The 55,862-nt window shown below is 63.9% G+C and carries 55 protein-coding genes and 1 tRNA gene (2 of these 56 running past the window's edge); 40 read left to right on the top strand and 16 right to left on the bottom strand.

Features of this window, described 5'->3' with window-relative positions:
* The 10 genes from qatB to IVA98_RS31570 form a co-directional block, all read right to left on the bottom strand.
* A protein-coding gene (qatB, locus tag IVA98_RS31615; RefSeq protein ID WP_247356248.1) for a Qat anti-phage system-associated protein QatB crosses the window boundary here: on the bottom strand, positions 1 to 169 show its 5' end (the start). The gene continues 788 nt to the left of window position 1, outside the view; only the first 169 of its 957 coding nucleotides appear in the window; it begins with the start codon at positions 167 to 169; its stop codon lies off the left edge, out of view.
* Between the two features lie 34 nt (positions 170 to 203).
* The gene (gene qatA / locus IVA98_RS31610; RefSeq protein ID WP_247356246.1) at positions 204 to 2,195 is read right to left on the bottom strand and encodes a Qat anti-phage system ATPase QatA; all 1,992 of its coding nucleotides are present in this window, start codon (positions 2,193 to 2,195) and stop codon (positions 204 to 206) included.
* 320 nt (positions 2,196 to 2,515) lie between these two features.
* Positions 2,516 to 4,768, bottom strand: coding sequence for an ATP-dependent DNA helicase (locus tag IVA98_RS31605; RefSeq protein WP_247356244.1), 2,253 nt, complete (start codon positions 4,766 to 4,768; stop codon positions 2,516 to 2,518).
* A complete protein-coding gene (locus IVA98_RS31600) occupies positions 4,765 to 5,226 on the bottom strand; it encodes a hypothetical protein (protein ID WP_247356242.1) in 462 nt (153 codons plus the stop codon). The genes IVA98_RS31605 and IVA98_RS31600 overlap by 4 nt, the downstream gene beginning before the upstream one ends.
* A 43-nt stretch (positions 5,227 to 5,269) precedes the next feature.
* A complete protein-coding gene (locus IVA98_RS31595; RefSeq protein ID WP_247356241.1) occupies positions 5,270 to 7,234 on the bottom strand; it encodes a hypothetical protein in 1,965 nt (654 codons plus the stop codon).
* Positions 7,231 to 8,796 carry a hypothetical protein gene (locus tag IVA98_RS31590; RefSeq protein ID WP_247356239.1) on the bottom strand — a complete coding sequence of 522 codons (1,566 nt, stop codon included), beginning with the start codon at positions 8,794 to 8,796 and terminating at the stop codon, positions 7,231 to 7,233. The genes IVA98_RS31595 and IVA98_RS31590 overlap by 4 nt, the downstream gene beginning before the upstream one ends.
* A complete protein-coding gene (locus IVA98_RS31585) occupies positions 8,789 to 9,994 on the bottom strand; it encodes a tyrosine-type recombinase/integrase (RefSeq protein ID WP_247356238.1) in 1,206 nt (401 codons plus the stop codon). Before IVA98_RS31585 ends, IVA98_RS31590 begins: the two co-directional genes overlap by 8 nt.
* Before the next feature lie 263 nt (positions 9,995 to 10,257).
* Positions 10,258 to 10,557 (bottom strand): HU family DNA-binding protein, encoded by a 300-nt coding sequence (locus IVA98_RS31580; protein WP_091886018.1) that lies wholly within the window; start codon positions 10,555 to 10,557, stop codon positions 10,258 to 10,260.
* Between the two features lie 176 nt (positions 10,558 to 10,733).
* Positions 10,734 to 10,810, bottom strand: a tRNA-Asp gene (locus IVA98_RS31575).
* A gap of 160 nt (positions 10,811 to 10,970) precedes the next feature.
* Complete coding sequence (locus IVA98_RS31570; RefSeq protein ID WP_247294677.1) at positions 10,971 to 11,174, bottom strand: hypothetical protein; 204 nt, start codon at positions 11,172 to 11,174, stop codon at positions 10,971 to 10,973.
* 426 nt (positions 11,175 to 11,600) lie between these two features.
* Here IVA98_RS31570 and IVA98_RS31565 point away from each other — a divergent pair, with 426 nt between their 5' ends.
* The 30 genes from IVA98_RS31565 (at position 11,601) to IVA98_RS31420 (ending at position 41,557) form a co-directional block, all read left to right on the top strand.
* The gene (locus tag IVA98_RS31565) at positions 11,601 to 13,847 is read left to right on the top strand and encodes a TonB-dependent siderophore receptor (protein ID WP_247337432.1); all 2,247 of its coding nucleotides are present in this window, start codon (positions 11,601 to 11,603) and stop codon (positions 13,845 to 13,847) included.
* Between the two features lie 613 nt (positions 13,848 to 14,460).
* Positions 14,461 to 14,826, top strand: coding sequence for an NADH-quinone oxidoreductase subunit A (locus IVA98_RS31560; protein ID WP_247356237.1), 366 nt, complete (start codon positions 14,461 to 14,463; stop codon positions 14,824 to 14,826).
* Positions 14,817 to 15,404 (top strand): NuoB/complex I 20 kDa subunit family protein, encoded by a 588-nt coding sequence (locus IVA98_RS31555; RefSeq protein WP_247294683.1) that lies wholly within the window; start codon positions 14,817 to 14,819, stop codon positions 15,402 to 15,404. The genes IVA98_RS31560 and IVA98_RS31555 overlap by 10 nt, the downstream gene beginning before the upstream one ends.
* An 11-nt stretch (positions 15,405 to 15,415) precedes the next feature.
* Entirely contained in the window at positions 15,416 to 16,024 is a 609-nt protein-coding gene (locus IVA98_RS31550) for an NADH-quinone oxidoreductase subunit C (RefSeq protein ID WP_247294685.1), read from the top strand.
* Between the two features lie 34 nt (positions 16,025 to 16,058).
* Positions 16,059 to 16,439: a four helix bundle protein gene (locus IVA98_RS31545; protein WP_256466528.1), complete on the top strand. Its 381-nt coding sequence runs from the start codon at positions 16,059 to 16,061 to the stop codon at positions 16,437 to 16,439.
* Positions 16,440 to 16,488: 49 nt separating this feature from the next.
* Positions 16,489 to 17,685 (top strand): NADH-quinone oxidoreductase subunit D, encoded by a 1,197-nt coding sequence (locus IVA98_RS31540; protein WP_247277158.1) that lies wholly within the window; start codon positions 16,489 to 16,491, stop codon positions 17,683 to 17,685.
* Complete coding sequence (locus IVA98_RS31535) at positions 17,685 to 18,662, top strand: FkbM family methyltransferase (RefSeq protein WP_247294687.1); 978 nt, start codon at positions 17,685 to 17,687, stop codon at positions 18,660 to 18,662. The genes IVA98_RS31540 and IVA98_RS31535 overlap by 1 nt, the downstream gene beginning before the upstream one ends.
* Before the next feature lie 12 nt (positions 18,663 to 18,674).
* The gene (nuoE, locus tag IVA98_RS31530; RefSeq protein WP_247277160.1) at positions 18,675 to 19,286 is read left to right on the top strand and encodes an NADH-quinone oxidoreductase subunit NuoE; all 612 of its coding nucleotides are present in this window, start codon (positions 18,675 to 18,677) and stop codon (positions 19,284 to 19,286) included.
* Positions 19,286 to 19,492, top strand: coding sequence for a hypothetical protein (locus tag IVA98_RS31525; protein WP_247294689.1), 207 nt, complete (start codon positions 19,286 to 19,288; stop codon positions 19,490 to 19,492). Before nuoE ends, IVA98_RS31525 begins: the two co-directional genes overlap by 1 nt.
* 15 nt (positions 19,493 to 19,507) lie before the next feature.
* A complete protein-coding gene (nuoF, locus tag IVA98_RS31520) occupies positions 19,508 to 20,833 on the top strand; it encodes an NADH-quinone oxidoreductase subunit NuoF (RefSeq protein ID WP_247294691.1) in 1,326 nt (441 codons plus the stop codon).
* Positions 20,834 to 20,837: 4 nt separating this feature from the next.
* A complete protein-coding gene (locus tag IVA98_RS31515) occupies positions 20,838 to 21,089 on the top strand; it encodes a hypothetical protein (RefSeq protein WP_247294693.1) in 252 nt (83 codons plus the stop codon).
* Positions 21,090 to 21,103: 14 nt separating this feature from the next.
* Entirely contained in the window at positions 21,104 to 23,179 is a 2,076-nt protein-coding gene (gene nuoG / locus IVA98_RS31510; RefSeq protein ID WP_247294695.1) for an NADH-quinone oxidoreductase subunit NuoG, read from the top strand.
* A gap of 10 nt (positions 23,180 to 23,189) precedes the next feature.
* On the top strand, positions 23,190 to 24,257 hold the full coding sequence (gene nuoH / locus IVA98_RS31505) for an NADH-quinone oxidoreductase subunit NuoH (protein ID WP_212289280.1): 1,068 nt from the start codon (positions 23,190 to 23,192) through the stop codon (positions 24,255 to 24,257).
* Between the two features lie 8 nt (positions 24,258 to 24,265).
* The gene (gene nuoI / locus IVA98_RS31500) at positions 24,266 to 24,760 is read left to right on the top strand and encodes an NADH-quinone oxidoreductase subunit NuoI (protein ID WP_191093171.1); all 495 of its coding nucleotides are present in this window, start codon (positions 24,266 to 24,268) and stop codon (positions 24,758 to 24,760) included.
* A gap of 137 nt (positions 24,761 to 24,897) precedes the next feature.
* Entirely contained in the window at positions 24,898 to 25,536 is a 639-nt protein-coding gene (locus IVA98_RS31495) for an NADH-quinone oxidoreductase subunit J (RefSeq protein WP_247294697.1), read from the top strand.
* The gene (nuoK, locus tag IVA98_RS31490; protein WP_008547737.1) at positions 25,533 to 25,841 is read left to right on the top strand and encodes an NADH-quinone oxidoreductase subunit NuoK; all 309 of its coding nucleotides are present in this window, start codon (positions 25,533 to 25,535) and stop codon (positions 25,839 to 25,841) included. The genes IVA98_RS31495 and nuoK overlap by 4 nt, the downstream gene beginning before the upstream one ends.
* 8 nt (positions 25,842 to 25,849) lie before the next feature.
* Positions 25,850 to 27,955 carry an NADH-quinone oxidoreductase subunit L gene (gene nuoL / locus IVA98_RS31485; protein WP_247294698.1) on the top strand — a complete coding sequence of 702 codons (2,106 nt, stop codon included), beginning with the start codon at positions 25,850 to 25,852 and terminating at the stop codon, positions 27,953 to 27,955.
* Entirely contained in the window at positions 27,956 to 29,464 is a 1,509-nt protein-coding gene (locus tag IVA98_RS31480; protein WP_247294701.1) for an NADH-quinone oxidoreductase subunit M, read from the top strand.
* A gap of 22 nt (positions 29,465 to 29,486) precedes the next feature.
* Entirely contained in the window at positions 29,487 to 30,923 is a 1,437-nt protein-coding gene (gene nuoN / locus IVA98_RS31475; RefSeq protein WP_247294703.1) for an NADH-quinone oxidoreductase subunit NuoN, read from the top strand.
* A 1-nt stretch (position 30,924) separates the two neighbouring features.
* Positions 30,925 to 31,731, top strand: coding sequence for a biotin--[acetyl-CoA-carboxylase] ligase (locus tag IVA98_RS31470; protein WP_247294706.1), 807 nt, complete (start codon positions 30,925 to 30,927; stop codon positions 31,729 to 31,731).
* Positions 31,731 to 33,401 (top strand): ribonuclease J, encoded by a 1,671-nt coding sequence (locus tag IVA98_RS31465; protein ID WP_247294708.1) that lies wholly within the window; start codon positions 31,731 to 31,733, stop codon positions 33,399 to 33,401. Before IVA98_RS31470 ends, IVA98_RS31465 begins: the two co-directional genes overlap by 1 nt.
* 10 nt (positions 33,402 to 33,411) lie before the next feature.
* Positions 33,412 to 33,816: a methylmalonyl-CoA epimerase gene (gene mce, locus IVA98_RS31460; protein ID WP_247294709.1), complete on the top strand. Its 405-nt coding sequence runs from the start codon at positions 33,412 to 33,414 to the stop codon at positions 33,814 to 33,816.
* A gap of 9 nt (positions 33,817 to 33,825) precedes the next feature.
* Entirely contained in the window at positions 33,826 to 34,101 is a 276-nt protein-coding gene (locus IVA98_RS31455; protein ID WP_247294711.1) for a DUF1467 family protein, read from the top strand.
* A gap of 270 nt (positions 34,102 to 34,371) precedes the next feature.
* Positions 34,372 to 34,686: a hypothetical protein gene (locus IVA98_RS31450; protein WP_247294713.1), complete on the top strand. Its 315-nt coding sequence runs from the start codon at positions 34,372 to 34,374 to the stop codon at positions 34,684 to 34,686.
* A 15-nt stretch (positions 34,687 to 34,701) separates the two neighbouring features.
* Positions 34,702 to 36,015 carry an S-methyl-5-thioribose kinase gene (gene mtnK / locus IVA98_RS31445; RefSeq protein WP_247356322.1) on the top strand — a complete coding sequence of 438 codons (1,314 nt, stop codon included), beginning with the start codon at positions 34,702 to 34,704 and terminating at the stop codon, positions 36,013 to 36,015.
* A 146-nt stretch (positions 36,016 to 36,161) separates the two neighbouring features.
* Complete coding sequence (locus tag IVA98_RS31440; RefSeq protein ID WP_524536438.1) at positions 36,162 to 37,751, top strand: ABC transporter substrate-binding protein; 1,590 nt, start codon at positions 36,162 to 36,164, stop codon at positions 37,749 to 37,751.
* Between the two features lie 60 nt (positions 37,752 to 37,811).
* The gene (locus tag IVA98_RS31435; protein ID WP_247294715.1) at positions 37,812 to 38,747 is read left to right on the top strand and encodes an ABC transporter permease; all 936 of its coding nucleotides are present in this window, start codon (positions 37,812 to 37,814) and stop codon (positions 38,745 to 38,747) included.
* A complete protein-coding gene (locus tag IVA98_RS31430) occupies positions 38,744 to 39,565 on the top strand; it encodes an ABC transporter permease (RefSeq protein ID WP_247294718.1) in 822 nt (273 codons plus the stop codon). Before IVA98_RS31435 ends, IVA98_RS31430 begins: the two co-directional genes overlap by 4 nt.
* Positions 39,562 to 40,542, top strand: coding sequence for an ABC transporter ATP-binding protein (locus IVA98_RS31425; RefSeq protein WP_247294720.1), 981 nt, complete (start codon positions 39,562 to 39,564; stop codon positions 40,540 to 40,542). Before IVA98_RS31430 ends, IVA98_RS31425 begins: the two co-directional genes overlap by 4 nt.
* Complete coding sequence (locus tag IVA98_RS31420) at positions 40,535 to 41,557, top strand: ABC transporter ATP-binding protein (RefSeq protein WP_247294722.1); 1,023 nt, start codon at positions 40,535 to 40,537, stop codon at positions 41,555 to 41,557. The genes IVA98_RS31425 and IVA98_RS31420 overlap by 8 nt, the downstream gene beginning before the upstream one ends.
* Positions 41,558 to 41,644: 87 nt before the next feature.
* Here the strand turns inward: IVA98_RS31420 and IVA98_RS31415 are convergent, their stop codons facing one another.
* A complete protein-coding gene (locus tag IVA98_RS31415) occupies positions 41,645 to 42,544 on the bottom strand; it encodes a LysR family transcriptional regulator (RefSeq protein WP_247294724.1) in 900 nt (299 codons plus the stop codon).
* A 118-nt stretch (positions 42,545 to 42,662) separates the two neighbouring features.
* Between IVA98_RS31415 and IVA98_RS31410 the strand changes: the two genes are divergently transcribed.
* From IVA98_RS31410 to IVA98_RS31390, 5 genes are all read left to right on the top strand, one after another.
* On the top strand, positions 42,663 to 43,409 hold the full coding sequence (locus tag IVA98_RS31410) for an SDR family oxidoreductase (RefSeq protein ID WP_247294727.1): 747 nt from the start codon (positions 42,663 to 42,665) through the stop codon (positions 43,407 to 43,409).
* Between the two features lie 3 nt (positions 43,410 to 43,412).
* Positions 43,413 to 44,621 (top strand): arabinose transporter, encoded by a 1,209-nt coding sequence (locus IVA98_RS31405; RefSeq protein ID WP_247356236.1) that lies wholly within the window; start codon positions 43,413 to 43,415, stop codon positions 44,619 to 44,621.
* Positions 44,618 to 45,397, top strand: a complete 780-nt coding sequence (locus IVA98_RS31400) for a carboxymuconolactone decarboxylase family protein (RefSeq protein ID WP_247337401.1) — start codon at positions 44,618 to 44,620, stop codon at positions 45,395 to 45,397. The genes IVA98_RS31405 and IVA98_RS31400 overlap by 4 nt, the downstream gene beginning before the upstream one ends.
* 11 nt (positions 45,398 to 45,408) lie before the next feature.
* On the top strand, positions 45,409 to 45,639 hold the full coding sequence (locus IVA98_RS31395) for a tautomerase family protein (protein WP_247294731.1): 231 nt from the start codon (positions 45,409 to 45,411) through the stop codon (positions 45,637 to 45,639).
* Positions 45,640 to 45,754: 115 nt separating this feature from the next.
* Positions 45,755 to 46,150 carry a (R)-mandelonitrile lyase gene (locus IVA98_RS31390; protein ID WP_247294841.1) on the top strand — a complete coding sequence of 132 codons (396 nt, stop codon included), beginning with the start codon at positions 45,755 to 45,757 and terminating at the stop codon, positions 46,148 to 46,150.
* Positions 46,151 to 46,286: 136 nt separating this feature from the next.
* On the opposite strand, the gene IVA98_RS31385 is transcribed toward IVA98_RS31390, so the two are convergent.
* Positions 46,287 to 46,913: a LysR family transcriptional regulator gene (locus tag IVA98_RS31385; protein WP_247356319.1), complete on the bottom strand. Its 627-nt coding sequence runs from the start codon at positions 46,911 to 46,913 to the stop codon at positions 46,287 to 46,289.
* Between the two features lie 128 nt (positions 46,914 to 47,041).
* Between IVA98_RS31385 and IVA98_RS31380 the strand changes: the two genes are divergently transcribed.
* Positions 47,042 to 47,434 carry a RidA family protein gene (locus IVA98_RS31380; RefSeq protein WP_247337403.1) on the top strand — a complete coding sequence of 131 codons (393 nt, stop codon included), beginning with the start codon at positions 47,042 to 47,044 and terminating at the stop codon, positions 47,432 to 47,434.
* Between the two features lie 45 nt (positions 47,435 to 47,479).
* A complete protein-coding gene (locus IVA98_RS31375; RefSeq protein ID WP_247337405.1) occupies positions 47,480 to 48,181 on the top strand; it encodes an L-2-amino-thiazoline-4-carboxylic acid hydrolase in 702 nt (233 codons plus the stop codon).
* Positions 48,182 to 48,500: 319 nt separating this feature from the next.
* Here the strand turns inward: IVA98_RS31375 and IVA98_RS31370 are convergent, their stop codons facing one another.
* From IVA98_RS31370 to IVA98_RS31355, 4 genes are all read right to left on the bottom strand, one after another.
* Complete coding sequence (locus IVA98_RS31370; protein ID WP_247337407.1) at positions 48,501 to 49,529, bottom strand: ABC transporter permease; 1,029 nt, start codon at positions 49,527 to 49,529, stop codon at positions 48,501 to 48,503.
* Positions 49,530 to 49,541: 12 nt separating this feature from the next.
* Positions 49,542 to 51,044 (bottom strand): sugar ABC transporter ATP-binding protein, encoded by a 1,503-nt coding sequence (locus tag IVA98_RS31365; RefSeq protein ID WP_247337408.1) that lies wholly within the window; start codon positions 51,042 to 51,044, stop codon positions 49,542 to 49,544.
* 6 nt (positions 51,045 to 51,050) lie between these two features.
* On the bottom strand, positions 51,051 to 52,073 hold the full coding sequence (locus IVA98_RS31360; RefSeq protein ID WP_247275910.1) for a sugar ABC transporter substrate-binding protein: 1,023 nt from the start codon (positions 52,071 to 52,073) through the stop codon (positions 51,051 to 51,053).
* A gap of 85 nt (positions 52,074 to 52,158) precedes the next feature.
* Positions 52,159 to 52,380, bottom strand: a complete 222-nt coding sequence (locus tag IVA98_RS31355; protein WP_247337411.1) for a hypothetical protein — start codon at positions 52,378 to 52,380, stop codon at positions 52,159 to 52,161.
* A gap of 492 nt (positions 52,381 to 52,872) precedes the next feature.
* Between IVA98_RS31355 and IVA98_RS31350 the strand changes: the two genes are divergently transcribed.
* From IVA98_RS31350 to IVA98_RS31340, 3 genes are all read left to right on the top strand, one after another.
* A complete protein-coding gene (locus IVA98_RS31350) occupies positions 52,873 to 53,247 on the top strand; it encodes a DUF2946 family protein (RefSeq protein WP_247337413.1) in 375 nt (124 codons plus the stop codon).
* A 90-nt stretch (positions 53,248 to 53,337) separates the two neighbouring features.
* Complete coding sequence (locus IVA98_RS31345; RefSeq protein WP_247356235.1) at positions 53,338 to 55,554, top strand: TonB-dependent receptor family protein; 2,217 nt, start codon at positions 53,338 to 53,340, stop codon at positions 55,552 to 55,554.
* Positions 55,555 to 55,617: 63 nt separating this feature from the next.
* Positions 55,618 to 55,862 carry the start of a copper chaperone PCu(A)C gene (locus IVA98_RS31340; protein ID WP_247294745.1) on the top strand. 289 nt of this gene lie beyond the right edge of the window, so 245 of the gene's 534 nt are visible here — the first part of the coding sequence; the start codon lies at positions 55,618 to 55,620; its stop codon lies beyond the right edge, outside the window.

Raw genomic sequence — 55,862 nt, 5'->3', positions numbered from 1 at the left:
CGCCAGCCGCAGGCGCGGCGCCCGGATTGCCTCCACCTGGGTTCGCGCCGCCCGGATTTCCGTTGCCGGGAGTGCCGCCACCCGGAGCACCTGGTGCGCCGGGGGGACTGGGGGGAGGAGCGCCCGGGGGTGCAGCACCCGGTCCGGCCCCGCCGACCCAGTCGGGCACGAGAGGATTGCGGTTGTTGCCGCCGTTGAAGGGATTAGACGTTCCCATGGCCGCGGCCCCCTCGTGCCGGTTTCTTCGGCTCCAGCTCGGCCCTCAGCAACGGGTTCTTGGTCGCCTTCTTCCACTTGTCGCGAAGGGCTTCGATCCGGGCTTTCGGAGCCGCTTCGGTCACGAAAGCATGTCCGGATGCAACCCACAGGCCGACGCGGTCGGGCGGCAGGGCTTCGAGGATGTCGACGTACCGGCCCTGAAGGGACGGGTGAGCCTCCACCACGACGGCGACGCCCGGTATCGCTGCCGGTCGGGCCTCGAAATTCGGCGCCTCCCGCACCTTCCTTCCCAGCGCATCGAAGAGCAGGATGGCCTCCGGCAGATTGAGGCTCTTGACGTCGGGGAGGGCGCCTTTGGCCGACATGTCGCCGCCGAGCAGCTTTTCCAGGAGCGCAGCGAGTTTGGCCGGCAGCGGTGCGGCGGAGGCGAGATAGTTTTTCCTGTCCTTGATCACGAAGAGGTACGGTTTGAGCGAAACCTTGCCGAGGTCCGGTTTGACCGCCGCCCACCGCATGACGTCGGGGCGCGTCTTCCATTCGTCGATCACGGGATTGCCCGCTTCGGTCGCTTCTTCTTCCTCGCTCGTCGATGCAGGTCCGCTACCGCCGGCGGCGATCTTTTCGATCAGCGCGATCTCCGGGCAGATGCCGTCCTCCGAACTGGCGGCCGTCGTGGCGATATGATCGAACACCGTCGTGTGCAGGAACATCTCGGCCAACATGACCTTCGCCAGATGGGGTTGTTCGATGGCGTTGCCGAAGCCGCGAGCTTCCGCGATCGCGAGCCTGAGGGCGAGGGCATTTAGGAAGCGCTTGATCTGTCGCGGATTGCCCTTCGTTCCGGCGGCGAGCACCGGACTAACGCGATCGGCCAGCGCCAGGGCATCGACGATCTCGTCGAACCTCTTTCCGGCCGCGGTCTTGATCGCGTCGTGATCGATCCCCTTGCCCTCCCACGGCTTGCCCAAGGCTGCCCTGCCGAGAGCCAGCAACTTTGTGAACTCCTCCGAGTCCTCGCCGAGAGCCCGGCCGAGCAGTAGGAGCGTCACGTAGATGCCGGTTTCGGTTTCGCCCAGCGCCGGGATGCGGAACGGCACCTGCAGCAGCTTTTCGAGATACGACCGCCTGTAGTTCTGGTTGGAATCGCGTGCGTTGCTGGATGCGACGTCGACTTCGGGCAGGTTCTTGAAATGGTCGCGGACCGCGATCTCGATCATGCCTTCGTCGGCGCCGACGATGAAGGCCGTCTTGTCCCACAGCACGAACAGCCGGATGGCCTCGAGCGTCTCGATCGCGGTCTGAGGCAGGCAGCGGTCGAGGTCGTCGATCAGCACGACGAGGCGCTTGATGCCGGCCTTCTTGATCAGATCCTTGTAGGCCTCGCGGAATTCTTTGATTTCCGTCGGCACGCTTTTGCTGGTGGCCTCGTCGCTCTTTTCCTTCTTGAATTCCTCGATCTGCTTGATGGCCGCTTCGCGCGCATCCTTGTCGGTCAAGGCGTTCTTCACGCGATCGACGACGGAGCCGACCAGGTCGTCGAGGCCCAACATCGGAATGCCCGTGTAGGCCGTGAGCGCCAGGCCGCCGCCCTTCTTGGCGACCTTCAGCCAGTCGATGCTTTTCAGCACGCGCTTGACCTCTTCAACCGCCTTGGTCGTGAGCGAGCGCTTCTCGATGAGGCCGTTCACGACGCCTTCGATTAGCGCGATCTTGGCGTCCTCGAATCCCTGAAACTGCCAGCCGCTGAACTTCAGGCAGAGGACGTCGCCTCCGTCGGGGAAGGCGGCCTCGACCATCTCCAGCACGCTGGATTTCCCTGCACCCCAGTCACCGTGGACGCCGATCGTCACGGCGGAATCGGCCGTCTCCGCGATTAGCCGGACGATGGTTTTCGCGATCGCCTCATTGTTGAGAAGATCGACCTTGGTTTCCTTATCGCTCAGATAGCCCAGCGGCGTGACCTTTTCGGCGGACACAGGCCCTCCTTTTCGCAATGCGGCGAAGGCGTCGCCGATAACCGTTGGTTGCAACGCGCCCCAAAAGCCTACAGTTAGGTTGCTCGGAGATTCGCCGCAAGTTGACAAGAAGAACGGAGCGGTCTCGGCACTTGCGGGATGATTTCCGAGCGAAGGCGCTCGGGCTCTCCAGGGATCATGACGCATGATCCCCGGATGTCGCCGTCTTCGGCTCGTCCTTGGCATCGGCGTGCTCGCCCGCAAGGGACGCTGCGCTCTTCGCCCTTGCCGTGCTGTGCGCGCCGTCGCCTGCGGGTCGCCTGCGACGGCGACACCGGGGATCATGAAGACATCGACGAGGGAGCCGTCGTCTCCGCGGTTGGAGGCCAACGCAGGCCGTGGATCCGGCTTTCCGCCGCGGGAGGCTTCGCCACGGCTCTCGCGAACACGTCGCGATCGCCGACGAGGACGACCTGCTCTTCGGCGCGGGTAACGGCGGTGTACAGCCACGACCGGTCGAGTAGCCGGCTTTCGTAGATCGGGATGACGACGCGCTTCGCGCTCGACCCCTGCATCCGGTGGCACGTGACCGCGTAGGCGAGATCGAGGTCGACGAGGTGCTCGTCGCCCAGCCGCTTCGGCTGGCTGTCGCCGTCGAACAGGATGTCGATGGTCCGTTCGTCGGGATCGATCGCGACGACATGGCCGAGGAGGCCGTTCCAGAGGCCGGCGCGGTAATCGTTCTTGCCGAAGATGACGGACTCGCCGACCGAGAAGCGGCGGCCGAAGAAGCCTCGCAGTTCGGCGCTCCCGCCGACGACGTGCCGACGATGGCCACGTTCGTTGACGGCGTCGACGCCAGCGGCGCCCGCGACCGTTGCCGTGACGACGAGCACCTCGCCGTCGCCGGCGAGCCTCGCGACGACCTCGTCGAGCTTGCGGTCCAGCGCGGAAGGGTCGACATCCAGGAACGACACGCCTGCGGTCGCGCCGGCGAACTCGGAGAATGCGGGCATGGTGCCGGACCGTACGGCGGCGGCGGCGTGCGGGATGCCGGTCGCTTCGGCCTGCCGATGGACTTCGGTCAGCCGCAGCGCGACGGCGGGATCCTGCACCAGCTTGTGGAAGACGATCCCGAATCCGATCGGCGGCAGTTGCGCCTCGTCACCGACGAAGAGCAGGCGGCTGCCGGCGACCAGGCGCTTCGCTATCGCGTGGACCGTCGGCAGGTCGGTCATCGAGGCCTCGTCGACGACGACCAGCGTCTTGTCGTCGACGAGGCTGAGGGATTCGAGCTTGGTCCGGATCTTCGCGCTTTCGCTCTCGGACGTGTCCGGATCGCTCAGGGCGGATTCCAGTTCGTCGCGCTCGGCGAGCTCCGCCAGCATGCGTGCCAGGGTCTTGGCGAGGCGCCCGGTCGAGCGCGACAGCCGCAGCGCTGCTTTGCCCGCGAGGGCGCACAACAGCACGCGACCGCCGAGACGCACCCACAGATCGCAGATGAGCTTGCACGTGTACGTCTTGCCGGTGCCGGCGCCGCCGACGAGGCAGGCGAGCGGGCGCGAGATCATGCCGACGGCGGCGGCGCGCTGCTCGTCGGTGGGCGTTCGTCCGGGCCCGGCGATATCTGCGAGCAATTCTGACCAGCCGCTGGCGCTGCGGAGGGCCAGGCGCGCCTCGCGCGGCGTGCGCGATAGGGCGGCGAGCATCTCGACCAGGTCGTCTTCGAGCGCTGCGGCGCCCGGTGCCCTCACCACACGGTCCGCAGGTACGACGGCCCCGTTCCTCAGGGCGGCGGCGACGGCCGTCTCGATCACCCGCTGCTCCTCGGTCGCCAGCAGGATCCCCAGTTGATCGGCGAACTCGTCGACCTCGATTGCGGTGTCGCCCCGTCGGAGCATCCTTTTGACTGCCTCGTCGGCGGCGCCGACCAGCCGCCGCGTGTCGGCGGCGGGGTCGCATCCATCTTCGCGCAGCAGGCGGCGGCCGAGTTCGTCCATCTGCTTCCACGGCAGAAGGGGCACCATGCTGTAGGGGTTCTCGGCCAGGGTCTCGGCCGCAGACGCGCCCAGCACCCGGTGCAGTCGGCGGACGATCCTGAGGTCGCGTACGCCCTGCCGGTCGAGCCAGGCGACGAGGTCGGCTTCGCCAGCGGCATTCTGCCAGGCCGAGGTAACGAATACGGCGAGGCGGCGCCCGAGCGACGGTTTGTCGGGCGACATGACGGCGGCGATCTCGGAGAGCATGTCATTGTTGGACAGGATCTCCGGAAGGTTCTCGCCGAAGGCCGCCCAGAGGCGGTGGGCGCGTTCGGGACCCACGCCAGGCACGTGGCTCGCCAGGAATTGCTTGATCAGGAGTCCCGACGGCAGGATGCGGCGACCGTATTTGGCGGCGATCTGCGGTCCGAACGCGGTCTGGAGAATCTCGCCTTCGATCTCCCAGGTGTCGCCGGGTACGGGAATGCCGAGGAGCCTGTCGAAGCCGGCGCGTACGCGAAGCTGCTGTCCCCGGACGGCGCCGTCCGTCACGGTGCCGGCGAATATGATTCCGAAGGGCCTTTCCGAAACGATCCCGTCGACCGCGACCCTCACCGCAGCACCGGCCCCGTCCGCAACACCTGGCCGGTCTCCTCGAACATCCTCAGCTGCTCGCGCAGGCTCTCGATCGTGCGACGCTGTTTCAAGATGACGGCGGCCTGTTCGGCGGCCAGCTTCGAAACCTCGCTGCTGCGCATGTCGGTCCGGCGGATCCGGTCCGCGACCGCCTTGTCGGGCTCCTCGGACTCAGGCCGGCTGCGGATCGGCTTTAGCCCCTGTTCGATCGCGACCGCGTTGACCGCCGATTTCAATTCGGCCTTGCGGAAGATGTGCTGCTCCTGCGATTGCGGCCGCCCGAGCGCGGCGACGAGCGCGCGGACATTCACCTTTCCGTCGAGCGTGGCGGGCAAAGTCGGCGTGCGCTCGCCGGTCTGGGCCAGCCAGTCGCGCGCTTGGCGATCGAGATAGAGTTCGAGGTCCTTGAGGAATTCGGGAACGATCGATTGGGGCATCGGATATCTCCTGCAGATGACGCGTGATCGGCCTGCGGCTCTCTCAGACCTGCACCATCTTCCCGTCCTCGAGGTCGGGGTTTTCGTGCACCGCGAGGGTCTTCCTGAGGCCGTCGACGATCTTCTGGTTGTGCGCGACCCAGTCGCTGGCGCCATAGGTGCCCTCGTCCATTTCCGCCTTCGCCTGCGCGAGCATGCTTTCGTGCTCGGCGAGCAGCCGCGCGGTGCGGGCCTTGTGTTCTGGGTTTCCCTTGATGACCAGGTGGTCGCCGCAGCCGCCGCACTGGCCGTACTTGGAGCAGGGCGTCAGGGACCAGTCCTGGATGCACGCTCCGATGTCGGTGATGTGCAAGGTGTTGATGCGGGCCTCGATGAAGGCATCGCGGTCCGTCGGAGGAAGCCTGTCGACCGCGTCGACGATGCGTCCGCCCATCGCCTTCGTTTTCAGCATCTCGCGGGCGCGCTTCTTCGTCTGGCGTCCGTCGCCATGGTAGTAGGCGGCGTTCTGCTCGATGCGCTTGCGGCCGCTCCAGCGTGCCATGTCCAGTTCCGACATGCCGCCATCCTTCGCGATCGTGTTGAGATAGTGCCGGAAGGCGTGGCTGGTGACCCGGTAGGCCTTGCCGTTGGAGTCGTTGATCTCCAGCCGTTCGAACACGGAAGGACGCTTGTTCGTCTTGCCCGAGGAGGGATTTTTCCTTTCGTGCGAAGTCAGGAAATCGCTGATCTGGAAGTCGCTGACGAACGTCACGACGCCGTACTGGGTGCTCAGATCGTCGCGGAAGTAGTGCTGCGGGACGAGCATCAGGTATTGCGACAGTGTCTGCGGCAGATCCGCAGGGATCTTCGGCTGCAGCCGCAGCATCGCGGCTTCCACCTCGTCGAGGCGGCACCAGCGTTTGCCGTCCCGCTTTTCGGTCGGAACCTTGTTCGATGTCAGCCAGTCGACGGCCGCGGTCAGGCTCCTGACGCCGAGTGCGACGACGAGGTCTTTCATCGAGAGTTGAGTGGACGGGTCGGCCAGACGGAACGGTTCGGCCAGATACGCGCGGCCCGGATGCCGCTCCATCCAGCGCGCGATGTCCCTCGTCGGCTCGGTGATCCGGACGATGTCCGCGAACGCGCGTCTGGCGATCTCGACCATCTTCGGCGCGACCCATTTGACGGCGTCGTCGGCCTCCTTCGAACCGTCGTAGGCGAAGCCGAAGCCTTCGTAGGTTTCGCCCGTGGCGGGATCGAGCCCGGTTTTCGCCCGGTCGGACTTGGCCCGCAGCATCAGGGTCTCGTTGATCCTCCATGGGGCGCACAGCAGGAGTTCGACGATGGCGGCGCGCAGGATGTCGCGATCGTCGCCCCGTTCGCGCACGATGTCGCTCATCGCGATGACGGCGTCGATGAGTTCTTCCGACGGCATCTTGCTGGCACGATGCTGCTGCGCCTTCTTGTTGGACTGGGCGTCGAGCCGCTGCGGAGGGTGCGGATTGGTGTAGACGATCCGCGACTGGGAGAGTGCGTTCTTGTTCACGAACTCGGCGATCACCTCGAGATCCTGCGCCAGATTGTACTTGTAGCCGGGTGTTCCTTCGATGGCCCGGGCCGCGGCGTGGAAGTTGTCGCTTCGTAGCCTGGCGGGATCGAATCCGCGGTTCTCCATGGTTTCGTAGAGCAGGCGGGCCGCCTGCAGCAGCTTGCGGTAGCGGTCCGCGCCGACCGGTCTGGCGAATTCGCGGAGCGCGATGATGGCCTTGATGAGGTTGCCGAACGCGGGATCGAAGGGGACGCGTCCCTCCATGCTTCTGGTTTCGCGCTGCGTGATGCGGGTGAAGTACAGGTTGTGGGTCTGCTGGGCCGATGGCCGGCCGATCTTCACGTCCGAGAGATTCCAGACCGGCGCATCGAAATCCACCGTTGGACCGAAGACCTGAAGCGCGCGGGCGCGCTCGGATAGGTGCGCGAGCGAGGTCGCTGCGTCAAGCAGTCTGCGATCTGGAAGGGCAACGACGTTCATGGCGACGGAGCCTCGCAGGCCTTCATTACTTCGGCGACCGCGAGGATGGTGGCGTCGTGGATGCGGATGAACTGCTGGTTACGCCCTTCCTTGAGCCTGCGGTCGCGCTCGTCGCACAGCCAGTTCAGCACCTCTTCGTGGGGGCCGTCGCGCCAAGGCTGGAACGATTTGCAGGTGTAGCAGGAGAGCGGCGCGAACAGGCCGCATGGTCCGGAGCCGCAGGTGCCCAGGTCTCCGGCCTTCTCCGGCGGGCGGTCGGGATGGCGGTTGTAGAACGGAATACGCTTGGACGGGTCGTTGCCGTTGACCGCGTCGCGTTCGGTGCGGACGATGCGCCCCATGAACGCGTCGGCGATCGGACCGAGATGCATGGCCGTGGCGGCGTCGAGGCGCAGCACCTGACTGACGCGGCTTTCGAAGTACGTCATCACGGTGCCGAGGTCCGAATGGTCGAGCATGACCGCAAGCTCCGAGGGCGTGGCGCCGGCCTCGACGGCGCGGGTGGCGAAGGTGCGACGAAAGCGGCGCATGTTGACGACGAGGGGTTCGCCGGTCCGGTGCGAGATGATCTCCAGCTTGGCGATCGCCTGCTGGATCGTCCTGGTGATCTCGTCCGGAGTCATGTGCATGGCGTAGGCGTGGTAGGGGCCGTTCGCCCGCGCCGGATCGGGGTCGAAGCGCCTGAACAGCGGGTATTCGCAGCCTTCTGGCCAGCCCTGCTGCTGGCGATGGGCCCGGTTCTCCATGACCAGGCGGTTGACCCAGGTCCCGACGTCGTCGTTGAGCATCCGCGGATGGAATTGCTGGCGGTAGAGCGCGTCGCCCTTCTTGATCCGCGGCAGGTCCAGCAGGGCGTGGATGCGACCGGTCTCTGGTTCCTGTAGGGGCTTGTAGTCTTCCTCGCGCGTCAGGGCGTAGGCGAGTGCGTTCGCGCCGCAGGCGACGGCGAGCCAGCAGAGCGTGTTCTCCAGGGTCGTCAGGCGATCTGGGCCTAGTGCCCGCAGCTTGGTCGTGATGGCCAGGAATTCGATGTCGTCGAACGCTCCCCGGACCGGGTCTTCGGTGCGCACCGCGTGGCCCTGTTCATTGCCGGGGATGCTCAGCTCGCGGATCCGCAGCGCGGTCTCTTCCGGAAATTGATCGATGCCATGGTCGGCGCACCAGCAGTACCAGGCGCGCACGTAGTGAAGCCTGTATTCGGCGAACTCGGGAAGCTGGCGCAGGTCGCTGATGAGCTGCTCGCCGACGATGCCGCCAGCGGCGTCGACTTCGCGGAAGTGCGCGGACCGCTGCAGGTAGGTCAAGGTCTCGAACGTGCCGCGCACATTGTCGACCGAGGTGACTTTGATCAGGTCGGCGATGAATCGGGCGACGGAGGAGAGGAGCGCGCCGGATCCGATCGCCAACCTCCGAAAATTGAGCACCGTCGCATTCACCGGATGATGGAGCTTCCACTCCCAACCGGTTGCGTCCACCTCGCAGTCGGCCCGATCGATGATCGTGCCCTGGCTCGGGAAGGTGGGGAGGGCGGCCGTGACTTGGCGGATTGCGGAATCAGTCATCCTTGCGACCCTTTGTAGCCATGTCCTGCATCTTGACGGCGAGCTTGTTGCCCTTTTTCCGGAGACTGCGGCGCTGGTAGTTGAGGCGCGTCTTGGAGTTTCGCGTCCAACCGCTCTCCTGGTTGACGACCTCTTCCTCCTCGTCGGGGGTCCATTCGAGTTCGTCCGCGGCGTCCTTCATGTGATCCTTGTTGGTGCGACGGACCATGTGCGGTCCGAAGTTCTCCGGGATGCCGGGTACCTTCGCGCGCAGCTGCTTGTACATGTGCTCGACAGAGCCGATCGAGAGCGGCTTGGGCGCCGTGTTGGAGCTTTCCTGGGAGAGGAAGACGTACTTGGATTTTTTCGCGCCCTTGTACGTGGGCCGGTGGTTGACGATGTAACGATGGATGATGGCGGCCCTATCGGGGCTCAGGTTCACCGGGTGGGCCTTCGTCTTGTTGCGCGGTTCGTGCGCGCGGGAGTCGTCCTTGTCGTCCTGGACGCGCGGGACGTAGACGTATGGTTCGTCCTCGTTGAGATGCAGGTGGCGCCCGGTGAGCGTGAGCGGCGCCGAGCGGCGCAGCCCGGCATGGTAGAGCAGCCAGAGTGCCTGGTTGCGATGCTGGTTGCGAGGGTTGAAAGGATTGGTCGGGTGGTCGGGAGTGATGGCGTCTAGGAACGCGACCTCCGTCTTTTCGTCCATGCCCTCCTTGGACGAGTTCTTGCTCACGACGATCTTCCCGACCAGGCGCTTCGGCAGACGGTCCACCCGACGGCGCACTTCCGCGAGTCTCGGGTCGCGTGTGGAGACGCGGTCGATGACGGGGTCCGTCCGCCAGACGATGTAGTCGTTGACCGCGGTCAGTCTGCTCTTCCAGTGCGCGGCCTTCACGGCGTTCGAGTCGCCGGGTCTGACGATCTGACGTTTGCGTAGCTCGTCGCGGATCGTCGCGATCTCGTTCTCGCGGAAGAGTTCGAGGCTTTCGATGCGAGCGTCGATGTCGATATCGAGTTTGGCGCAGACGTTGTGGAAGACGCAGATGGCGTTCATGTACGCCTGCATCGTGGAGTAACCGATGTTCCTCTCGCGGATGGCGATCTGGCAGTAGAGGTTCGGCCACCAGGCCGGCATGCCGTTGGCGGCGACCGTCAGCGAGAAGCGCTCGCCGGTTTCGAGGCGAAGCTGTTCGGTGCGGAATGGGGTCGGCTCGATCAAGGTTCGTTTCCGGGTTGTTCCCGGTCTGAGCCTGTCAGGTCGGCGGAGCCTTGTGTACGTGCATTTTCGACGGCGAAAACGTGCGGCGATGGATTCTTTGAAATGCCTGTGGCGCAGGCGTTTCTCGCGCTTTCGGTTACATTTTTCGAAACTAATGTTCTTGGAGGCGCTTTCGGTTACATTTCGAAAAAGAAGAACCCCTCGAAATCCGTGTGATTTCGAGGGGTTAGGAGAATCTCGGTTACATTCTGAAAACTAATGTTCTAGATCGCCTCTTTTAGTTCCTTGACGGGGCGGAACGCGACCTTCCTGCTGGCCTTGATGTGGATCGGCTCGCCAGTGGCGGGATTGCGGCCGGTGCGGGCGGCGCGCTTGCGGACCTGGAGAATGCCGAGGCCGACGATCCGGACGCGGTCGCCCTTCTTCAGGTGCTTGGTGATCAGGTCGACCATGTCGGTCAGGACGGCCTCGGCGCGCTTTTTCGACAGGTCCTGGCTTTCCGCAATGTCAGCAGCGAGGTGCTTGAGCGTAATGGTGGCGGGAGCGGCTGCCTTCTTCGCCATGTCTGACCTCCTCGTTCTGGCCGGTGGCTCGGGGACACCCCTGAACCCCGCAAGTTCTTGGAGGCGTAGACGATTCGGGCGCGGCCTGACTATGCCGGCTCGAATGTCGTCCATGGCTTGCGCCGATGCGACAGCGTCGAGAAGTTCAGGCTAAGACTATGAAGGGATTGCCAAAATGGCGCGAGAGACGGGGCTCGAACCCGCGACCTCCGGCGTGACAGGCCGGCGCTCTAACCAACTGAGCTACTCCCGCGTGGCGCGCTGAACGCGTGCGGAACGTGGGGGGACTTAAAGGGGGGACATGGTGAAGTCAAGGACGTTGCGCTCCGCCGGTGCATCTCGGTTAAGCATTGCTCTGGAAAACGAAAATGGCCGCCCGGCGGCGGCCATTGGTCAGCCCGGTCGAGTGCGTCTCAGCGAATCTGCGACGCGCCTGCGCTGGTCACCACCACCGGCTTGCCGGCCTTGATGATTTGGGTGGACTGGGCGGTCTGGCTGTAATCGGCAGGGGTGCGGGCTGCAATCCCGAAGCCGGCCACCGCAATGCCGGCAACCAGCGCCACCACCACGATCTTCAGGTGGGTCGCACGATCAGCAGAGTGAATTGAGTGGTTCATATGAGCCTCCCGACGGACTTTGCCGTCGTCTATGGGCTCCTCTTCTAGGCACTCTCTGTTTCCGGATGGTTTCGCGGGTTCCGCAAAATGGTTTCATCTCCCCGGCGCATGATGCGATCGTCGGCGCGCAGCAACGCAATCGGCGCCTGCTGGATCATTTGAGCGAAGCGATCCCACACACTGCTGCGGCAGATTGGGCAGCTCACGGCGACCGCCGCCGAGATGCTCGCGAACGAGAAGAATTCGCGTTCAGATCTCCGGTTCTGAAGATATTGAAGTGCTTCAAGAATTTTTCTAAGAAGCTTTCAATTAGGCAATTCGCGCGCCCTCCCATAAGCGTCCCCCTAAGCGCATGTCGCCGCGGGGACTGGCGGCATGATGCATCAAAACATGCAGCTTTGGGGTGGCGCGTTGAACAGTCTTGGAATGCTGCGGTCGGCCGTGTTGGCGACCGCATCCGCTTGGGTCTTGGTGCCGCAGGCATCGCTCGCACAAGCATCGGCGCAGAGTGGCGCGCAGAACATTCCGTCGGTGACGGTCACGGCGCCTGAAGCGCGCCGCCGCGCCGCGGCGACCCCTCAGCGTCGTGTGCCGCGCTCGTCGGTGCAGACCGCCAACAGGAATAAGCCGCAGCCGCAGCGCAATGTCGGCGTGGTCGAAACGCCGCTCGGTCCGGTGAACGGCTACGTCGCCGGCCGCAGCTCGTCGGGCACCAAGACCAACACGCCGATCATAGAGACGCCGCAATCGGTCTCCGTGATCGGTGCCGAGCAGATCCGCGACCAGAAGATCGTCAGCAAGTTCGACGAGGTGCTGCGTTACACGCCCGGCGTGATCGGCGGCACCTACGGCGCCGATTTCCGCAACGACTGGTTCTTGATCCGCGGCTTCCCGGCGCAGAACGAGTCACTGTTCCTCGATGGCCTGCAGCTCTTCTACACCTCCTATGCGAGCTGGAAGCTGCAACCATTCAACCTCGAGCGCGTCGAGGTGCTGCGCGGGCCGTCCGGCATCCTGTACGGCGGCTCGGCGCCGGGCGGTCTCGTCAACGCGGTGAGCAAGCTGCCGCTCGCCGAGCCGGTGCGCTATCTCGAGGCCGGCATCAACAATTACGGCAACGCCTATACGGCGTTTGACTTCGGCGGCGTGGTCCCGCAGTCCGGCAACGGGCAAATGTTCTACCGGTTTGTCGGCCAGGTGCAGGGCGGCGGCACTCAGACCGACTATGTCTACGACAACAATTTCTTCTTCGCTCCGTCGGTGACCTGGCGGCCGGACGCCGACACCAAGCTCACCGTCTACGCCACGGCTGCGCACAACAACACCAGGGCGGAGAACTTCCTGCCCTATGTCGGCACCGTCACCAATGCGCCGTTCGGCCGCATTCCTACCAGCCTGTTCGTCGGCGACCCCCGCGCCGACCAGTTTCGCCGCGAGCAGGAGACGCTCGGCTACCAGTTCGCGAAGAACATCACGGACAGCCTGGACTTCCGCCAGAACGCGCGCTTCGGACATGTCGACGTCTTCTACACCGGCCTCTACGGGCTGGGCTACGCGACGACGCCGGCGGCCGCCGACATCATGCGCGGCAATTTCTACGCCCGCGGGGTCGCCAATCAATTAAACCTCGACAACCAGCTCGAGTACCGCTTTGCCACCGGCGCGCTGCAGCACACCGCGCTGCTCGGCGTCGACCTCAAGCATTACGCCCTCGACGACCGGCAGGGCTTTGGCGCGGGGACCAATCTTAACGTGCTCAATCCGGTCTACGGCGTCAACGCGCCGTTCAACGGAGCGCTGTATCGGGACGCCTATCTCACTCAGGGCATGGCGGCGGTTTATCTCCAGGATCAGGTCAAGCTCGATCGGCTAACGGTGGTGCTGTCCGGCCGTCAGGACTGGGTTGATCTCGTCAACCACAACCGGCTCGGCCCCGATCAAAGCCGCGCAGACAGCAAGTTCTCCGGCCGCGTCGGCGCGATCTACAATCTCGACTTTGGCGTCGCGCCGTATGCCTCCTACATGACGGGCTACAATCCGATTATCGGCATCAATGCGGCCGGACGGCTGCAGTTGCCGGAAACATCGGAGCAGACCGAGGTCGGCGTGAAGTACGAGCCGATCGGGCTCAACGCACGGTTCAGCGTCGCGTGGTTCGATCTGAAGCGCAAGAATGCGCTGACCACCGATCCAAACAATCCGCTGTTCCAGACCCAGAACGGCGAGGTCACCTCGCGTGGCGTCGAGCTCGAGGCGGTGGCGAACATCACGCCGGATTTCAAGCTGGTGGCGAGCTACACCAAGTACGAACTGTTCGTGAGCCAGGACCTCAATTCCGCGCTGATCGGCACGGTTCCGACCAACACTCCCCGGGAGTTCGCCTCGGTCTGGACCGATTATACCTTCAGCGAGGGCCCGCTGCGGGGCTTTGGCCTTGGCGGCGGCGTGCGCTACGTCGGCTCGTCTTTTGCCGACACCGCGAACACCGCGCTCGTTCCGTCCTTCGTGCTGGGCGATGTCGCCGTGCACTACGAGTGGGACAACCACTGGCGCGCGGCGCTCAACGTCGTGAACGTGACGGACAAGATCTACGTCGCGAGCTGCGCGGTCGTCACCTCATGCTACTATGGCGACCGTCGCCGCATCACCGCGAGCCTCGCCTACAAATGGTGATGGCGGGCGAGCGGAGAGCATCGTGAAGGCGCGAACGGTCAGGCTCTGGTCCGCGGTCCACGCCTGGACGTGCTCACGATCCTCGTGATCGGCAGCGGCCTGTGGCTGGCACGGTGGCGGAAGCGGGCGGCCGCCCGCGCCGAAGCATTCGCCAGACGAGCCCCGGTCCCGTCGTGATGCATGGCCGGTCCGATCGTTCGCACCTGTGGATTCGTGCCTTTGCTGCACTGCTCGGGGCCGCCGCCATCGCCGACTTGCTGGCGGCGCTGCTCTGGGGCAGGGTTGGCCAAAATGTCGCCTGGGGGCAGTGGGAGCGCCTGTCCTGGTTGTAATCTGGACTTTGCTGCGTCTCAGCCTAGATTAAGGTGCGCCTTCCCAATAGTGGACGTCACGGCCGAGCGCGCCTGGACCGATCGGGGATCGCCCTTGCTGGGTCAGCTGATCTGCTCCATACCAGCGCGGGGTGATTCCGGGATTTCCACCGTTCTGGGAGCGGCAAAGGGCCTGAAAAGAGCGTGTCTTGCGCCCATTGGTGCACTGCGCTAAGGCTCAGAATAATTCCAAATCGGACGAATCCGTGGCTGTCCCGAGGCTGCGGGAAAAAGGGCTCGTCATGAGCGGCATTCTACAGAACTATCTTCCACTCGTCGTCTTTATAGGGGTAGCGGGCCTCATCGGCCTCGTGCTGCTGATCGCGCCCTTCATCGTGGCGTTTCAGCAGCCGGACCCGGAAAAGCTGTCGGCGTATGAGTGCGGTTTCAACGCCTTCGACGACGCCCGCATGAAGTTCGACGTCCGCTTCTATCTAATCGCCATCCTCTTCATCATCTTCGACCTCGAGGTGGCGTTCCTGTTTCCCTGGGCGGTGGCGTTCGGCAAGCTTGGCGCGACCGGCTTCTGGTCCATGGTGGTGTTCCTGGCCGTGCTGACGGTCGGGTTCGCCTATGAATGGAAGAAGGGAGCACTCGAATGGGATTGAACCCTACATCGTCCACGGGTCCGGTTGTTGCGCCGGCCCCCAAGGGCATCCTGGATCCATCGACCGGCAAGCCGGTCGGCGCCAATGATCCGTTCTTCCTCGAGGTCAATTCCGAGCTGTCTGACAAGGGCTTCTTCGTGGCCGCGACCGACGACCTCATCACTTGGGCGCGCACCGGCTCCTTGATGTGGATGACCTTCGGTCTCGCCTGCTGCGCGGTCGAGATGATGCAGATGTCGATGCCGCGCTACGACGTCGAGCGCTTCGGCTTCGCGCCGCGTGCTTCGCCGCGCCAGTCCGACGTGATGATCGTCGCCGGCACCCTGACCAACAAGATGGCCCCGGCGCTGCGCAAGGTCTACGACCAGATGCCAGAGCCGCGCTACGTCATCTCGATGGGCTCCTGCGCCAACGGCGGGGGCTACTACCACTATTCCTACTCGGTCGTGCGCGGCTGCGACCGCATCGTGCCGATCGACATCTACGTGCCGGGCTGCCCGCCCACGGCGGAGGCGCTGCTCTACGGCGTGCTGCTGCTTCAAAAGAAGATTCGCCGCACCGGCACCATCGAACGCTAAGGTTTTACGTCATGGACGACGCCAAGCTCGACGCCCTGGGGCAGACGATCGTTAGCGCGCTGCCGGGCGCCGCCACCGGTCACGCGGTGGCCTTCAACCAGCTCACGGTGGACGTCGACGCCAGCAAGATTGTCGAGGTGGTCAAGTACCTCCGTGACGATCCGAACTGCCGCTTCGTCAACTTCACCGACATCACGGCGGTGGACTATCCGGATCGCGAGAAGCGCTTCGACGTGATCTATCACTTGCTGTCGCCGACGCTGAACGCGCGGATCCGGCTCAGGGCCCAGGCCGACGAGACCACCCAGGTGCCCTCGCTGATCGATGTGTTCCCTGGCGCGGACTGGTTCGAGCGTGAGGCCTATGACCTCTACGGCGTGATCTTCGTCGGCCATCCCGATATGCGCCGCATCCTCACCGATTACGGTTTCGAGGGGCATCCGCTGCGCAAGGATTTCCCGCTCACCGGCTTCGTCGAGGTCCGCTACGACGACCAGGAGAAGCGGGTGGTCTACGAGCCTGTCAGGCTCAACCAAGAATTCCGCAAGTTCGATTTTCTCTCGCCGTGGGAAGGGGCGGACTATCCGGTCCTTCCGGGCGATGAAAAGGCGAAGCAGTGAGTTGCGAATAGCGAGTGGCGAATAGGGATGTTAATTGAGCGACCAGTCCATCAGTTCGTATCGGGACCTGAGAGTGTGGCAGGATGCCATGTCTCTGGCGGAGGCCTGCTATCGATTGGCGGCTCACTTCCCTCGCGACGAGCTGTTCGGCCTGACCTCGCAGATCAGACGGGCGGCGGCGTCCATTCCGGCAAACGTGGCGGAAGGACACGGGCGCAAAAACACCGGCAGCTTCGTGCAATCGCTGCGAATTTCGCAGGGATCGCTGAAGGAGTTGGAAACTCATCTGCTCTTGGCGGAGCGTGTCGGGATTTTGGCCGCATCCGATCTGGAGCGCGTCTTGGGTCGATGCGAGAGCTTGGGCAAAATGCTCCGCGCGTTGATACGTTCTCTGCAGGACAAGTCCACGAAATGACCATTCGCCATTCGCCATTCGCTATTCGCTTCGCAGCAGGAGCTGCGCCATGAACGAGCAACCGCAAAATCTCCGCAACTTCACCATCAATTTTGGACCGCAGCATCCCGCGGCCCATGGCGTGTTGCGTCTTGTGCTCGAATTGGACGGCGAAGTTGTCGAACGCGTCGATCCCCATATCGGCCTTCTTCACCGCGGCACCGAGAAGCTGATCGAGCAGAAGACCTATCTGCAGGCGATCCCTTATTTTGACCGGCTCGACTACGTCGCGCCGATGAACCAGGAGCACGCGTTCTGCCTCGCTGCCGAAAAGCTGCTCGGCATCGAGGTTCCGCGCCGCGGCCAGCTGATCCGCGTGCTCTATTGCGAGATCGGCCGCATCCTGTCGCATCTGCTCAACGTCACCACGCAGGCCATGGATGTCGGCGCGCTGACCCCGCCACTGTGGGGTTTCGAAGAGCGCGAGAAGCTGATGGTGTTCTACGAGCGCGCTTCGGGCAGCCGCATGCATGCCGCCTATTTCCGCGTCGGCGGCGTGCACCAGGACCTGCCGCAGAAGCTGGTCGACGACATCGAGGCCTGGTGCGATCCGTTCCTGAAAGTGGTGGACGACCTCGATCGCCTGCTCACCGCCAACCGCATCTTCAAGCAGCGCAACGTCGACATCGGCGTCGTGCCGCTCAAGGAAGCCTGGGAGTGGGGCTTTTCGGGCGTGATGGTGCGCGGCTCGGGCGCGGCCTGGGACCTGCGCAAGTCGCAGCCCTATGAATGCTACGCCGAGATGGATTTCGACATTCCAATTGGCAAGAACGGCGACTGCTACGATCGCTACCTGATCCGCATGGAAGAGATGCGCCAGTCCGTACGCATCATGAAGCAGTGCATCCAGAAGCTAAACGCGCCCGATGGCAAGGGGCCCATCGTCGTCGCGGATAACAAGGTCGCGCCGCCGCGCCGCGGCGAGATGAAGCGCTCGATGGAAGCGCTGATCCACCATTTCAAGCTCTACACCGAAGGCGTCCACGTGCCGGCCGGCGAAGTCTATGCCGCGGTCGAAGCGCCGAAGGGCGAGTTCGGCGTCTATCTCGTCTCCGACGGCACCAACAAGCCCTACAAGTGCAAGATCCGCGCGCCGGGCTTTGCCCATCTCCAGGCCATGGACCACATCTGCCGCGGCCATCTGCTCGCCGACGTCTCGGCCATCCTCGGCTCGCTCGACATCGTGTTCGGAGAGGTCGATCGGTGATGGCGCAGGCGCCAATTCAGTTTGACCGCGCCTCGGGGGCCCTTGAAGGGGCCAACCTGTGGGAGCGGACGGCTGCCTTGGCGCTGGTGACGGGATCGAAGATCTCGTCGCACTTCTCGCATATGGGCTACATCGCCTGCGCGAACCTGCTGCGGAAGACGCTGCCCGAGCGCAACATCGCGATCAGGCTCAATCCCGACGCCGTATTCGAATTTCCTTACGGCGACGGTTATTGGAGCAAGCTGCTCAACCGCTCCTACAATTACGAGGACGAGCTCGAGCTGCTGTTTTCCGACTCCGTCGACGTCGATTACACGCTGCTCGATTGCGGCGCCAATTACGGCTACTGGTCGGTGCTGGTGTCGAGCAGGCCGTTCGGTTCGCACAAGGCGATCGCGATCGAGCCGTCGGGCCAGAACTATCCGAAGCTCGCCAACAACGCCCGCGTCAACGGCAACCGCTTCGAGACGATGAAGTGCGCGATCGGCGCAGCCCGCGGTACCGCGCGGCTATCCGGCACCAAGCACGAGGCCTTCAGCATCGCCGGCGATCCCTCGGTGGGCGGCGAGGAGGTGCCTGTCATCGCCCTCGACGACCTGATCGACGACGGCAAGGTTGCCGCCGCCGGCAAGTACCTGATCAAGCTCGACGTCGAGGGCGTCGAGATCGAGGCGATCAAGGGCGGGGCGCGGCTGCTTCAGGCCGACAGCGTCATCATGTGCGAGGAGCACGGCAGCGACCGCTCCCATGCCGTGTCGCGCTACATCCTCGAACAGACCCCGCTGAAGCTGATCGTGTTCGATCCGCGCAGCAACCGGATGGAGACCGTGACCGAGCTGTCGATCCTCGATCGCATCAAGGTCTCGACCCACGTCGGCTACAACGTTTTCGGCACCGCGAGCGCATTCTGGCAGGACAGGATCGAAGCCCTGAATGCCAAGAATCCGAATGCCAAGACCGCGCGCCGCATGCAGTGAGAGATTGAAGCTATGTCCGTTCGCCGATTAGCACCGAAGGAAGTCCAGCCCGCGAGCTTTGCGTTCACGGCGGAGAACCTCGCATTCGCCAGGCAGCAGATCGCGAAATATCCGGCCGGACGCCAGGCCTCCGCTGTCATCGCCATCCTCTGGCGCGCGCAGGAGCAGAACGAGGGCTGGGTCTCGGAAGCCGCAATCCGCGTCATCGCCGACATGCTCGACATGCCCTATATCCGCGTGCTGGAAGTTGCGACCTTCTACACGATGTTCCAGCTCGCGCCGGTCGGCAAGAAGGCCCACGTCCAGGTTTGCGGCACCACGCCGTGCCGCCTGCGCGGTGCCGAGGATCTGATCCACGTCTGCGAGCACCGCATCCATCACGAGCCCTTCCATCTGTCCAAGGACGGCAATTTCAGCTGGGAAGAGGTGGAGTGCCTGGGGGCCTGCGTGAACGCGCCGATGGTGCTGATCGGCAAGGACACCTACGAGGACCTGACCAAGGAAAGCTTCGGCAAGGTGCTCGACGGTTTTGCTTCGGGCAATCCGCCCAAGCCGGGTCCGCAGAACGGCCGCCAGTTCTCGGCGCCGATCACCGGGCCGACCACGCTGAAGGAGGTCACCTGATGCGTGCTCTCTCGTCGCGTTCAGTGCAGGGGAGCGGTGCCGTGAAGAAGTGGGGCTTCATCGCCATGCATGCCGCCGTGGCGGCCGTGTTCATCTTCCTGCTGCAGCGTTTCGGCCTGAACGCATCGCTGGAATCCAGCCTGCTCTGGGCGCTGACGTTTGGCGTCTGCGCCGCCGGACTTGCCTACAAGCAGTCCAATCGTTGATCGGAAAGCACTGAAATGCTCGAGGACAAGGACCGCATCTTCAAGAACCTCTACGGCCTCCACGATTGGGGGCTCGAGGGCGCGCGGCGCCGCGGGGCCTGGGATGGCACCAAGGCCATCATCGACAAGGGCCGCGACTGGATCATCAACGAGATGAAGGCTTCGGGGCTCCGCGGCCGCGGCGGCGCCGGCTTTCCCACCGGCCTGAAATGGTCGTTCATGCCGAAGGAATCGACCGACGGCCGGCCGAGCTATCTCGTCGTCAATGCCGACGAATCCGAGCCCGGCACCTGCAAGGACCGCGAGATCATGCGGCATGATCCGCACCTGTTGGTCGAGGGCTGCCTGATCGCGAGCTTCGCGATGAATGCGCATGCCTGCTACATCTACGTCCGCGGCGAGTTCATCCGCGAGCGCGAACGCCTCCAGGCCGCGATCGACCAGGCCTATGAGGCCAAGCTGGTCGGCAAGGACAATGTCAACGGCTGGCCGTTCGACATCTATGTCGCGCACGGCGCCGGCGCCTATATCTGCGGCGAGGAGACCGCGCTGCTCGAAAGCCTCGAGGGCAAGAAGGGCCAGCCACGGCTGAAGCCGCCGTTCCCGGCCAATGTCGGTCTGTTCGGCTGCCCGACCACCGTCAACAACGTCGAGTCGATCGCCGTCGCGCCGGACATTCTGCGCCGTGGCGCGGCCTGGTTCGCCGGCATCGGCCGTCCGAACAATGTCGGCACCAAGCTCTTCTGCATCTCCGGCCATGTCGAGCGGCCCTGCAACGTCGAAGAGGCCATGGGCATTCCGTTCCGTGAGCTGATCGACAAGCATTGCGGCGGCATCCGTGGCGGCTGGGACAATCTCAAGGCCGTGATCCCCGGCGGCTCGTCGGTGCGCATGGTGCCGGCCGAGCAGATCATCGACACGCCGATGGATTTCGACAGCTTGAGCAAGCTGCGCTCGGGCCTCGGCACCGCGGCCGTGATCGTGATGGACAAGTCGACCGATTTGATCCGTGCGATCGCTCGCATCTCCTATTTCTACAAGCATGAGAGCTGCGGCCAGTGCACGCCGTGCCGCGAGGGCACGGGGTGGATGTGGCGCGTGCTGACCCGCATGGCCGAGGGCCGTGCGCATAAGCGCGAGATCGACATGCTGCTGGAGGTGACGAAGCAGGTCGAAGGCCACACGATCTGCGCGCTCGGCGATGCAGCGGCCTGGCCGATCCAGGGCCTGATCGCGCATTTCCGTCACGAGATCGAAGCGCGCATCGACCAGTATTCGCACAAGGCCGACATTGACGATATCGGCGTCCGCGATCCCGTGAACATGGTCGCGGCGGAGTAGGGCGATGACCGACCAGCCGGACAACATCGTGCTCGTTTATCTTCGTCGGATCGACGAAAAGCTCGATCGCGTGTCCGCGGATGTGAGCGATCTGAAGACCCGCGTCACCAACGTTGAAGAGAGAATGGGCCACATTGATCTGAGGCTGGCGCAGGTCGAGATCGCCATTACGGGCATCAACCGACGGATCGATCGTGTGGAAGAACGGCTGGACCGTATCGAGCGGCGTCTCGATCTGGTCGATCAGCCGCACTGAGAAAGACTTAAGGTATGACCAAGCTCATCATCGACGGCAAAGAGATCGATGTCCCCGCCGAGTACACGCTGCTTCAGGCGTGTGAGGCGGCGGGCGCCGAGATTCCGCGCTTCTGCTATCACGAGCGGCTGTCGATCGCCGGCAATTGCCGGATGTGCCTCGTCGAAGTGAAGGGCGGCCCGAAGCCGGTCGCAAGCTGCGCCTGGGGCGTGCGCGACTGCCGTCCGGGCCCCAAGGGCGAGCCGCCGGAGATCTCCACGCGTTCGCCGATGGTGAAGAAGGCGCGCGAAGGCGTGATGGAATTCCTTCTCATCAACCATCCGCTCGATTGCCCGATCTGCGACCAGGGCGGCGAGTGCGACCTCCAGGACCAGGCGATGGGCTATGGTGTCGACACCAGCCGCTTCGCCGAGAACAAGCGCGCGGTCGAGGACAAATATCTCGGCGCGCTGGTCAAGACTTCGATGAACCGCTGCATCCAGTGCACGCGCTGCGTCCGCTTCTCGGCGGAAGTGGCCGGCGCCCCTGAGATGGGCGCGACCGGGCGCGGCGAGGACATGGAGATCACGACCTATCTCGAGCATGCGCTGACGTCGGAATTGCAGGGCAACCTCGTCGACATCTGTCCGGTCGGCGCCCTGACCTCCAAGCCTTATGCCTTTGCGGCGCGTCCCTGGGAGCTCGGCAAGACCCAGTCGATTGACGTGATGGACGGCCTGGGATCGGCGATCCGCGTCGACACCCGCGGCCGCGAGGTGATGCGTATCCTGCCGCGCATCAACGAGGCCGTGAACGAGGAGTGGATCTCCGACAAGACGCGCCACGTCGTCGACGGTTTGCGCACCCAGCGCCTCGACCGGCCCTATATCCGCGAAGCCGGCAAGCTGCGCGCGGCGAGCTGGCCCGAGGCCTTCGCCGCTATCGCCGCCAAGGCGGCGCGCACCGACGGCAAGCGCATCGGCGCGATCGCCGGCGACCTCGCCGGCGTCGAGGAGATGTTCGCGCTAAAGGATCTGCTCGCCAAGTACGCCTCGACCAATCTGGCGGTGCAGGGCGGCGATGCCTTCGATCCAGCGCTCGGCCGCGGCGCCTACATCTTCAACCCGACGCTGGCAGGCGTGGAGCAGGCCGACGCGCTGCTCATCATCGGCGCCAATCCGCGGAAAGAAGCGGCGGTGTTCAACGCCCGCATCCGCAAGCGCTGGCGCGCCGGCGGCTTCAAGGTCGGCCTGATCGGCCCCAAGGTTGACCTGACCTATCACTACGACCATCTGGGCGCCGGCACCGAGACGCTCAGTGAGCTGGCGGCCGGCAAGCACTCCTTCATGGAGGTGCTGAAGGACGCCAAGACGCCGATCATCCTGGTCGGCGCGAGCGCGGCCTCGCGTCACGATGGCGCCGCCATTCTCGCCGCGAGCGCCAAGCTCGCGCTCGACGTCGGCGCGGTGAAGGACGGCTGGAACGGCTTTGGCGTGCTGCACGAGACCGCCTCGCGCGTCGGTGCGCTCGACATCGGCTTCTCCGCCACGGCGGGCGGGCTCAACGCGGCGCAGATGACCACGTTCGGAACGCTTGACCTGCTGTTCCTGCTCGGCGCAGACGAGATCAAGGCGCCGGACGGCACCTTCGTCGTCTATATCGGCACCCATGGCGACCGCGGCGCGCATCGCGCCGACGTCATCCTGCCGGCCGCCGCCTACACCGAGAAGTCGGCGATCTATGTCAACACCGAAGGCCGGGTGCAGATGACTGGCCGCGCCGCGTTCCCGCCGGGCGAAGCCCGCGAGGACTGGGCGATCATTCGTGCGCTGTCGGAAGCGCTCGGCAAGAAGCTCGGCTATGACTCGCTCGCGCAGCTTCGCCAGGCTATCTTCAAGGCCGTGCCGCATCTGATCCGTCTCGACCAGATCGAGGCCGGCTCCGCCGACCAGATCAAGAAGCTGGCGGCGAAGGGCGGCTCGCCCGAGAAGGCGCCGTTCAAGCCGCTGGTCGAGGACTTCTACCTGACCAACCCAATCGCGCGTGCGTCCGCCGTGATGGCAGAATGTTCGCGCCTCGCCTCGGGGCAGATGCTGACCGCAGCGGAGTGAGCGTGATCTGATGGAATTCTTCGAAAGCGCATTCTGGACCGGTTTCCTCTGGCCATTGATCATCATGGTCGCGCAGAGCGTCCTGGTGCTCGTCGTCCTCTTGGTCGCGATCGCCTATATCCTGCTCGCCGACCGCAAGATTTGGGCGGCGGTGCAGATCCGGCGCGGCCCTAACGTGGTCGGACCCTGGGGCCTGCTGCAGTCCTTCGCGGACTTGCTCAAGTTTGTGCTGAAGGAGCCGATCATCCCTGCCGGCGCCAACAAGGGCGTATTCCTGCTGGCACCGCTGGTCTCCTGCGTGCTCGCGCTCGCCGCCTGGGCCGTGATCCCGACCAATCTCGGCTGGGTGATCTCCGACATCAATGTCGGCATCCTTTTCATCTTCGCGATCTCGTCGCTGTCGATCTACGGCATCATCATGGCCGGCTGGTCGTCGAACTCGAAATACCCGTTCCTGGCCGCGCTGCGCTCGGCGGCGCAGATGGTGTCGTACGAGGTCTCGATCGGCTTCGTCATCATTACGGTGCTGCTCTGCGCCGGCACGCTGAACCTGTCGGCCGTGGTCGAGGCCCAGCATGCGCGCGGGCTTGCCAGCCTGATCGGGCTGCCGCAGCTCACCATCCTGAACTGGTACGTCTGGCCGCTGTTCCCGATGTTTGTGGTGTTCTACGTCTCGGCGCTGGCAGAAACCAACCGTCCGCCCTTCGACCTCGTCGAAGCCGAATCCGAGCTCGTCGCGGGCTTCATGGTCGAATATGGCTCGACGCCGTACCTCTTGTTCATGCTCGGCGAGTATGTCGCGATCGTCACGATGTGCGCGATGGCGACGATCCTGTTCCTCGGAGGCTGGCTGCCGCCGGTCGACCTGCCGCCCTTCAACTGGGTGCCGGGGATCATCTGGTTCTCCCTGAAACTATTCTTCATGTTCTTCCTGTTCGCGATGGCCAAGGCGATCGTGCCGCGCTACCGCTACGATCAACTGATGCGTCTCGGCTGGAAGGTGTTCCTGCCGATCTCGCTGGCGATGGTGATCGTGGTGGCCGGCGTGCTGCATTTCGCCGGCATCGCGCCGAAGTGAGGGCCGTCATGGGTATCAACGTCAACGCCACTGCACGTTCGCTTCTGCTGTCGGAATTCGTCTCGGCGTTCTTCCTCGCCATGCGCTATTTCTTCCAGCCGAAGCCGACGCTGAACTATCCGTTCGAGAAGGGCCCGATCTCGCCGCGCTTCCGCGGCGAGCATGCGCTGCGCCGCTATCCGAACGGCGAAGAACGCTGCATCGCCTGCAAGCTGTGCGAAGCGGTCTGCCCGGCGCAGGCCATCACCATCGAGGCCGGCCCGCGCCGCAACGACGGCACCCGCCGCACCGTGCGCTACGACATCGACATGGTGAAGTGCATCTATTGTGGCCTCTGCCAGGAGGCCTGTCCGGTCGACGCCATCGTCGAAGGTCCGAACTTCGAGTTCGCGACCGAGACCCGCGAGGAGCTGTTCTATGACAAGGCCAAGCTGCTCGCCAATGGCGACCGCTGGGAACGCGAGATCGCGAAAGCGATCGAGCTCGACGCGCCGTACCGGTGAGATGAGAGCATGATCCTTCCCGCCATCCTCTCGTCATTCCGGGGCGCGCGAACCGCGAACCCGGAATCTCGCGCCACAACCTCCAGATTCCGGGCTCGCGGGCTTTGCCCACGCCCCGGAATGACGGGGACTGCCCGATGATCCTTCCCGCGCTGTTCTTCTATCTGTTCGCCGCCGTCTGCGTCGCGTCGGCGGTGATGGTGATTGTGTCGCGCAATCCCGTGCACTCCGTGCTGTACCTGATCCTGGCCTTCGTCAACGCCTCCGGCCTGTTCGTGCTGATGGGTGCCGAATTCCTGGCGATGATCCTGATCGTCGTCTATGTCGGCGCCGTCGCGGTGCTGTTCCTGTTCGTGATCATGATGCTCGACGTCGACTTCCTCGAGCTGCGCGAGGGCTTCATCGAGTACCTGCCCGTCGGCCTCGTGGTCGGCGGCATCTTCCTGTTCGAGCTGCTGCTCACCGTCGGCTTCTGGGTCATCAATCCGAGCGTCAGCAAGACGATCACGGCGGCGATCCCGGCCAATGTCAGCAACACCGAGGCGCTCGGTCTCGTGCTCTATACGAAGTACATCCACTACTTCCAGCTCTCGGGCATGGTGCTGCTGGTCGCCATGATCGGCGCCATCGTGCTGACGCTGCGTCACAAGGCGAGCGTGAAGCGGCAGGACATCAACGTTCAGAACGCGCGCACGCCGGAAATGGCGATGGCGATGCGCAAGGTGGCGCCGGGGCAGGGGCTTTCGGATGCCGACGCGGCGGAGTGGGTGAAATGACGATCGGGCTCGGACACTATCTGGCGGTCGGCGCGATCCTGTTCACGCTCGGGATTCTCGGCATCTTCCTGAACCGCAAGAACATCATCGTCATCCTGATGTCGATCGAGCTGATCCTGCTCTCGGTCAACATCAACCTCGTGGCGTTCTCGACCTTCCTCGGCGACATCGTCGGCCAGGTCTTCGCGCTTTTGGTGCTGACCGTCGCCGCCGCCGAAGCCGCGATCGGTCTCGCCATCCTGGTGGTCTATTTCCGCAACCGCGGCTCGATCGCGGTTGAGGACGTCAATCTGATGAAGGGCTGAGCTCTCAAATGGTTCAGGCAATCGTTTTCCTGCCTCTGCTGGGCGCCATTCTGGCCGGCCTGATCGCGCTCGTGGGCGCGCACGCCCGTAACCCCTCGGGCGACGAGGTCGAGCATCACGGCGACCACGGTAAGGGCGCGCACGCCCATGCGTCCGATACGATCCACGAGGATGCGTCCGTCATCCACGAGACCCATCACGAGCCCGGCGACGGACATGACGATCACGGCCACGGCCCGACTGAGCCGCCGGCGGCGGGTTCGCGCGGCGCCGAGCTGATCACGACCGCGCTCTTGTTTGTGTCGGCGGCCTTGTCCTGGATGACGCTGGTCGATGTCGGATTCATGCACCACGACGCGCGTATCCAGCTGCTGCCCTGGATATTCTCCGGCGACCTCCAGGTCTGGTGGACGCTGCGGGTCGACACGCTCACGGCCGTGATGCTGGTGGTGGTGACCACCGTGTCCTCGCTCGTGCACCTCTATTCCATCGGCTACATGGACGAGGACCCGAACCGGCCGCGCTTCTTCGGCTATCTCTCGCTGTTCACCTTCGCGATGCTGATGCTGGTGACCGCGGACAACCTCGTGCAGCTGTTCTTCGGCTGGGAAGGCGTGGGTCTGGCCAGCTATCTCCTGATCGGATTCTGGTACCAGAAGCCGTCGGCGAATGCGGCGGCGATCAAGGCCTTCTTGGTCAACCGCGTCGGCGATTTCGGCTTCGCGCTCGGCATCTTCGCGATCTTCATGCTGGTCGGCTCGACCGACTTCGAGACCATCTTCCATGCCGCGCCCGGCCTGACCGGCAAGACCATCGACTTCCTCGGCTGGCACGCCGACGCGCTGACCCTGACCTGCCTGCTGCTCTTCATGGGCGCGATGGGCAAGTCGGCGCAGTTCCTGCTGCACACCTGGTTGCCGGACGCGATGGAAGGTCCGACGCCGGTCTCCGCGCTGATCCACGCCGCGACCATGGTCACCGCGGGCGTGTTCATGGTGGCGCGGCTGTCGCCGCTGTTCGAGCTCGCCCCGAACGCTCAGGCCATCGTGATGTTCTTCGGCGCCACCACCGCGTTCTTCGCGGCGACCATCGGCCTCGTCCAGAACGACATCAAGCGCATCGTCGCCTATTCGACCTGTTCGCAGCTCGGCTACATGTTCGTGGCGATGGGAGCCGGCGCCTATTCGGTCGGCATGTTCCACCTGTTCACCCACGCCTTCTTCAAGGCGCTGCTGTTCTTGGGTTCCGGCTCGGTGATCTATGCGATGCACCACGAGCAGGATATCCGCAACATGGGCGGCCTCTGGCGCAAGATCCCTTACACCTACGCGGTGATGGTGGTCGGCACGCTGGCCCTGACCGGCTTCCCACTCACCGCCGGCTACTTCTCAAAGGACGCGATCATCGAGTCCGCCTACGCCGCGCACAACCCATTCGGAGTCTACGGCTTCCTGATGACGGTCGCCGCCGCGGGCCTGACCTCGTTCTACTCCTGGCGCTTGATCTTCAAGACCTTCCACGGCGAACCGCATGACGAGCATCATTACGAGGCCGCGCATGAGGCTCCGATCTGGATGCTGATCCCGATCGGCGTGCTCGCGGTCGGCTCATTCGTCGCCGGCTTGCCGTTCAAGGAGCTGTTCGCCGGCCACGGCATCGAGGAGTTCTTCCGCGAATCCGTGAAGATGAACCCGCACATCATCGAGGAGATGCACCACATCCCCGAGACCATCGCCTTCCTGCCGACGGTGATGATGGTGCTGGGCTTCCTGGTGTCGTACCTGTTCTATATCCGCCGGCCCTACCTGCCGGTCGAGCTCGCGAAGACGCAGCCGATGCTGTACCAGTTCCTGCTCAACAAATGGTACTTCGACGAGCTTTACGACATCATCTTCGTCCGTCCGGCGAAGTGGATTGGTTATCAGCTCTGGAAGAAGGGCGATGGCTTCATCATCGACGGCCTCGGTCCGGACGGCATCTCGGCGCGGGTCCTGGACGTCACCCGCAACGTCGTGAAGATCCAGACCGGCTATCTCTATCACTACGCATTCGCCATGCTGATCGGCGCCGCCAGCCTGATCACCTGGTTCATGTTCGGCTTTGGAGGCCAGTAAATGACGACCTGGCCCATCCTTTCGGTCACGACGTTCCTGCCGCTGGTCGGAGCGCTGATCGTCTATCTCAGCCGCGGCGATGACGAGGCGGCCAAGCGCAACTCGCGCTGGATTGCGCTCTGGACCACGCTGATCACCTTTGTGGTGTCGGTGATCCTGGTCATGCGCTTCGATCCCGCAAACCCCGACTTCCAGTTCGTCGAGAAGGCGAACTGGCTCGCCACCGGCATCACCTACCACATGGGTGTCGACGGCATTTCGCTGCCGCTCGTGATCCTGACCACCGCGATCATGCCGTTCTGCATCATTGCGAGCTGGAAGGCGGTCACGAACCGCGTCCGCGAATACATGATGGCGTTCCTGATCCTGGAAACCCTGATGATCGGCACCTTCTCGGCGCTCGATCTCGTGCTGTTCTATCTGTTCTTTGAAGGCGGCCTGATCCCGATGTTCCTGATCATCGGCGTCTGGGGCGGTCCGCGCCGGGTCTATGCGTCGTTCAAGTTCTTCCTCTACACGCTGCTCGGCTCGGTCTTGATGCTGCTCGCCATCATGGCGCTGTATTGGAACGGCGGCACCACTGACATCCCGACCCTGATGCACACCGCCGTGCCGCGCTCCTTGCAGACCTGGGCGTGGCTGGCCTTCTTCGCCTCGTTTGCGGTCAAGATGCCGATGTGGCCGGTGCACACCTGGCTGCCCGACGCGCACGTCGAGGCGCCGACCGCGGGCTCGGTCGTCCTTGCCGCGATCCTCCTGAAGATGGGCGGCTACGGCTTCCTGCGCTTCTCGCTGCCGATGTTCCCGCTGGCCTCGCATGACTTCGCGCCGTTGATCTTCACGCTCTCGGCCATCGCCATCATCTACACCTCGCTGGTGGCGTTGATGCAGGAGGACATGAAGAAGCTGATCGCATACTCGTCCGTGGCGCATATGGGCTTCGTCACTATGGGCATCTTCGCCGGCACCATGCAGGGCGTCGCCGGCGGCATGTTCCAGATGATCTCGCACGGCATCGTCTCCGGTGCGCTGTTCCTCTGCGTCGGCATCGTCTACGACCGCCTGCACACCCGCGAGATCGCGGCCTATGGCGGCCTCGTCAACCGGATGCCGCTCTACGCGATGACCTTCATGGTCTTCACCATGGCCAATGTCGGCCTGCCCGGCACGAGCGGCTTCGTCGGCGAGTTCATGACGCTGCTCGGCACCTTCAAGGTCTCGATCCCGACCGCGTTCTTCGCCACCTTCGGCGTGATTCTGTCGGCAGGTTACGCGCTGTGGCTCTACCGCAAGGTCGTGTTCGGGGCGCTGGTCAAGCCATCGCTGATGAGCATGAAAGATCTTACCTTGCGTGAATGCGTGACGCTGTTCCCGCTGATTGCGCTGACGATCCTGTTCGGTGTTTATCCGAAGCCGGTGCTCGACATCTCGGCCGCCTCGGTCCAGCAACTCGTCAACAATTACAACACCGCTGTGACGGCCGTGAAGGCCGCCGCACTGCTCCAGTGATCGGGCAGGTCAGGATATCGTCATGAGCTTTGAGACTGCAGGATATCAATTGGCGCCGGTGCTGCCCGAGCTCGTGCTCGCGGTCGGCGCGATGGCGCTCCTGATGCTGGGAGCCTATCGCGGGCAGGGGACGACCAGGACCGTCACCTCGCTGGCGGTGGTGCTGCTCATCGTGGTCGGCGCGCTCGTCTACATGCAGCCCGCGGGCAAGCAGGTCACCTTCGGCGGCAGCTTCATCGTCGACGATTTCGCCCGCTTCATGAAGATCCTGGCCTTGATCGGCTCGGCGGCGACACTGGTGCTCTCGACCGAGTTCCTGTCCGATCCGTCGCGGCGGATCTTCGAATATTCGATCCTGGTGCTGCTCTCGACGCTCGGCATGATGGTGCTGATCTCGGCCGGCGATCTGATCTCGCTCTATCTCGGCCTCGAATTGATGTCGCTGGCACTCTATGTCGTGGCGGCCTCGAACCGCGACAATGCCAAGTCGACCGAAGCTGGTCTGAAGTATTTCGTGCTCGGCGCGCTGTCGTCGGGAATGCTGCTCTACGGCGCCTCGCTGGTCTATGGCTTCACCGGCACGGTCAGCTTCACCGGCATCGCATCGGCCGCGACGGTCTCGAATGTCGGCCTCGTCTTTGGCCTGGTCTTCCTGCTCGCCGGCCTCTGCTTCAAGGTCTCGGCCGTGCCGTTCCACATGTGGACGCCGGACGTATATGAAGGCGCGCCAACGCCGGTTACCGCCTTCTTCGCCTCGGCGCCGAAGGTGGCCGCGCTTGCGGTCTTCACCCGCGTCACGCTGACCGCATTCCCCGGCATCGTCTCGCAGTGGCAGCAGATCCTGGTGTTCGTGGCGATCGCCTCGATGGCGCTCGGCTCCTTCGCCGCGATCGGCCAGAGCAACATCAAGCGCCTGATGGCGTACTCTTCGATCGGCCACATGGGCTTCGCGCTGGTCGGCCTCGCCTCCGGCACGGTCGAAGGTGCGCAAGGCGTGTTGATGTACATCGTGATCTATGTCGCGATGACGCTCGGCTCGTTTTCGATCATCCTTGCCATGCGGCGCAACGGCCAGGCCGTGGAGCAGATCAGCGATTTCGCAGGTCTGTCGCGAACCAATCCGCTGCTCGCCTTCATGTTCGCGATGCTGCTGTTCTCGCTCGCCGGCATCCCGCCGCTCGCCGGCTTCTTCGCCAAATGGTACGTTTTCGTCGCCGCCATCAAGGCGAACCTGTTCACGCTCGCGGTCATCGGCGTGCTGACCAGCGTCGTCGGCGCCTACTACTATCTCGCCATCGTCAAGACGATGTACTTTGACGAGCCGGCCGGCCAGGTCGATCCTGTCAGGATCGAGGTGCGAACGGTGCTGGCGGTCGCGGGCTTGTTCAACCTGCTGTTTGCGCTGTTCGCAGGCCCCGTGGTGAGCGTCGCCTCCGCCGCGGCAAAGTCGCTGTTCTAGGATGCGGTTCGCGCTCGGTCCTCGTGCACAATCGGCGGGCTACAAGCTCGCGGCCTTCGAACGGACCGGCTCGACCAATACCGACGCGATCGAGCACGCCCGCGCCGGCGAACGCGGCCCGATGTGGTTCGTCACGTCCGAGCAGACCGCCGGCCGCGGCCGGCGCCAGCGCGCTTGGATCGCGCCCCGGGGCAATCTCGCGGCCAGCATCCTCGAAGTCATGGACGTCGCCCCTGCCGTCGCCGCGACGCTCGGCTTCGCCGCGGGGCTCGCGGAGGAGGCGGCGCTCGAGAAGGTCAGCCTGGAGGCGGCGCTTCGCCTCGGCGAGGGTCGTCCCCGCTATGCCCTGAAATGGCCGAACGACGTGCTTGCCGGCGGCAAGAAGCTGGTCGGCATTGCGCTCGAGGCCGAGGCCATTGGCGATCGCCTTGCCGTGGTCGTCGGCATCGGAACCAATGTCGTCGCGGCGCCGGAGGGCACGCCGACGCCGGCGGTGTCGCTGGCCGCGCTCGGCGTCCAGATCAGCGCGGAGGAGCTGTTTGCTGCCCTGTCCGACGCCTGGGTCGAGTTCCGCGGGATCTGGGACAATGGCCGCGGCTTTGCCGAGATCCGCAGGCTCTGGCTGCAACGCGCAGCCGGTCTCGGCGAGAAGGTCGCAATCCACACGGGAGCGACGACGCTGGAAGGCATTTTTGACACTATCGATGACACAGGCTGCCTAATCGTCCGCACCGCGGAGGGGCGGCGGGTGCCGGTCGCAGCAGGCGAGGTGTTCTTCGGCCCGGCCGCCTCCGTGGGAGCTGTGTGATGGCGAGGCCTGACGAACTCGTGTTTGCGCCACTCGGCGGTGTCGGCGAGATCGGCATGAACCTGTCGATCTACGGCCTCGGCAACCGCCAACAGCGCGCCTGGCTCGCGGTCGATCTCGGCGTCTCCTTCGGCGACGAGGAGCACCTGCCGGGCATCGACCTGATCATGCCGGACATCTCTTTCCTGGAGAAGGAGCGCAAGAACCTGATGGGTCTGGTGCTGACCCACGCCCATGAGGACCATTTCGGCGCCATCATCGATCTCTGGCCGAAGCTGCAATGCCCGATCTACGCGACCAAATTCAGCGCGGCCTTATTCGAGGCCAAATGCGCCGCCGAGCGCGGTGCTCCGAACATTCCGGTGACGGTGGTCCCGTCGGGGGGCCGCATCGATGTCGGCCCGTTCAACGTCGAGTTCATCCCGATGGCGCACTCGATTCCGGAAGCGCATGCGCTGGCGATCCACACCGAGGTCGGCATCGTGCTGCATACCGGGGACTGGAAGATCGACCCGACCCCGACGCTGGGGGCCCCGACCGACGAGAAGCGCCTGCGCGAGCTGGGCGAGGAGGGCGTGCTCGCCCTGATCGGCGATTCCACCAACGCCGTGCGCGACGGCCGCTCGCCGTCGGAGGCCGAGGTCGCCAGAACCATTATCGATCTGGTCAAGGCCGCCAAGGGCCGCGTTGCGGTGACGACGTTCGCCTCCAACGTCGCCCGCATCAAGGCCGTGGCTGAGGCTGCGAAAGCCGCCGACCGCGAGGTTGTCGTGGTCGGCCGCGCCATGGAGCGCGTGGTGCAGGTCGCGCGCGAGACCGGTTATCTCGACGGCGTGCAGAATTTCCGCTCACCCGACATTTACGGCCATCTTCCGCAGGACAAGGTGCTGGCGCTGTGCACCGGCAGCCAGGGTGAGCCGCGCGCGGCGCTAGCGCGCATCGCCAATGACGATCATCCCGAGATCACGCTCAACCGCGGCGACAGCGTCATCTTCTCCTCGCGCACCATTCCCGGCAACGAGAAGGCCGTCGGCTCGATCATCAACAATCTGGTGCTCCAGGGCGTCGAGATCATCACCGACCGCGACCATCTGGTCCATGTCTCCGGCCATCCCCGCCGCGACGAGTTGCGCGACCTGATCTCCTGGGTGAAGCCGCAGCTTCTGATCCCCGTCCATGGCGAGGCCCTGCACCTGCACGAGCACGCAAAGCTCGCGCGCGCCGCCGGCGTGCCGCGCGTGCTGGTCTGCCGCAACGGCGACCTCGTCAAGCTCGGGCCCGGCGATCCCGGCATTATCGGCGAGGTGCCGTCGGGCCGTCTCTACAAGGACGGCACGATTTTGGAGGACTCCAAGTCCCGCGCGGTGGTCGAGCGGCGGCGCATGGCCTTTTCCGGTTGCGCCTTCGTTGCTGTCGCCATGACGGAGCAGGGCGAGCTCGCCGATGATCCCGAGATCGATCTGGTCGGAATCCCCGAGAAGAACAGGGCGGGCGAGGCCTTCGACGACATCGTCTTCGACGCCGTGGTCTCTACCATCGAGGGCCTGCCGCGGCCGCGCCGCCGCGATCCTGACGCGCTGGCTGAATCGGTGCGACGCGCTGTCCGGGCCGTGATCAACGAACATTGGGGCAAGAAGCCCCCCTGTCTGGTACACGTGCTGACAGTTTGAGGAGGGGAAGATGCTGGGCCGGCTCAACCATGTGGCGATCGCGACCAAGGACGCCGTCAAGGCCGCCAAGATCTATGGCGCGGCGTTCGGGGCGCAGATCTCGGAAGCCGTCGCGCTGCCCGAGCATGGCGTCACCACCGTATTCGTGACGCTGCCCAACACCAAGATCGAGTTCATCGAGCCCTATGGCGAGGCCTCGCCGATCGCCAAATTCCTCGAGCGCAACGCCGACGGCGGCATTCATCATGTCTGCTACGAGGTCGTCGACATCATCGCCTCGCGCGACACCTTGGTGAAGGAGGGCGCGCGCGTGCTCGGCGACGGTGTGCCCAAGATCGGCGCCCACGGCAAGCCGGTGCTGTTCCTGCACCCCAAGGATTTTTCCGGCGCGCTGGTCGAGATCGAGCAGGCATAAGGCCGCCCTATGGCCATCCAGATATCGACCGCCATCGCGATCTACTTCGTCATCTGGTGGGTCGCGCTGTTCCTGACGCTGCCGTTCGGCGTGCGCAGCCAGCATGAGGACGGCGTCGGTGCGCCCGGCACCGATCCCGGCGCGCCGGTCCTGACGCGGATGGGACGCAAGCTGATCTGGACCACGATCATCTCGGCGATCATCTATGCGCTAGGCATGATGGCGTATCATGCCGGCTATCTGTCGATCGAGCGCCTGTCGAAGATGATGGGAATGCCGTTCTAGCTATCTCTCAACCGAGCGGGACTACCGCGTCCTGTGAGCGGTTTCCGTGCGGCCCATTCTTCGAGACGCCCGCCGTTGGCGGGCCCTCAGGATGAGGACAGAGTGCGCGGCAGCAGTTCCAACGAGCGCCGATGTCCGTTAGCTTCATCCCGAGGAGACCGCGAAGCGGTCGTCTCGAAGGGGAGGCGTGCGCGCTCGTCTTGCCTAAAAATTTTGTGCTTTTTTATTGGGGTCAAAAGGACTTTTCAGCGGGTCGTTATTGCGCTTCTGGTGCTGATCGTCGCCGGTCTCGGTGCCGTCGGCTATGTCGAATGGAAGATGGCGGTGCAGGTGCGCACCCTGAAGGCGTTCGTCGAGGGCTACGTCTTCAACGAAGCCGTGATGGCTTGCGAGCAGGCCAAGAGCTCGACGCCGTTCAAATGGAACGGCGGCAAGAGCACTTCGGTGATCGGCCTGAACTCGGTCAAGCTCGACAAATACACCGTCAGCGCCAGCTACACCCTGGTGGCGGATAGCGTCTATTGTGATTACGATCCGATCAAAAGAAAGGCCGAGATCGGCTCGAGCTTCCTGGAGCGGGAGTAACGATCCATGCCAAACATGGGATGGGATCGTCATGGTCGAGGCGCAGGCGGGGGTTACCGGATTCTGCATGAGGCGGCGTTGCGGGATTATCTCGCAGGCCTGCCGGAGCTTAGGGCACTGCTCGGCGGCGAGCCGCCATCCTGGGCGATCACCGAGGTCGGCGACGGCAATCTCAACCTCGTCTTTATCGTCAAGGGCAACCGCGGCGGCATCGCCGTGAAGCAGGCGCTGCCCTATGTTCGGCTCGTCGGCGAGAGCTGGCCGCTGCCGCTGTCGCGGGCTCATTACGAATACCTGGCGCTGTCGAAGCAGGCCCAGCTCGCGCCCGGCCTCGTGCCGGCGCTGCTGCATCACAACGAGGCGCTGGCGCTCACGATGATGGAGCTGCTCGAGCCCCACATCATCATGCGCAAGGGGTTGGTCGCGGCAACGCAATATCCGCGCTTTGTCGACGACATCACCACCTTCATGGCGAGGACCTTGTTCTTCACCTCCGACCTTGCGCTCTCCGCGGCCGAGAAGAAGCAGGGCATCGCCGCCTTCGCCGGCAATCATGCGCTGTGCAAGATCACCGAGGACCTGATCTTCACCGATCCCTACCGCATCGCTGAGCAGAACCGCTGGACCGCGCCGTATCTCGACGGCCTGGCGGCAAGCCTCCGCGATGACATGGACCTGCATGTGGCGATCTCCCGCCTCAAGCTGAAGTTCATGGCAAGCCCCGAGGCGCTGATTCACGGCGACCTCCACACCGGCTCGATCATGGTGACGGAGAGCGAGACGCGTGTGATCGACCCCGAATTCGCGTTCTACGGCCCGATCGGGTTCGACGTCGGGGCCGTGCTCGCCAACCTCCTGATGGCCTATTTCGCCTCCGCCGGCCACGAGCGCTCGCCGGGCGAGCGCGCCGCATTCGAGGCCTGGGTGCTGGAGACGGTCGAGCAGGTCTGGCGCGAGTTCGCCCGCAAATTCCTCGACCTCTGGCGCGCCGGAGCCGGAGGCGATGCCTATCCCGTCTCGCTCTTTGCCGGCGAGCAGGGCGCCGCACGGCTAGAAGCCGAGCGGCAGGCCTACATGCAGCGCCTGTTCGCCGACGCGGTCGGCTTCGCAGCCGCAAAAATCATCCGCCGCATCTTCGGGCTCGCCCACAACATCGATTTCGAGCTGATCGCGGACCCGCGCACGCGGGCGATCAGCGAAGCCCGCGCCGTACGGCTGGCGCGGGCGATGATGGTGGAGGCGGGGGCGTTTGCAGCTATCGGCGACGTCACCAGTGCAGCGCGGAAACTGCGCGACTGGCAGCCGGAGTTCGCCGTCGGCCAGGCGTGACGAATTTGGACCCGGTCGGCGATCCGGCTTCACCTCTCCCACGGGAGAGGTGAAGCCCGCATAGGTCATTCCTTCAAGGCGCTTGCATTCGACATGCTGTGAATGGTCAACTCGCCGATCAGAGCACGCCTACATTCGGGGGACACATGATGTTCAGGACAATGGCGATCGTTGCTGGCTTGGGACTGGCGCTTGCCGCCACGGCGGAGGCCCAGACACCGCGCAAGGGCGGAACCATCCGCATGACCGCGCCCTATGGCTCGAGTTTCACTAGCCTGGACATTCACACGACGCAGCGCGCCCAGGACGAGATCTACGCCAAGGCTCTGCACCGGTCGCTCTACATCTGGAATTCCACGGAAGGCAAGCCGGTTCTGGAGCTTGCCAAGGAGCATGTGGTCTCCGGCGGAGGCCTCGTTCACACCTTCAAGCTGCGGGACGACGCGTATTTCCACAATGGCCGCAAGATGACGGCTGACGACGTCATCTGGTCCTACAATCGGATCATGGACGGCACCAAGGCCTATCCCGGCGCGCGCTTCGTGCGTGTGATCGAGGGCGCGGCCGCGGTCGAGAAGGGAGAGGCCAAAGAGATCTCCGGCCTGAAGAAGATCGACGACTTCACCCTCGAAATGAAGCTGACCGAGAAGGTCGATCCGGGCTTTTACTTCTTTAACGCGCTGACCTCGATCTATCCCGCCGACGAGGGCGCCAAGGAAAGCTTCATCCAGAAGCCGATCGGTCTTGGACCCTTCAAGTTCGTCGAGCACGTGCCGGGATCGCGCATCGTCCTGGAGCGGTGGGACCGGTTCTACAAGCCCGGCAAGCCCTATGCCGACAAGCTCATCGTGTCGATCATGGGCGAGGCCGCGGCCCGCGATGTCGCTTTCCGCAACAAGGAGATCGACACGTCCGTGCTCGGGCCCGCGCAATATGTCGCCTATCAGGCCGACCCTGGCCTCAAGGGCACCATCGTCGAAGTCGCCGAGGTCTTCACCCGTCACATGGGAATGAATCCGACCTTCAAGCCGTTCGCCGACAAGCGCGTCCGGCAGGCGATCAACCACGCGATTGATACCGACCTGATCATCAACAAGCTGGTCAAGGGCAAGGCCTATCGCGCCACGAGCTGGCTGCCTCTGACCTCGCCGCTCTACGACAAGGCGATGAAGCCCTATGCCTTCGATCCCGCGAAGGCAAAGCAGTTGCTTGCGGACGCCGGCTATCCCACCGGCTTTGAGTTCGAATGGACGACCAGTCAAAACGAAAGCTGGGGTCTGCCGATCGTCGAGGCCATCATCCCGATGCTGGACCGCGTCGGCGTCAAGGTGAAGGTCAAGCAGGTCGAGACCGCGGTGCTGGCGGAGGTGATCCGCAAGGGCGACTTCCAGGCCTATGTCTATTCCATGGCGACAGGCCCGGATCCCCAGGCGGCGCTGAAATGCTTCTACTCGTCGACGCCGCAATCAGCGTGCAATTACACGTCCTTCAAAAACGCGGATTTCGACAAGCTGATCGACGAGGCCGGACAGGCCGACGACGATGCAAAACGCGACCAATTGCTCCGGAAGGCCAATGCCCTGCTCTATGAAGAGGCTCCGGTCTGGTTCTTCAACTACAACAAGGCGGTCATGGCGGTGCAGCCGTGGCTGAAGGGGATTCAGCTGAATGCGACGGAACTGACCCATCAAAACGTCGAGGACCTCTGGGTGGACGAGACATCGCCCGCCAAGTGACCCGCGCTCTCACCCTTCCTCGATCGCAGGAAGCGACGGAGGGAGGGAGGAACAGTTGCAATGCTCGCCTTCCTGATCCGTCGAATCCTGCAAACCGTTCCGACCGTGCTGGCCGTGGTGCTGGTGGTCTTCGTCCTGTTCAGCGTGGTGCCTGGCAGCATCGTATCGAGCATGAGCGATGACGGCCGCGGTGCAGCCGACCCGCAGGTCGTGGAGCGCATGAAGAAGCAGCTCGGCCTCGACGATCCCGTCTACATGCGCTTTGGCGCCTACATCGGCAAGCTTGCGACAGGTGATCTGGGGACGTCGTTCCGGACCCGCGAGCCGATCACGACCATGATCGCAAAACGGATGTGGCCGACGGTGCAATTGATATTCGCAGCCTTGACGTTTGCGATCGCGATCGGCGTTCCGCTCGGCTTTGTCGCAGCCTTGCGACCAGGCGGCATCGTCGACACGGTCTCCATGGTCGTCGCGGTGTCGGGCCTTTCAATGGCCAAATTCTGGCTCGGGCTGCTGTTGATGTACCTGTTCGCCTTGAAGCTTGGCTGGCTGCCGAGCTTCGGCTATGGCGACGGCAGCCTCAAATATCTGATCCTGCCGGCCGTGACGCTCGGCGTCTCGCCGATGGCGCTGCTGGCCCGGACGACGCGCGCCGCGGTGCTCGAGATCATGACCGCCGATTTTGTCCGCACCGCGCGCTCCAAGGGCATGAGCGAGACGCGTGTCGTGAAGTGGCACGTGATGCGCAACGCTCTCGTCCTGATTCTCACGACAATGGGCCTGCAATTCGGCGCGTTGATGGGGCAAGCCGTCGTCGTCGAGAAATTGTTCTCATGGCCGGGCATCGGCTCGCTGCTGGTCGACAGTGTCCTCCAACGCGATATTCCGGCCGTCCAGGGCTCAATTCTCGTGGTGGTGCTGTTCTTTCTCGCGCTCAATTTGCTGATCGACGTGCTCTACGGCGTGATCGATCCCAGGATCAGATACGCATGAAGCTCCGCGCCAATCTCGTCATCGGCGGCGCGTTGTTCGCGCTTGCGATCCTGGTCGGCCTGCTCGCGCCATGGCTGGCGCACACCGATCCCGTCATGGACGCCAACCTCATGAATGCAGAGGAGGCGCCGAGCTGGACCTGGTGGTTCGGCACCGACGGGCAGGGCCGCGACATCTACTCCCGCGTCGTGTATGGCGCGCGCGTCTCGCTGACGGTCGGCATCGTCTCCCAGCTCATCAACAGCGTCATCGGCGTGGCACTGGGCCTCAGCGCCGGCTATTGGGGCGGCTGGTGGGACGATGTCGTCAACGCCCTGACCAACCTCATGCTCGCGATCCCGTCGCTGATCTTCGCGCTGGCAATCATGGCGGTGCTTGGACCCGGCCTGACCAGCCTGCTCATCGCGCTCGGCTTGACCAACTGGTCCTTCTCCTGCCGGATCGCACGGGCCTCGGCGCTGTCGCTGAGGAGCCAGGGCTATGTGCAGGCCGCAACCGTGCTCGGCTACGGCGATATGCGCATCATGATCACGCAGCTGCTGCCCAACATGCTCGGACCGATTGTCGTCATCGGCACGCTCGGCATGGGCAGTGCGGTCCTGTCCGAAGCCGCATTGTCGTTCCTCGGCCTCGGCGTGCGTCCGCCGTTTCCGAGCTGGGGCAGCATGTTGTCGGAAGCCCGCGACCAGATCACGACGGCGCCGTGGCTCTCGGTTTTCCCGGGCCTTGCCATCTTCCTGACGGTGCTCGGCCTCAATTTGCTTGGCGACGGCCTGCGCGACATTCTCGATCCGCAGTCGCGGAGCCGGCGCACATGACGGGCTCGCCGCTGATCGAAGTCGAGGATCTGCGCATCGATCTCAACGACGGATCCCGCAAGGTCCCCGCAGTCGAGGGCGTTTCGTTCCGCATCGATCGTGGCGAGACCTTCGGTCTTGTCGGTGAATCCGGCTGCGGCAAGAGCATCACGGCGCTTGCTCTGATCGGCCTGCTGCGGCCGCCATTGTCGATCGGGGGCGGCGTCATCCGCTTCGAGGGGCGGGAGATCCAGCACCTTTCCGCCGCCAAACAGCGGGCGCTGCGCGGCAACCGCATCGCCATGATCTTCCAGGAGCCGATGACGGCCCTGAACCCGGTCTCGCCTGTGGGCCGACAGATCGCCGAGATGTTCGTGCTGCACAAGGGCAAGAGCTGGCGGGAAGCCAATCAGCTGGCGGTGGATGCACTGGCGAGCGTCCGCGTCCCCGCGCCCGAGCGGCGCGTGAAGGATTACCCGCACCAGCTCTCGGGCGGCATGCGGCAACGCGTGATGATCGCCATCGCGCTGGCCTGCGGTCCTGATCTCCTGATTGCAGACGAGCCGACCACCGCGCTCGACGTGACCGTGCAGGCGGAGATCATCGAGCTGATGCGCAATCTATGCGCCGAGCGGGGGACGGCCATCCTGATGATCAGCCACGATCTCGGCCTGGTCGCCAATGTCTGCCGCCGCGTTGCCGTCATGTATGCCGGCCGCATCGTCGAGGAGCGCGGCTCGGCGGATATTTTCCGCTCGCCCTCGCACCCCTATACGCAAGGCCTCGTCGCCTCGCTGCCCCGGCTCGGCAGTCGCGCTGCGCTTGGCCGGACCAGGCTCAAGGAGATCGCGGGCGTCGTTCCCGCGATCACAAGCTTCCCGGACGGATGCCGGTTCAATCCGCGCTGCGCGCAGGCGACCGATATTTGCCGAACCACTGCGCCGGGGACGGATTTGCTGGGCGCCGGCGGTCTGGTGAGGTGTCACCATCATGCATGAGCCACAGGGGAGGCCGGACGACGATCTCATTCTCAGCGTCGAGGATCTCGCAGTCCATTTTCCGCTGCGGGGCGGCTTGCTAGGCCGCGAAAGACGGCTGCTCCGTGCCGTCGACGGTGTCGATCTCAGCTTGAGGCGCGGCGAATGCCTCGGCCTCGTCGGCGAGTCCGGCTCGGGCAAATCGACGATTGCGCTCTCGATCCTCGGTCTCCTGACACCGACGCGCGGCCGCATCGTGCTGGACGGGCAGGTCGTCACGAACAGGCAGTCCGCGGACCGCAAGGCGCTGGCTCGCATCGTGCAGATCGTGTTCCAGGATCCCTACGCCTCGCTCAATCCGCGCCAGACCGTTCGCCGCACGCTCGAAGATCCCTTGCGCGTCCATGGCGTGACCGCGAAAAGCGAGATCGAGGATCGCGTCGCGACGATGCTGCGGCATGTGGGACTGCGGCCCGAACAGGCTGACCGCTACCCGCATGAATTCTCGGGCGGCCAACGTCAGCGCATCGGCATTGCGCGGGCGCTGATCCTCAATCCCAGGATTGTCATCTGCGACGAACCGGTCTCGGCGCTCGATGTCTCAATCCGCGCCCAGATCATCAATCTCTTGCTGGAATTGAAGGAGACACTCGGTCTGTCCTACATCATGATCAGCCATGACCTCGGCGTCGTCGAGCACATGAGCGACCGCGTCGCCGTGATGTATCTCGGCCGCATCGTCGAGAATGGCCACTGGCGCGAGATTTTTGAACGGCCGGCGCATCCCTATACGCAGGCCCTGATCGCCGCCATCCCCGATCCCTTGCGCCACGCCCCGCTGGCGACCACGGGCGGTGACCTGCCCAATCCGCTCAATCCCCCGGACGGATGCGCGTTCAGCCCGCGCTGTCGTTACGCCGAAGCGGTGTGCCGGAGCGAGCCGGGGCCGGCGCTGGAGACGCGGCCGGACGGGCACGCGGTGAGGTGCTGGCGAGCTGACGAGATCGCCTATCAGACGTCATTGGCCGCGACGTAGCAGCTTGCTCAATGTCCGCTTCGACCCGAAAGCGACGGAATGGCTTTGTTGCCGCGAAGTGATGCAATGGGCCAAGAGGGATCAGCCCTATTTGCCACGATATCTGAGAGCGTCCGCCAGCAGCGTAAACGCCGGCGAGGGTTGCCGCCGGCTCGGATAGTATAGATGATAGCCAGAGAACGGCGGACACCAATCCGCCAGTACGCGAAGCAGCCGGCCTTGCGATACGTACGGCTGCACGTGTCCCTCAGTCAGGTAGGCGAGGCCTAGACCCTTCAACGCGCCATCGAGAAGGAGACCGGCGCTGTTGAATACCAGCTGCCCCTCGACCCGCACATTGAGCTCGCGCCCATTCTTCTCGAACTCCCAAGCGTAGAGGCTGCCGCCGTGCGTCGGCAGGCGCAGGTTGAGACAGTTGTGTTGAGTCAGGTCCTGCGGCGTTTTCGGCCGCTTGCGATCGACGAAGTACGATGGCGAGCCGACGACGGCCATTCGGAGATCGGGGCTGACGCGCACGGCGATCATGTCCTTGGCGACGAGCTCCCCGGGGCGGATGCCGGCATCGACCTGCTGTGCCACGATGTTGGTCAGCCCGTAGTCGATGATGACCTCGACATGGATGTCGGGGTACTTAGGCAGGAGCTTCCCAAGCGCCGGCAGAAGGATCTCGGCGGCAGCGTATTCGGTAGCCGTCAGCCGAACGGTTCCAGCAGGCTTCTCCCGCAATTTGCCCAGCTCGGCGAGATCTGCATCCATCTCGGTGAACTTGGGGCCGACACTTAGGAACAGCCGTTCCCCGGCTTGTGTCGGGGTGACGCTGCGCGTCGTCCGGTTCAACAATCGAACCCCGAGCCGCTCCTCTAGGCCACGGACGATCTGGCTGAGCGCGGACTGCGTCATGCCCAGCTTCGCCGCCGCGCGCGTGAAATTGCGTTCCCTCGCGACAGCGAGAAAGGCGATGAGGTCGCTTGCGTCGTCCCGATTCATCCATAAGCCTGCCTAATGACTGCATTCACAATTTATCACCTAATCGCGCGGGCGAGGAAGGCCTAGGTTCTGATCAGCCATCGAGCCGCAGCACGGCTCCAGAAGAAGGCAAGGACCTATGACAGACGGAATCAAGCACAAGATCGTCGTGGTGACCGGAGCGAGCAGCGGGCTAGGCGAGGCCACTGCGCGGCTCCTGTCGGCGCAGGGCGCGACTGTCGTGCTCGGCGCCCGGCGGGCGGATCGCCTCCAGGCGCTCGCGAACGAGATCGAGGCGCGCGGCGGGAACGCGCATGCTCTGGAAACGGATGTGACCCGCCGAGAACAGGTGAAGGCACTTGTCGACTCTGCAGTGCAGACCTACGGCCGCATCGACGTCATGATCAACAATGCCGGTCTGATGCCGCAGGCTCCGCTCGAGCAACTGAACGTCGACGAGTGGGACCGGATGATCGACGTCAACCTCAAAGGAGTGACGTACGGCATCGCCGCCGCGCTTCCGCACATGCAGCGGCAGAAGTCGGGTCATTTCGTCAACGTGTCGTCCGTCGCGGGACACAAGGTCGGACCCGGCTTCGCCGTCTACGCGGCGACGAAGTTCGCCGTCCGCGCGCTGTCGGAAGGCCTGCGGCAGGAGGTGAAGCCTTACAACATCCGGACGACGGTGATCTCGCCGGGTGCGGTGGCGACCGAGCTCCTGAATACGATCTCGGACCCCGCGGCAGCGGCGGGAATCCGCTCGTTCTATGATCAGGTGGCAGTGCCCGCAGAATCGTTCGCGAGGGCCGTTGCGTTCGCGCTGAGCCAGCCTGCGGAAGTCGACATCAACGAGATCCTCTACAGGCCGACCAGGCAGGAGCTCTGAGGCATGTCGATCGCAGCCACGCAGCAGCCTGTCTCGGCGCCCGGAGTCACGGCCACGCTGCTCCCGATCATGGGTGTCGTCTTCGTCGCCTTCCTCGTCATCGGCGTGGCCATGCCCGTGCTTCCTCTTCACGTGCACGATGGGCTGGGTCTCGGCACGTTCGTGGTGGGCCTCGTCGCCGGAAGCCAGTTCGCCGCATCGTTGATCTCCCGGCCGTGGGCCGGTCACTTCTCTGACGCGCGGGGAGCCAAGCGTGGGGTCGTCGCCGGCCTGCTGGCGGCGGCCGCCGCGGGGCTGCTGTATTTGCTGTCGCTTGGCTTCAGCGGGTCTCCGTTGCGCTCGGTCGCGATCCTCCTCTTGGGCCGTGGGCTCCTCGGCGGAGCGGAAAGCTTCATCATCACGGCCGCGGTGAGCTGGGGGCTGGCGCTCGCCCATTCCGGCAACACCGGTAAGGTCATTGCCTGGGTCGGATCGCCCATGTTCGCAGCCTTCGCGATCGGCGCCCCTGCCGGCTCCGCGCTATATGCGGCCCACGGCTTCGCGGCGATCTCGCTCGCGACCACATTGGCGCCGCTCGTCGCTCTGCCGCTGGTCGCTCTGCTCCCGGCGGTCGCGCCGGAGAAGCACGCGCGCGCCTCCTTCGTCGAAGTGATCGGTGCAGTCTGGGTGCCAGGTCTGGGCTCGGCACTCGGCTCCGTGGGCTTTGGCGCAGTCACCACGTTCGTCGCCCTGCTGTTCGCGACGAGGGGATGGGCCAACGGATGGTCCGCCTACACCACGTATGCGATCGCCTTCATCCTGGCCCGCGTGTTCTTCAGCCATCTGGCCGACAGGATCGGCGGAGCGAAGGTCGCGCTGGTCTGCGCGGCGATCGAGGCCGTCGGCCAGGCGCTGATCTGGCTGGCCGTTCGTCCGGAGATGGCCCTCGCCGGCGCTGCGCTCACCGGCTTCGGCTTCTCGCTGGTCTATCCCGGCTTCGGCGTGGAGGCGGTCCGCCGCGTGCCGGCGCAGAGCCGTGGCCTCGCCATGGGCGCCTACACCGGTTTCCTCGATCTCGCCCAGGGTCTCGCCAGCCCTGCGCTCGGATTGATCGCGGCCGGAGGGAGACTGAACGCTCTGTTTCTCGTCAGTTCGGCGACCGTGCTGTGCGCGTCGCTCGTCGCTTGGTGGCTGATCGCGAACCCGATGACATCGGAAGGATCCCTACAATGAGAACGCTCGCCGCGACTTTGATCTCACTCTGCCTGTTCGCCGTCGCGGCCGCGGCGCAGGCACCCCACCAAGGAGCAAACGGCATGCCCAAGCCCGAAGACATCCGCGCCGTCGCGCCGGCCCTCGAAGGGTATGCGCAGAAATTCATCGTCGACGACCTGTGGAAGCGAACGGGCCTCTCCCGTCGCGACCGCGGCATCGTCACGGTTGCCGCGTTGATCGCCCGCGACCAAATCGTCGAACTGCCGCACTACCTGGCCCTCGCGCTCGACAGCGGCGTGAAGGCGTCGGAGATATCGGAGATCATCACCCACTTGGCGTTCTACACGGGCTGGGCAAACGCGATGGATGCGATCCCGGCGGCCAGGGAAGTGTTCAAGAGCCGCAACATCGGAGCCGACCAGCTCCCGCCGGCCTTAGGACCGCAGCTCCCGCTCGACGAGGCGGCGGAGAAGCAGCGGGCCACGCGCGTCGGAGAGCAGTTCGGGCAAACCACGCCAAGCCTCGTCGAGTACACGACAGACGTGCTGTTCCGGGATCTCTGGCTCCGGCCGGCTCTCGCTCCCCGCGACCGCAGCCTCGTCACCGTGAGCGCTCTCATCGCGACCGGTCAGGTCGCGCAGATCGCCTATCACCTGAACCGCGCGATGGACAACGGGTTGACGCGGGAGGAAGCCGGCGAGGTGCTCGGCCATCTCGCCTTCTACGCCGGCTGGCCCAACGCATTCTCCGCAGCGCCGGTCGTCAAGGACGTCATCGAGAAGCGTCCACACTGAGGAATCCAGCAATGCCACACGTCATCGTCAAACTCTATTCGGGCAAAAGCCAACTCCAGAAGCAAGCCCTTGCGCAAGCGGTCGCCGAAGCGGTCACTGGCGCGCTCTGCTACGGAGAGGAATCCGTTTCCGTCGGCATCGAGGACGTCGAGCCGAAACACTGGACCGAAAAGGTCTACAACCCCGACATCATTGCCAAGCCGGACACCATCTACAAGAAGCCCGGGTACGACCCTCGATGAGCGAAGGCGTGAGATGATCACACGTCGGAACGTACTCGTCAGCGGCGCCGTCGCTGTTACCATCGGAGTTCACCGGGCGCTCTCGTCCGAAACACAGAAGGAATCTCAAATGGATATCGACATCAAACGAAACGGCTCGCGTCCCTCCCAAAAGGGACCGGAAGACTGGTTCACTGGGACGGTCCGGATCGACCCGCTGTTCCAGGCTCCCGATCCGGCCCGAGTAGGAGCTGGCCAGGTCACGTTCGAGCCCGGCGCTCGGACAGCCTGGCACACGCATCCCCTAGGTCAGACCCTAATTGTGACCGCCGGGCTTGGGTGGGTGCAGCGTGAGGGCGGTGCGATCGAGGAGATTCGGCCCGGCGACGTTGTCTGGTTTCCTCCCGGACTGAAGCACTGGCATGGCGCTTCACCGACGACGGCAATGACCCACATTGCGATCCAGGAATCCGTTGGCGGCAAGAATGTTGATTGGTTGGAAAAGGTGAGGGACGACCAGTATCGGAAATGATGGCAGGCGCCATCCCCTTCGCATCAGTTTAGACCGACGCAGCGGGGACTTGCCGGCCGGTTGATGGCCGTTTTGCTAGAAGAAACACCGGCGCCGCGGTCGCTTGACGCCGAGTTGTTGCGGCTTTGCGGTCGCCTCAACTCCTGATGCTGCCGACCAAGCGCGGGGGTGTATTCGAAAGTGCGTGCTCGGCCAGCAAGGCGCGCAGCCATTCGCGGAAGCTCACGATCTCGGGGCAATCCGCGGTGCCTTCAGGCGCGACGAGCCAATCACCCAGTCTCGATCCCTCATCCATCCGCTCGCAGCGATAGCCCGGATGTTGGCCAAGACCGCGAGCGATCAGCAAGTCGACCTTGCCCTCGACCAGCTCGTGCAGGCCGGCGGGCTGCAGCAGCCGCAAACCGATATCTGGATGCGCGCTGCGAAACTCTGCCAATTGGAGGCGGCGCAGGTCGATGCTGCCATGAACGCCCAATTGTAGCAGCACTGCACCTGCCGGCTTCAATTGCGAGGTCGCCTCGGCGATGTGGCGAAAGCCTTCGGATATCCCCGGTAGATAGGCCCGGCCGGCCGCGGTGAGGATGAGCTGCTTATGCAGCCGGTCGAACAGGCGTACGCCGAGGCGCGCCTCCAGCGCTTTCACCTGCTGCCCTACGGCGGCGGGCGTTACGTGCAGCTCGTGCGCGGCCAATTTGAAGCTGAGATGCCGCGCGGCGGCTTCGAAAGCGCGGAGCGCGTTGAGCGGTGGAAGGATGTAAGTCATTGCTGCCCAGTTTGTCACTGAATGGCTGCGTGCTTGCAATAGATTTTCTTGCGCTGAACCGCAGCAATCGTGCTTTGCGCCGCAGCGATGCCGCCGGATAGGGTTCGGCCACAACACGGAGAGACCCCATGCCGCAAGTTCACGTCGTCATCCACAATCCCGCAACGGTCCACGCTCCTGCCGGCGGCTACAGCATGGGACTTGAACTGAAGCAGCATCGCCGTCTCTTGTTCATCAGCGGCCAGGTGCCAGAGAGATCGGACGGTACCGTGCCCGAAGGTTTCGAGGCGCAATGCGAGCAGGCCTGGCGCAACGTCAGGGAAGTGCTCGCCGCTGCGGGTCTGGGCGTCGAGCATCTGGTCAAGGTCACCACGTTCCTGACCGACCGCAACCAGGTCGTGACCAACCGTATTATTCGTCGCGCGGTGCTCGGGGAGCACCAGCCCGCACTGACGGTCGTGATCGTCGAGACCGTCGACAGCAAATGGCTGCTGGAGATCGAGGCGATCGCCGCAGAATGAAACCGGCGTCGCCCACATTGCAATGAGCCAATCATCGGGTGTCCAATGGCTGAGATCCATCCTTTCTACGATACGCATCGGGACGCAATGGAAGCCGCCATGCGGCACCGCCTCGACCTTGCCGATGCGATGTTGCGCGAGCGCGCGCAACTATCCGACATCGAGAAGATCAGGCAGGAAGTCATGGACGAATTCGAAATCGTGCTGACCCAAATGCCCTATGTCGGCGGCGCGGCCAGCCGCATGAGTGATTTCTTCATGCGTCTCACGGGTTTTATGGCCATCAGTCGGGTGCTCCGGCGCCACGGCGTGCCGGTCCCGGTGATCGGGGAGATCGAACGGGAAACCTACAAAGCGCAATTGCTCACCGTGTCAGAGGCGGAACGCCTTGCCTCGGGTCGTCAGTTCATGTCGTCCGAGAACCAGGCTCTGCTGCGCGAGCAGGCGGCAAAGAGCGTCACGGAAAGCCACCAGAGGGAGTTTCCGGAGGACTTCGTCTACGATTTCGTAGAGCCGGATCCAGGAGACAAGTTCGAATTCGGCATCAACTACAAGGCTTGTGGCTTCTGCAAGCTCGCAGCGCGCCACGGTGACAAGGACGTCCTGCCGAACATTTGCGGGCTTGATTTCGACGCCTATGCCACGAAAGGCATCCGCCTGGAAAGAACGCAGACGTTGGCGGGCGGCGCGAGCCACTGCAATTTCCGCTTCTCGCGGCTGCCGTCGCATACGGAGGTCCAGAGTTAGGACGCGTTCCCTGGCTTCGCGATTGAGACGATCCAGGATTCCTCTGCCGGCTTCAGATCGTCATTGCGAGCGCAGCGAAGCAAATCCAGACTGTCACGCCGGAAAGATTCTGGATTTTCGCTGCGCTCGCAATGACGGGGGCAGGCACCGCCTCTCGGAGCCGCCGGCCATGGTGACATCATGCCCCTGTTTTGCCCGACGAGTCAAATCCACTTCGTAAAATCCGCAATTCTGCGAAGCCGCCGGCAAGTCATTGATTTCGCTGGTCCCGGCTACTGTGCATGGGGTTGTTTTCGCTGTTTTCGTTTTGAGGTCCCGTCTACTCCGTCGCTTTTTCCCTCAAGCGCTGCGCATAGACGTTAATGACCAGTGCCGCCAGCAGGATCAGGCCGCGGATCAGGATCTTCAGGAAGCTGTCGATGTTGACGTGGTCGAGTCCGTTATTGAGAACACCAAGAACGAAAAGCCCGACGATGGTGTTGCCGATGCCGCCGCGGCCGCCGAACAGGCTCGTGCCGCCGACAACGACGGCGGCGATGGAGTCGAGCAGGTAGGTGTCGAATTCGTTCTGCTGCGCGCTGCCGAAATGGGCAACGCCGAGCATGCCGCCAATGCCGGAGCAGATCGCCGAGATCACCATGACCGCACCGAGGATCAGCTTGACGTTGAGGCCGGAATATTCGGCCGCCTCGCGATTGCCTCCGACCATGTAGACGTAGCGGCCGAAGCGCGTGTAGGTCAGCACCAGATGCCCGCCGAGCAGCATGATGGCGGCGACGATGACGATCCAGGGGATGCCACCGATCGAGCCCGAGCCGAGCGTCGTGATCAGGCTCGGCACCTTGTAGGCGATCTGGCCGCGCACCAGGAGCGCCGAGATGCCGGCCGCGATCTGCATCATCGCCAGTGTCATGATGAAGGAGGGGATGCCGATCACGGTCAGCCCCAGCGCATTGACGAGGCCGAGCAGCGCGCAGAGCAGGATCGACAGGATGATGGCGACCGCGCCGGGCAGCGGCACATTCGCAATGTTGACGTAGGATTCCTGGAGCGTGAAATAGGCGACCGCGATGCCGGTGACGTTGGCGATGCTGGCGATCGAGAGGTCGATCTCGGCGCAGAGGATCACGAAGGTGAGGCCGACCGCGATGATGCCTGTCACCGACACTTGCGTGAGGATGTTGCCGAGATTGTCGAGCGTCGCGAAGGAGGGGCTGGCGAAGGCGAAGAAGCCGGACAGGAAAATCAGCGTCAGGAATGGCGCGATGTTACGCATCTGCGAGCGCAGGAAGGGCGCAAGTCCCCGCGCTCGCACAGCCACCGCCGGAACCGTGTCACTGCTCGCCATGGTGCTTCTCCGTCACGCCGTTTCCAGCAGGCGGTCCTTGCTGACCGGCTCGTTCCTGAATTCCCGCACCAATGCGCCGCGCTTGAGCACGAGGATGCGGTCGGCCAGCGACAGCACCGTTTCCGGCTCGGTCGACAGCACGATGACGGCAAGCCCCTTGGCGCGGAGGTCGCGGACGATGTTGATGACGTCGTTCTTGGCGCCGACATCCATGCCGCGGGTCGGCTCGCACAGCACCAGAAGCTTGGGCGGATAGGTCAGCCATTTTGCCAGCGCGACCTTCTGCTGGTTGCCGCCGGAGAGCATGCCGAGGTCGAGGCCGACCACGGGCGGTCTGATCTGCAATTGCTCGACCTGGCGCATTGCGATATCGCGCTCCTGCGCCGGCTTGAGCAGCAGCGCCGAGATGCGATCCAAAATGCTGATCGAGATGTTCTTGTAGACCGGCTCCTGGTGAAACAGCATGTCGCGCCGGCTCTCGGGCACCAGCGCCACGCCGGCGCGCCGCGCCGCCGCCGTGCTGGCGAAGGTCTTTGGTGCGCCCTCGACGGCGAGCGTGCCGCTGTCCGGCTTCAGCTTGCCGAACAGGATGCGCGACAGCTCCTGCTGGCCGCAGCCCATGAAGCCGTAGATGCCGAGCACCTCGCCGGCGCGGGCCTCGAACGAGACATCCTGAAGGCTGCGCGCGAGGGAGAGCTGGTCGACCTTCAGGACGACCGGGCTGTCGCTCGGCCGCGGCAGCATCAAATCGTCAGTGTAGCTATGCTCGAGCGTTTCGCCGCCGCGGCCGATCATGGCCTCGATCAGCGCGCCCTTGCTGGTCGCGGCGCTGGCGGTCTCCGCGACCTTCCGCCCGTTGCGGAAGACGGTCACCGTGTCGGACACGCGCAGAATGTCCTCGATGAAATGCGAGATGAAGACGATTGCAGTGCCTTCCTCGCGCAGACGCCGGAGCGTTGTGAACAGCCGCTCGACCTCGGGTGGGGAGAGGGCGGAGGTCGGCTCGTCCAGGATGACGATGCGAGCGCCCGAGAACAGCACGCGGGCGATCTCGATCAACTGCTGGAGTCCGATCGGGAGGTCCCCAAGCCGCGACATCGGGTCGACGTCGATGCCGAAGCGGGCGAGCTGCTCGCCCGCTTCGCGCGCCATCCGCCGCCATTGCACGAGGCCGAACCGGTTGACCGGCTGGTTGCCCAGAAAGACGTTCTCCGCAACCGTGAGGTCGGGCGCAACGCTGAGCTCCTGGTGCACCATGGCGATGCCGGCCGCATGGGCATCGCGCGCCGAGCGGAAACGCGTTTCCGCCCCGTCAACCAGGAAGCGGCCGGAGAATTCGGTGTGCACGCCGGCGATGATCTTCATCAGCGTGCTTTTGCCGGCGCCGTTCTCGCCGACGAGACCATGGATCTCGCCGGGAAGAAGCGCGAAGTCGACACCACGAAGCGCTTCGACGCCGCCGAAGCTCTTCGTGATGCCCTTCAGTTCGAGGATGGGCTGATGTCCCGCAGGCATGGAGGCTCAGATCAGGAAGTGATCCTGCATCCATTGCATCCCGGCGGCATTGGCCTTGGTCACGACCGGGCCGTCGGTGACGACGTTCTTCGGGATTCCCTGTCCGCTCTTCTCGCCGCCGACCACGGCCGATACACCTGCAACGATGGCGCCGCCATGGATGCGGCACGACGGATTGCGCACGGTCGCGAACATGCGACCCTCGCTCACCGCCTGGATCGCCGGCGGCATGGCATCGACGCCGCCAATCAGGATGTTGGTGCGGTTGCGGGCCTTCATGATGTTGTAGGCGGCGAGCGCCATGTCGTCATTGTGGAAGAACGCAGCGTCGATCTGCGGATATTTGGTGAGATAGGTCTCCCAGAGGCGGGCGGTCTTGGAGACGTCCCAGTCGGCCGGTTGGGTGTCGAGCACCTCGATGCCAGGGAATTGCTTGACCACCGAGTTAAAACCCTTGGCGCGTCCTTGCGCGCCGGTGTGGCCGAGCGCACCCTGCGTCATGATGATCTTGCCCTTGCCGCCCATCGCGTTGCACAGCGCCTGAGTTACCGAGGCACCCATGAACTCGTTGTCAGGGGCAAGGAAGGAGTGGACGTTGATCTGGTCGAGCGGCGCAATCAGCGTGTCCATGTCGATGACGGGCGTGCCGGCGTCGATCATCTTCTGCACGGGCTGGGTGAGGGTGCCGATGCCAAAAGCCTGGATCGCGACGAAATCCCATTTCTGCGAGGCCATGTTGTCGATCGCGGCGCGCTGCTTGACCGCGTCGAGCTGACCATCGAACCAGGTCACCTCGACATTGAACAGCTTGCCCCAGAACTCCGCGGCCTGCTTGCCCTGTGCGCACCAGGTGGCCTGGAGGCCCGCGTTGGAGAAGGCCGCCTTCAGCGGTTTCTCGCTTCGTCCGACTTCGGCTGCAAGTGCTGGGTTTATGCCCATGCTGCCGAGGATGGCAGTCGCGGCGCCGGCGGTCGCTGCCGCCTGAAGAAGATCGCGCCTCGTCGTCGAGAAATCTTTCGTCCCGGACATCGCTCGCTCCCATAAAATTTTATCGTCGGCGCGTCATTGAATGCGCGACCGATGTCCGAAAGTGTCTCACAAGAGCTGATGCCACTCAATCTGCAATCAATCGCTGGATCGCAGCATCAGCGTCCGCCTCGATCATCAGCGTGAGCATAGATCCCATCACGAGCTCGCTGCCTTTCGAGCGGAACGTCGCCCCACGTTTCGGGATACTCTTCGAGCAGACGCCGATAGACCCAGCGGCGTCAGATTTCTCGCAGCGCGCCGCCACGAGCTCGAAGCTCCGTTGGACCGGATTGGCGGACGCGCTCATTGGCATCGAAGCCATGGGCAAATAACATGCGGGCAAAAAAAAGCGGGGCCCTGGCCCCGCTCAAAAATTGTGTCGACCCTATTATCCCCGATTCTAAGATTTGCTCTTGATTGACGGGGCGACGCTGCGTTTTGCGCGCCAGGGGCTCCTCCCGAGACTTGGACCACCAGGCTTCGACCTCACGGCCAGCCTGAGCAAGAGGGATGCTAGATCAACTTTTATCACTTGTCATCATTTTCGGCAACGAATGTTCAAAATTCGAGCATGTAACGAAATGATCGGGCTCATATCCCTGTAAATGCATGGGAAATAACGGATTTTTGGGTGAGGGAGGTGGTTTGACTTGCCTCAATGCCGGACCCCTCGCGCCCCGGGGTAGGGTGGCTCCGACCACTTCGAGATGTCTTCGCTGGGCCAACAAGGCGGCGGAACTGACCTCGACTCGGGGCTTGGGGCGGTGTTTAGTTAGGGGACGAACGAACGGTTCGGCGGATGCGCGCGCGCTTGCAAAAATTCCTACCCGTTGTCCTGCTCGCCCTGGTGATGCAGGTGCTGGCGCCGATTGCCGCCTGCTTGGCGGCCGGCCAGGCCGTTGCCGATCCGCTGTCGGCCGGCGTCATCTGCCACAGCGGCGGTGAGCAGAGGGGCCTGAACGATCAGACCGGCAGCCCCACCGCGCACACCGGCGCGTGCGCGCTGTGTTGCTTGGCGCAGGCCAACGCCTCGCTCGATTCGCCGCCCCAAGTTGGGCTCTCCATCCCCTTCCGTCACGCCAAGCGCGTGGCATGGCACGCTTTGGACATATCCGTCGTCGCTGCCGATAGGGGCTTTGGCGCCCAGGCGCGCGCGCCCCCTCAATTTTCCTGACCCGCGACGAACTTGCGCTCGGTGCGGCTTGCTGATGCCGCATCTCGCTTCGCAACAGATCGGCTGCGTGCCGCTGTCAGGAAATGTCCCATGCCTTGTCTTCGTTCTTTGCGGAGTGTGCACGCGCGCTGCATTCTGCTCGCGTCCGTATCGATTTTGGCTTTTCCACACACTTCGGGTGCCCAGGTAAGTCGGTCGGAACTTCCCTCGGTTATTGTTGAAGCTCCACAGCAAAAGCGCGCGGCTCGGGTCCGGCCCCACCGTGAGGCCGTGCGATCAGCGCGTGTGGCGCGAAGCGCACGACCGGCTGGGCTGCCGCAGCAAGCCGCGAGCGTGCAAGGCGCCGGGGTCCCGGGGTCCCTGACGGTGCTGACCGCGCAACAAGCGCTTGCGGAAATCAACCAGACGCCGGGCGGCGTAGCGCTCGTAACGGCGGAAACTTACAGGAATTCGACGCCCGCCAACACGATCAAGGACGTGCTGGACTACGTGCCTGGTGTGTTCGCCCAGCCTAAATGGGGCGACGACACGCGGCTCTCGATTCGCGGGTCGGGCCTGTCGCGCAACTTCCACCTTCGCGGCGTCCAACTCTACATGGACGGCATCCCGATCAACACTGCCGACGGCTATGGCGATTTCCAGGAGATTGACCCTACTGCCTACAAATATGTCGAAGTCTACAAGGGCGGGAACGCACTCCAGTTCGGCGCGAATTCCCTCGGGGGCGCCATCAACTTTGTAACTCCGTCCGGCCGCGATTCATTTCCGAACGGCGTGTCTTTCGACGTCGGAGGTTTCGGCTTCAAGCGGCTTCAGGCGAACGCAGGTGGCGCGAACGGGCCGTGGGACGGTTTCGTGACCGCTTCCACGCAGGCCGCTGATGGATTTCGCGATCATAGCTTCGGCTCGAGCAATCGCTTGAGCGGCAATTTCGGCTATCAATTCTCTCCGGACGTTGAGACACGGTTTTACCTCAACGCCAACGAGGTGCGGCAGCGGATCCCTGGTACCGTGACCAAGGCGTCTGCCTTGACCGATCCGGAGGCTGCCGCTCCGGGGAACGTTGCCATGGATCAGCAGCGTAATATCGATACAGTCAGGTTGGCCAACAAGACGACCGTCCGCTTCGATGACACCAAGCTTGAATTCGGCGCCTTCGGGCTCGACCGCCATCTGATGCATCCGATTTTCCAGTGGCTGGACTACCGCTACAAGGACTATGGAGGCTTCGCGAAGGTCACGGATGACCGCACCATCGGCGGTTTTCGCAACAGACTGGTCGCGGGTGTCTACGTATTGAATGGTAGCATCGACAATCAGCAGTTTGCCAATCTTGCCGGTCAGAAGGGCAGGCTGCTTTCTTCCTCGATCGATCGCTCGGAGAACGCCTCCGTTTATGTTGAAGACAGCTTCTACTTCCTTCCGGGTGTCGCAATGATAGCCGGTACCCAGTTTCTGTACGCAACTCGCAATCGGCAGGATCGCTTCCTCGGCGACGGAGATCAATCGGGAGCAACGCGGTTCAATCTCTGGTCGCCGAAGGCAGGCCTCCTGTGGCAAATCGATCCAACATGGCAAGCTTTCGCAAATGTCTCGCGAAGTGCCGAGGTGCCGAGCTTCGGTGAGAGCTCGATTGGTCCCGGCATTCCAACCATCCCGTTCACCAGGATCCGCGCACAGATCGCGACCACGTACGAAGTCGGAACGCGCATGAGGCGGCCGGATTATGCCTGGGAGCTCACCGCCTATCGCGCCAATATTCGCGATGAGCTGCAATGCCTCTATAGCGCGTTCGGGAATTGCAACGTGACCAATGCCGACCGGACGCTTCACCAGGGAATCGAGGCCGGGGCAGGTGCAACAATCTTTCGCGACATCTTCGTCAGTGGCTCCGCGCCGGACAAGGTCTGGCTTAACGTCTCTTACACGTTCAACGACTTCCGTTTCGACCGCGACCCTGTCTTTGGGGACAATCAATTGCCGGGCGCGCCCCGTCATTACCTGCGCGCAGAGCTCCTCTACAAGCATCCGACGGGTCTCTATGTCGGCCCCAACGTCGAATGGGTGCCACAAGCCTATTTTGTCGATAGCATGAACACGCTCAAGACAGAGCCTTATGCGCTGTTGGGATTGAAAGCCGGGTTCGACAATGGCGGTCCGCTATCCGCCTATGTCGAGGGACGCAATCTCACCGACAAGACCTACATTGCTAGCGCGAGCATCATCGATCGGGCAACGGCGACGTCAGCCTTGTTCGAGCCGGGCACCGGGCGGGCGGTATACGTCGGAATGAGGTATCGATGGTGACGCACCAAATAGCAGATGACCACGGACGTCTCCGCCGGAGTAATCATCAATGAGGCTATCGAAATGAAGAAAGTGAAGCAGACTCTCCTCACAATCGCGCTGCTGCTGGGCGGCTGCGCCGTTGCATCGGCCGACGACGTCAAGGCGGGCGATCTCGTGATCTCGCAAGCCTGGAGCCGGGCGACGCCGGGCGGCGCCAAGGTCGCGGGCGGCTATCTCACCATCGAGAACAAGGGGGCGGCGGCCGACAGGCTGGTCAGCGCTTCCGCGGACCTCGCGGGGAAGACCGAGATTCACGAGATGGCGAT

This window comes from Bradyrhizobium sp. 160, assembly GCF_023073735.1.
Lineage (GTDB): Bacteria > Pseudomonadota > Alphaproteobacteria > Rhizobiales > Xanthobacteraceae > Bradyrhizobium.
The sequence above is the reverse complement of the archived record's forward strand: the minus strand, read 5'-3'. Positions and strand labels throughout refer to the sequence as shown.

What these genes read in the sequence shown, in the direction of transcription:
- IVA98_RS31385 (WP_247356319.1), bottom strand. Translation starts at nt 46,913, where the DNA reads ATGACTTACATCCTTCCACCGCTCAACGCGCTCCGCGCTTTCGAAGCC.
- IVA98_RS31565 (WP_247337432.1), top strand. Translation starts at nt 11,601, where the DNA reads ATGCTGCGGTCGGCCGTGTTGGCGACCGCATCCGCTTGGGTCTTGGTG.
- nuoL (WP_247294698.1), top strand. Translation starts at nt 25,850, where the DNA reads ATGGTTCAGGCAATCGTTTTCCTGCCTCTGCTGGGCGCCATTCTGGCC.
- IVA98_RS31360 (WP_247275910.1), bottom strand. Translation starts at nt 52,073, where the DNA reads ATGTCCGGGACGAAAGATTTCTCGACGACGAGGCGCGATCTTCTTCAG.
- IVA98_RS31440 (WP_524536438.1), top strand. Translation starts at nt 36,162, where the DNA reads ATGATGTTCAGGACAATGGCGATCGTTGCTGGCTTGGGACTGGCGCTT.
- IVA98_RS31425 (WP_247294720.1), top strand. Translation starts at nt 39,562, where the DNA reads ATGACGGGCTCGCCGCTGATCGAAGTCGAGGATCTGCGCATCGATCTC.
- IVA98_RS31580 (WP_091886018.1), bottom strand. Translation starts at nt 10,557, where the DNA reads ATGGCGAAGAAGGCAGCCGCTCCCGCCACCATTACGCTCAAGCACCTC.
- IVA98_RS31560 (WP_247356237.1), top strand. Translation starts at nt 14,461, where the DNA reads ATGAGCGGCATTCTACAGAACTATCTTCCACTCGTCGTCTTTATAGGG.
- nuoE (WP_247277160.1), top strand. Translation starts at nt 18,675, where the DNA reads ATGTCCGTTCGCCGATTAGCACCGAAGGAAGTCCAGCCCGCGAGCTTT.
- IVA98_RS31350 (WP_247337413.1), top strand. Translation starts at nt 52,873, where the DNA reads ATGCGCGCGCGCTTGCAAAAATTCCTACCCGTTGTCCTGCTCGCCCTG.
- IVA98_RS31365 (WP_247337408.1), bottom strand. Translation starts at nt 51,044, where the DNA reads ATGCCTGCGGGACATCAGCCCATCCTCGAACTGAAGGGCATCACGAAG.
- IVA98_RS31470 (WP_247294706.1), top strand. Translation starts at nt 30,925, where the DNA reads ATGCGGTTCGCGCTCGGTCCTCGTGCACAATCGGCGGGCTACAAGCTC.
- IVA98_RS31555 (WP_247294683.1), top strand. Translation starts at nt 14,817, where the DNA reads ATGGGATTGAACCCTACATCGTCCACGGGTCCGGTTGTTGCGCCGGCC.
- IVA98_RS31420 (WP_247294722.1), top strand. Translation starts at nt 40,535, where the DNA reads ATGCATGAGCCACAGGGGAGGCCGGACGACGATCTCATTCTCAGCGTC.
- nuoH (WP_212289280.1), top strand. Translation starts at nt 23,190, where the DNA reads ATGGAATTCTTCGAAAGCGCATTCTGGACCGGTTTCCTCTGGCCATTG.
- IVA98_RS31495 (WP_247294697.1), top strand. Translation starts at nt 24,898, where the DNA reads ATGATCCTTCCCGCGCTGTTCTTCTATCTGTTCGCCGCCGTCTGCGTC.
- IVA98_RS31525 (WP_247294689.1), top strand. Translation starts at nt 19,286, where the DNA reads ATGCGTGCTCTCTCGTCGCGTTCAGTGCAGGGGAGCGGTGCCGTGAAG.
- mtnK (WP_247356322.1), top strand. Translation starts at nt 34,702, where the DNA reads ATGGGATGGGATCGTCATGGTCGAGGCGCAGGCGGGGGTTACCGGATT.
- IVA98_RS31465 (WP_247294708.1), top strand. Translation starts at nt 31,731, where the DNA reads ATGGCGAGGCCTGACGAACTCGTGTTTGCGCCACTCGGCGGTGTCGGC.
- IVA98_RS31355 (WP_247337411.1), bottom strand. Translation starts at nt 52,380, where the DNA reads ATGAGCGCGTCCGCCAATCCGGTCCAACGGAGCTTCGAGCTCGTGGCG.
- IVA98_RS31515 (WP_247294693.1), top strand. Translation starts at nt 20,838, where the DNA reads ATGACCGACCAGCCGGACAACATCGTGCTCGTTTATCTTCGTCGGATC.
- IVA98_RS31540 (WP_247277158.1), top strand. Translation starts at nt 16,489, where the DNA reads ATGAACGAGCAACCGCAAAATCTCCGCAACTTCACCATCAATTTTGGA.
- IVA98_RS31455 (WP_247294711.1), top strand. Translation starts at nt 33,826, where the DNA reads ATGGCCATCCAGATATCGACCGCCATCGCGATCTACTTCGTCATCTGG.
- IVA98_RS31570 (WP_247294677.1), bottom strand. Translation starts at nt 11,174, where the DNA reads ATGAACCACTCAATTCACTCTGCTGATCGTGCGACCCACCTGAAGATC.
- IVA98_RS31380 (WP_247337403.1), top strand. Translation starts at nt 47,042, where the DNA reads ATGCCGCAAGTTCACGTCGTCATCCACAATCCCGCAACGGTCCACGCT.
- IVA98_RS31410 (WP_247294727.1), top strand. Translation starts at nt 42,663, where the DNA reads ATGACAGACGGAATCAAGCACAAGATCGTCGTGGTGACCGGAGCGAGC.
- IVA98_RS31400 (WP_247337401.1), top strand. Translation starts at nt 44,618, where the DNA reads ATGAGAACGCTCGCCGCGACTTTGATCTCACTCTGCCTGTTCGCCGTC.
- IVA98_RS31535 (WP_247294687.1), top strand. Translation starts at nt 17,685, where the DNA reads ATGGCGCAGGCGCCAATTCAGTTTGACCGCGCCTCGGGGGCCCTTGAA.
- mce (WP_247294709.1), top strand. Translation starts at nt 33,412, where the DNA reads ATGCTGGGCCGGCTCAACCATGTGGCGATCGCGACCAAGGACGCCGTC.
- IVA98_RS31415 (WP_247294724.1), bottom strand. Translation starts at nt 42,544, where the DNA reads ATGAATCGGGACGACGCAAGCGACCTCATCGCCTTTCTCGCTGTCGCG.
- IVA98_RS31370 (WP_247337407.1), bottom strand. Translation starts at nt 49,529, where the DNA reads ATGGCGAGCAGTGACACGGTTCCGGCGGTGGCTGTGCGAGCGCGGGGA.
- IVA98_RS31590 (WP_247356239.1), bottom strand. Translation starts at nt 8,796, where the DNA reads ATGACTGATTCCGCAATCCGCCAAGTCACGGCCGCCCTCCCCACCTTC.
- IVA98_RS31550 (WP_247294685.1), top strand. Translation starts at nt 15,416, where the DNA reads ATGGACGACGCCAAGCTCGACGCCCTGGGGCAGACGATCGTTAGCGCG.
- nuoF (WP_247294691.1), top strand. Translation starts at nt 19,508, where the DNA reads ATGCTCGAGGACAAGGACCGCATCTTCAAGAACCTCTACGGCCTCCAC.
- IVA98_RS31345 (WP_247356235.1), top strand. Translation starts at nt 53,338, where the DNA reads ATGCCTTGTCTTCGTTCTTTGCGGAGTGTGCACGCGCGCTGCATTCTG.
- nuoI (WP_191093171.1), top strand. Translation starts at nt 24,266, where the DNA reads ATGGGTATCAACGTCAACGCCACTGCACGTTCGCTTCTGCTGTCGGAA.
- nuoK (WP_008547737.1), top strand. Translation starts at nt 25,533, where the DNA reads ATGACGATCGGGCTCGGACACTATCTGGCGGTCGGCGCGATCCTGTTC.
- IVA98_RS31375 (WP_247337405.1), top strand. Translation starts at nt 47,480, where the DNA reads ATGGCTGAGATCCATCCTTTCTACGATACGCATCGGGACGCAATGGAA.
- IVA98_RS31480 (WP_247294701.1), top strand. Translation starts at nt 27,956, where the DNA reads ATGACGACCTGGCCCATCCTTTCGGTCACGACGTTCCTGCCGCTGGTC.
- IVA98_RS31600 (WP_247356242.1), bottom strand. Translation starts at nt 5,226, where the DNA reads ATGCCCCAATCGATCGTTCCCGAATTCCTCAAGGACCTCGAACTCTAT.
- nuoG (WP_247294695.1), top strand. Translation starts at nt 21,104, where the DNA reads ATGACCAAGCTCATCATCGACGGCAAAGAGATCGATGTCCCCGCCGAG.
- IVA98_RS31395 (WP_247294731.1), top strand. Translation starts at nt 45,409, where the DNA reads ATGCCACACGTCATCGTCAAACTCTATTCGGGCAAAAGCCAACTCCAG.
- IVA98_RS31405 (WP_247356236.1), top strand. Translation starts at nt 43,413, where the DNA reads ATGTCGATCGCAGCCACGCAGCAGCCTGTCTCGGCGCCCGGAGTCACG.
- IVA98_RS31430 (WP_247294718.1), top strand. Translation starts at nt 38,744, where the DNA reads ATGAAGCTCCGCGCCAATCTCGTCATCGGCGGCGCGTTGTTCGCGCTT.
- nuoN (WP_247294703.1), top strand. Translation starts at nt 29,487, where the DNA reads ATGAGCTTTGAGACTGCAGGATATCAATTGGCGCCGGTGCTGCCCGAG.
- IVA98_RS31595 (WP_247356241.1), bottom strand. Translation starts at nt 7,234, where the DNA reads ATGAACGTCGTTGCCCTTCCAGATCGCAGACTGCTTGACGCAGCGACC.
- IVA98_RS31435 (WP_247294715.1), top strand. Translation starts at nt 37,812, where the DNA reads ATGCTCGCCTTCCTGATCCGTCGAATCCTGCAAACCGTTCCGACCGTG.